This is a genomic window from Devosia sp. Root635 (genome assembly GCF_001427605.1).
Classification (GTDB): Bacteria; Pseudomonadota; Alphaproteobacteria; order Rhizobiales; family Devosiaceae; genus Devosia.
In genome coordinates this window covers 158,610-215,764 of the sequence record NZ_LMGZ01000020.1, presented here as the reverse complement: position 1 = coordinate 215,764, position 57,155 = coordinate 158,610, and the positions used below count along the sequence as shown (strand labels likewise).

Below are 57,155 nucleotides of genomic sequence, written 5' to 3'. Positions count from 1 at the left end.
GCACATCGCGCCCCAGCGCTGCCCCGGTCAGGCTGCCGACAAGCAATTCGAGTGCCAGGCCAAGCGCATAGCCCTTGGCCTGCCCGAAAGGCGCCAGCGCGCCGCTCTTGGCCGCCTCGGGATCGGTGGTTGGTTCCCCATTGGCATCGAGTGCCCAGCCGGGGGGCAGCGGCGCCTTGCGATGAGCGTGGTCGTGAATATCCCCCATCGACGCAATGCTGGTTGCCGTATCCATCAGGAACGGTCCCGAGCCGGTCGGAATGCCGATGGTGATGGGATTGGTGCCGATCATGGCGCGCTGGGCTCCCCAGGGGTGCACCAGCGCCTCGCTCGTGGTCAGCCCGATGATCGTATAGCCCTCTGTGGCGAGCCGTTCGGCATACCAGCCGAGCATACCGATATGGTTGGAATTGCTGATCGCGGCGATGGCGATGCCGGTTTCTTCCACCCGCGCCTTGAGCGCTTCGAGCGCCGTGCTGGCCACGACCGGCCCAAGGCCGCGCCTGCCATCCACCGTCAGGAAGGCCGCGCTGCGCCAGTGATGGGTGCCTGTCGCATGCGGGTCGATCACGCCATTGGCGATCCGCCGGATGATGCGTTCGAGTCGCAACAGGCCATGGGAGGATACGCCGCGCAGTTCGGCATCGAGCAGCACGTCGGCTTGCATCCGCGCCTGCGCCTCGGGCACGCCTGCCAGGCGCAATGCGCCCAGCGCCAGGCGCTCCAGGGCGCCGAATTCAACGAGAGCCATGAGTACGGTCCGGGGCAAAAGCGGGTCTATTCATCTTCGGCAAGCACCTGGCGGCCGCGGCTGATCGAGGGCGACAGCGCCGAAATGACGATGACTGCGGAAAGCCCGAGCAACACCAGTGTCAGCGGATCGCTGAGGAAAGTCCAGAAGCTGCCGCGGCTCAGGATCAGCCCCCGACGCAGCGAATCCTCCAGCATGCCGCCGAGCACCAGGCCGAGCAGCAAGGGCGTCGGATCGAATTTCAGCCGGTAGAACAGGTAGCCTATGACCCCGAAGGCTGCGACCATCAGCACGTCGGTCGGCCGGGAATTGACCGAATAGATGCCGACGCAGCACAGCAGGATGATGGTCGGGAACAGCAGGTGATAGGGCACCTTGAGGAACTTCACCCAGATGCCGATGAGCGGCAGGTTGATGATGACCAGCATCAGGTTGCCGAGCCACATCGAGGTGACCACGCCCCAGAACAGCTCAGGATGCATGTCGATCACCTGCGGGCCGGGCACCACGCCATGCAGCGTCATCGCCCCGCCCACCAGGGCCATGGTCGCCGTCGATGGCAGGCCCAGCGTCAGCAGCGGGACAAACGTGGTCTGCGCCGCCGCGTTATTGGCGGATTCGGGTCCGGCCACGCCCTGTATAGCCCCCTTGCCGAAGGTTTCGGGGTGCTTGGAAACCTTCTTTTCCAGCACATAGGAGGCAAAGGACGAGAGCGTCGCGCCATTGCCGGGAATGATGCCGATAATGGCGCCGAGCAGCGAGCCGCGCGTTATGGCGCCTGCCGAGTCCTTCATGTCCTGCCGGTTGGGCAGCAGGCCGCCCACCACGTCGTCGACGAAGGGCCGGCGCTCCGGTGCCTCAAGGTTGCGCAGGATTTCGGCAATGCCGAACAGGCCCATGGCGACCACGGCCATGTCGAAGCCGTCATAGAGCACTTGGCTGCCGAAGGTGAGCCGGGCTTCGCCGGTGATCTGGTCGGCGCCAACCAGGGCCATGATCACGCCGATAAGCAGCATGCAGAAGGCCTTGAGCAGCGAGCCGCTGCCCAGCACGATGGCAAGGGTCAGCCCCAGCAGCATCAGCGAGAAGTAATTGCCGGCGGTCAGGCCGAGCGCCAGGCGGGACAGGGGGATGGCGACCGCGGCCACGACCAGGGTCGCAAAGCTCCCCGCGATGAACGAGCCGATCGCGGCGATGCCGAGCGCCTTGCCGGCGCGCCCCTGCCGGGCCATGGCGTGACCATCGAGCGCCGTCACCACCGAGGATGACTCGCCCGGCATGTTCACCAGGATCGCGGTGGTGGAGCCGCCATATTGGGCGCCGTAATAGATGCCGGCCAGCATGATGATCGCCCCGGCGGGATCGGCGTTGTAGGTCAACGGCATCAGGATGGCGATGGTGGCCAGCGGGCCGATGCCCGGCAGCACGCCGATCAGTGTGCCGACAAGGCAGCCGACCAGGCAGAGAAAGAGATTCTGGAACGAGAAAACGACCGAAAAGCCGAGTTGCAGATGTTGAAGCAGGTCGGTCATGCCGCCCTCCGGTCCGGACGGACGAAGACGAGATAGAGCACCAGCGCAATGGCGCCGTAGCCCGCATAGGCGATCCTCAGGGCCGTCTCCCGGCCCAGCGCGGGCGGAATGGCGTTTTGCAGAATTGCCGGAAACGGCGGAATGCCGAGCCGGAGAAGATCGGGAAACACCACCAGCATCAAGGCGGTCAGCCCGAAGGCCAGCACCAGCAATTCCTTGAGGTTGACCTGCGGCGCGGCGCAGCCGGCGATGAACACGGTGAGCGGGCCGACGACGCAGAGACCCAGTTGCGGTGTGGACAGCAGGCCGAAATCGCCGCCCCGGATGAAGAGGCCGAACAGCACCACTGCCAGCATGATCACCAGCGTCGGGCGCAGGGCGAATTCGAAGCGCTCGAAGGCGGCCTCCCGTCGCACCAGACCCTGGATGAAAACCCCGGCGCCAGCCAGCGCCAGCAGGATTGCCAGCACCCTGGGCAAGGCGCCCGGCCCGAAATTGGGCAAGGTGCCGACGGCCAGGTTGATCGCACCGAACCAGACGAGGGCCGCGATGCCGATGATCGTCGTGCCCCCGATCACCTCCAGCCGCGCATAGGGCGGAACGGGCTCGCGCCCCGGCTGCTCAGCCACCTCGTGTGTCATGCAAATTCCCTCCGCGCTTCCGGCCGTCGCCGCAACGGCGATGGCTCGACACTGTGCGGCCGGGCGCCCATGGGGCATGCCCGGCCGCAATATTGTTGTCGCAGCCCTTATTGTGTCGGGCCGGCCTCCTTGATCAGCCCCGCCCAGGCATCGATCTGGCGCGCCATGAAAGCCCCGGTTTCTTCCACGTCATAGTCGCGCACCTCGATCTCGAGTTCGGCATAGCGATCCATGACCGGCTGCGACTTCAGCGCCTCGCGCGTCTTGGCGTTGAGATATTCGACAATCTCGTCGGGCGTATCCCGCGGCACGAAGAGCGCGATCCAGGAGTCGATGACGTAGTTCTCGACGCCCGCCTCGACCACGGTCCCGACATCCGGCAGCGCCGGGGACTTGTCCGGGCCGGTCATCACGATGGGTGTGACGCTGCCCGACCTGATGAATGGCAGCGCGCTGGAAATATCGAGAATGGCGGCCGATGCGCGGCCGGCAATGACGTCGGTCATGGCCTCCGTCGCGCCCTGATAGGGCACCGGCGTCATGGTCAGGCCGGTGCGCAGCTCGAGGCCGCGCCGGGCGAATTCGCCGACAGCCGTCCAGCCGGCATAGGTCAGCGTGCCCTCGTTGGCCTTGCCGTATTCGATGAGGTCTGGCAGCGTCTTCACGCCCAGATTGTTGGCCACGACCATGACATAGGGCGTATAACCGATAACGGCGACGGGCCGCAGGTCGCGGGGCGGATAATAATCGGCCGCCGGGTTGCTGACGGGGTTGATGGCGATGGTGGATGCCGCGCCCATCACTACCGTATAGCCGTCCGGTTCGGCGTTGATCCCCTGCTTGGTGCCGGCCACGCCAGCCGTGCCGGCGACGTTTTCAACGACGATGCGTTGGCCGGTCAGCCCGGCCATGGCCTCACCCCAGATACGGGTCTGCGTATCGGCGCCCCCACCGGCCCCGAACGGCACGATCGCCGTGATGGGCCTGTCGGGGTAATCCTGCGCGAGGGCGCTGCCCATGCCCAGCCCCAGTGCGACGGTAATGATGGCGACCGCGCCGAGGCGCCGAAGTGATCCAGTCCTATTCATGATTTCATCCTCCCTTGGAGTAGCCCCGCGGCGTGCTTGCATGCTTGTGCCACCAAGCTAGTGGCGAATTGCTAGCGGAGAAACCTGACATGGCCCACCGCGTGCCCACCTTGTTTCAAGCAATGAAAACGGTCGCCCTCCCGAGCTAGCGCTGGGCGCCCATCACGTCGAGCACCGCGCCGGTGACCAGCGAGGCCTTGTCGGACAGTAGCCACGCGATGGCTTCCGCCACTTCCTCGGGTTGGCCGGCGCGGCCGAGCGGGTTCTTGGCGGCGAATTCCCTGACCCGGTCCGCCTGCCCCGATTTGGCGTGAATGGGCGTATCGACCATGCCCGGCCGGATCGAATTCACCCGCACGCCGTCCCGCGCCACTTCGACGGCCAGGCCCTTGCTGATCGTATCGACCGCGGCCTTGGAGCCGGCATAGTGAATGAAGCGGCCCGGCGAGCCGGTCAGCGCGCCGATCGAGGAAATATTGACGATGCTGCCGCCCTTGCCGCCATGCTTGGTAGACATGCGCTTGATGGCCTCGCGACAGGCAATGAGCACGCCCACCGTATTGACCGCAAAGATATTCATCGCCTCGTCGAAGTCGTAATTGTCGGCCGAGCGATGGACCGGCCCGTTGATGCCGGCATTGTTGACGAGGCCGGTCAGCGGTCCGAAGGCCTTGTCCGTCTCCTCGAACATGCGAAGGATGTCGGCTTCGACGCCCATATCGGCGGCGATGGTGATGGCCTTGCCGCCGGCCGCCTCGACCTCGGCGACCACGCCTTCGGCCAGGCTCCGCGAACTCTTGTAGTTGACGACCACATGGGCGCCGGCGGCCCCCAACAGGCGCGCCGTGGCCGCGCCTATGCCACTGCTCGCGCCGGTTACTATGACAACGTCCTGCATGGGACCTCCTTGAATAGAGACATGAGCTCGCCGCCTCGGGGACGACCGCTCGTTCGGATCAGACACTAGGCGTGCAGCGCCACGCGATGAATGTGTTTCTGCCCCGATTTCATTTGCTGAAAGCGACCATCTTACCGGCGGCGGGGCCATCGGCGCTATCTATGGCTCTTTCGGCCCCCGAAATCCGCCACGAATCGCCCCGGCCCGCCCACCGGCCTCCGCTACTGATCCGGCATCAGCATTTGCCGGGACGGAACAGGACAATGGCAACCAAGCGAAAGATCATCATCACCTGCGCCGTTACCGGCTCCATCCATACCCCGTCGATGTCGCCGCATCTGCCGGTAACGCCCGAGGAAATCACCGAGGCGGCCATCGATGCCGCCGAGGCCGGCGCCGCAATCATCCATCTGCATGCGCGCAATCCACAGACCGGGGAACCCGACCAGTCCACCGAGCACTTCGCCAGCATGCTGCCGGTCATCAAGCAGCGCTCCGATTGCGTGGTGAACATCACCACCGGCGGCGCGGCGACCATGTCGGTCGAGGAGCGGCTGCTGCCGGTCGCCACCTTCAAGCCGGAAGTGGCCTCGCTCAACATGGGATCGATGAATTTCGGCCTCTACCCGATGCTGTCGCGGTTCGACAGCTTCGCGCATGAATGGGAGCGGCCCTATCTCGAGGGCTCGCGCGACCGGGTGTTCCGCAACACCTTCGGCGATATCGAGACCATCCTGCGGCGCTGCGCCGAAAACGGCACCAGATTCGAGGTCGAATGCTACGATGTCGGGCACCTCTATACCTGCGCCCACTTTTTCGAACGCCATCTGCTGAAGCCGCCGGTGTTCATCCAGTGCGTCTTCGGCATTCTGGGCGGCATCGGCGCCCATCCCGAAGATGTAATGCATATGAAGCGCACGGCCGACCGGCTGTTCGGCGACAACTACCGCTGGTCGGTGCTCGGCGCCGGGCGGCACCAGATGAGCATCGCCACCCAGTCGGTGCTGCTGGGCGGCAACCTGCGCGTAGGCCTCGAAGACTCCCTGTGGTCCGGGCCCGGCAGACTGGCCGCGTCGAATGCCGAACAGGTGCGGCTGGCCCGCCAGATCGTCGAATCCCTGGGCTTCGAAATCGCCACCCCCGACGACGCCCGCGAAATACTGGACCTCAAGGGAAGGGACCGGGTCGGCTTCTGAGCCAACCCGGTCCCCCACGGTCAGGAGTGGAAAGCCGGGCTCAGCCCGGCTTCTGCCAATTGAGCAGGGTTCCGCCGGTCTTGGCCTGCTGTTCGCCGCGATCCGTCGGTAGCGGATAGTCGTCCTCGTTGAGCACGAAGCCTGGCTTTGCCGCAAAATCCATGCGTGGCGGGCAGAAAATATCGTAGAGCGAGCTTTCCGGCCCGTCCGGGCCGACATCGCGGCTGGTATGGATGACCCTGGCCGGGATGACGATCACCGACGGCGTCGGCAATGCGGTGTGGTCATCGGGCACCCAGCTGGCGAGATCGGCGCCCCAATTGTAGCGCAGGTGGTGGATCCAGGTGCCGGCGAGGCAGAGCGAAGCCTGCTCGAAATCGTCATGCCAGTGCGGGCTCAGCGACTGTGTATCACGGCGGGTGTGGAAATGGCCGAACAGGTTGACCATCATGTTGGTCGACCGGAAGCAGCGCGGCTGGATGCGCTCGCCCTGCGGATCGAAGTACTGCGCCAGCGGATAATGGCGCAGCCTGAAGCCGCCATTGGGCTCCGGCCAGAGATCGACTGGGGCCAATTCGGGCGCCCCGTCCGCATAGGCCGCGCCATTGACAGCTAACGCGACGACGTCGCCGGCGGCCTTGGAAAATATCCGGACCAGCCGGCCAGCGGAGCGCGCGGTGATCCGGCTTGGGCCGGGCGGGACGATCGTCAGCGAATCCGGCTGCGCCTCAACCACCTGCCCACCGGCTTCGACCGTCAGGATCGCCCCGTGCGGCGGGGTAATGAGCATATGCTCCTCGGGATTGTCCTGCCGCGCCAGCACGGCGCCGGGCTGCACCTCCGAGACACAGACGGCGAAATTGCCGCCCCGCGTGATCCAGGTCCGTGACAGGCCGTCCTCGCCCCTGGCCTGTGGCTCCTGTTCAGAAAAAATGGATCGGGATGCCAGCCGGCATGCGAGATCGCTCATGGCCTCTACTCCGTGTCGCGCCAAGTCGGTCCTTGTCCCTAGCCGGTAAGCGCCCTGCCCCGCATTGGCGGCGGCACCCGATTTCGGGAGACGAAATTGGCTGACGGACCGACCGCGTTTCACTGGATGAAATTGCTCTCATATGGTTTGGTGCGGCGCCGGTCGTGGGTAAGATCGGACCGGATAGTCTGGAGACGTCATGGAACGCGATATGGACGATTGGGACGATGGCGCCCTCAGTGAACCGGTGGGCGACGCCGGCCAGAGTTCGGTGCATATCCGCACCAATTCGCGGCGGGGGCATACCAATCCGCTCGACCGCTCCTATCCGCCGGTCAATTCGGTGCTGCGGGCGCTGCATGTGCTCAAGGTCGTCAACACCAAGGCGATCGCCACCGTCAATTCGATCCATGCCGAGACCGCCATCCCGCGTCCGACTATCGTGCGCATGCTCGAAACCCTGATGCACGAAGGTTATATCGTGCGCGACAACATGTGCGGCGGCTACCGAGTCACTGGCAAAGTGGCCGAATTGTCGGCCGGCTATAGCGGCATCTCGCGGGTAATCGAAGTGGCCAGGCCCCTGGCGATCGGCCTGACGCGGCAGATCAAGTGGCCGATCGGGCTGGGCGAGATCGATGGCGACGAAATTGAAATCCGCTACTGGACCGGAACGATCAGCCCGGTCGTCCATACCAATACCGTATTGGGCAAGCGTCCCGACCTGCTGAAATCGGCGATGGGGCGGGTCTATATGTCCTTCTGTTCGGAGCCGGAGCGCGAACGCCAGATTCGCGTATTGCGCAAGCGCCTCGGCGCCGAGTTCGACCAGGCTGCCGAATCCGAATTCCGCCACATGCTGGACCGTATCAGGCGCTCGGGCTTTGCCACGCGCGACCCCAAGACCGAGCCCACCCGCATGACCACGTTCGGCGTGCCGATCCTGGATGGAGACAGTGTCGCGGCGGTCATGTCGGTGAGCTTTTTTACCTCGTCAGTGCCGCTCAATGCCGTCCGCGAAACAGTGCTCGACCCGCTGATCGAGACGCGCCTCAATATCGAGCACGCTTTGGCCTTCATCAGCACGCGACCGCATCTGGATACCAGCCTGCAGCGCGAATACGCCGTCAACCTCTAAGTCGTTTCGCCCTGTTCCTGACCAAACGGCCATCCCCGCTTTCGTGAGGATGGCCGTTTTGGCATTGCAAGGACCGGAGCCGGACGGCTCAATCGTCGTCCAGCGTCGGATTGGTCGCCGGCGTGCCGCCCTCGAACCAGATATCGAATTTGCGGTAGGTGACCTTCCAGCCCTCGGCCGTCTTGACCAGGCGGTCGGTCATATAGGCGATCTGGATGGGCGGATGGGTCGGCAGCACCGGCTTGCCGTCGGCGGCATAGAGCATCATGAACCAGTGGCACACCGCCTTGTCGGGGCCGCCGTCGAACTTGGCCTGGAAGTTCTGCACCGAGTGGACCACGGTGCGGGCGCCGCGATCCTCGCGCCACTTGTAGAAGGCCCTGATCTTCTCGCGCCCCTCATAGGAGGCGGCGGGGCCGACAAACGAGCCATCCGGCGTATAGTAGTCCGGCGCGCCACGGCCCCAATTGGCGTCGACATCGTGCCAGTAATCGACCAGCAGGGCATGCAGCTCCTGCGTCAAGGCGAGGCGAGCTTCGTCGATACGCATGGTTATTTCTCCTGTAGTGCGGATAGAGACGCCAGGGCGGCCTTTGCCGACTTGGCCATGAAGCCCTGATCGGAACCGATCATGAAAGCATTGATGCCCATACCGGCCATGACCCCTGCATCGTCGCCATCGGCGCAGATCGTCATTGCCGGCACGCCGTGGCGGGTCGCGGCGGCGGCGATGCGGCCGACGACTTCGGTGGTGCGGGGATCGCCGATCGCCTCGCCGCCCAAGGCCGCTGTGATATCGCCCCGGCCGATGAAAATCGCATCGAGACCCGGCACGGAAAGGATGTCGTCCAGCACGTCCAGCGCCTCGATATCCTCGATCATGGCGATACAGGCCGTCTCGCGATCCTGCGCCACCTTGTGCGCGCCATAGCCCACCATGCCGTAGTCGCCGGCGCGGGTCGTATTGGCGAAGCCGCGCTTGCCGCCCGCATAGCGCGCCGCCTCGACCATGGCGCGGGCGCGTTCCGCCGAAAGCACATGGGGCACCAGAATGCCGGCGGCGCCGATGTCGAGCGCCGAGAGGATGGACGCCGGTGTTGCTTCGGCCACGCGGACAATACCGGCCAGGCCGGCGGCGCGCGCCGCCAGGATCAGGTGATCCAGTGCGCCGATCTCGATAGCCGAATGCTCCATGTCGAAAACGACGAAGTCGAAGCCGAGCAGGCCGAAGATTTCAGTGGCGTGGCTGGTCGGCGTCTTGACGAACGAGCCGACCAGGCGCGAGCCGGCGCGGAGGCGCGGCGCAAAGCTGCGATAGGCGTGTGCTGCCATGGCGGATTGGCCCCTTCATTTCCGCCTCTCGATAGCAGGCACGCCGACCCCAGGGCTGCCGAAGCCGGCCTGTTTCAACACGCGAAAACGTGCGCGGACACCGAAATCGTCCTTCGGTCGGACGATGCGCGATCAGACGCCGAGCAGGGAATAGGCCTTGTCCCATTCGCCGATAAGGTGGCGGGCGGTATAGCCGCCGCCGTAATAGGCGCCGCTGGTGGGCAGCACGCGCCCGGCCACCACGGCCGGCAGCCGCTGCCACACCGGCGAGGCAAAAAGCACGTCGAGTTCGCTCTGGTCGAAATGGTCGACGACGATGACCTCGACGTCGCCCAGCACCTCGCCCATGCGCTCGTAGCTGATATTGCCGTATTCCCCGAGCCCCTCGGCCGAAACGGTGATCCCGCCGAGGTCGTCGAGCACCTGCCCGATGGCGGTGACCTGCGGCGAGTTGGTGCCCAGCAGCAGGTTGATCTCGGCCGATTCCGGGCTCGACCAGACGGCCGCCACCTTGCGGCCCAGCACCGCGGCGTGCCTGGCCTTGAGCGCATCGATCTCGGTCTGGTATTGGGCGATAAAGGCGTCGGCAATGTCGCGGCGGCCCAGCCAGTCGCCCATACGGGCGAGATTGTCGCGCCAGTGCAGGTTGAAATCGACCGGCAGCACCGGCGCCACATCGGCCAGCTTGTCGATCGGCCACATGTCGCTGCCGGGAATATCGGTGCAGACGATAAGGTCCGGATTGAGCGCCAGTACGGCCTCGCGCGACGGCGGTGTGCCGATAAAGGTCTGGGCGCCGGCATAGGGCACCCAGGGCTCGATCTGCTGGAAGTAACTGTAGCCGACTATGGGCAGGTCCAGCGCCACCGCCGGCTCCAGGTCGAGCCGCGTATCGATGACCACGACACGCTGCGGATCGGCCGGAATGTCATAGGTGCCGAGCGAGGTGGTAATGCTGCGGACGGCGCTCTGGCCGTGGGCGGGCAGCGCCGCCAGCCCGGCCCCCATGGCCAGGCCTCCGAGCAGCATGTGGCGACGATTGAACCGGTCGGTCATGGCAAACCCTGCTTGTTGATGACGAAACGCCAGAGGGAAGGCGCAGCGCGCCTCCCCCAGGCGGTCTATTGGTAGCTCTTGGACGCGGTGAAGCTGGCCTTGTAGGCGCCCAGCGAATTGGCGGCGATGGCCGTCGACGCCTCGAAGTCGCCGCCCGGCGTCCAGGTCAGTTCGAGCAGGCCATCGGTGATGCCCTGGATGCCGCTGGGAGCGGCAGCGCCGGTCCACAAATGCCCGGCCTCGGCCGCCAGGGTCAGCGATTCGGCCACCGCATATTCGATGCGCCCGCGCAACTCGGCGCCCTGGTCGTCGGCCAGCGCGGTATCGGCATCGAGATAGCGGGCGGCCAACTTGACGGTAAACTGGTCGTTGAGCCTGGCCTCGGCCGAGCCCACTAGGCCCAGTTCGCGCGCCGAGGTCGCGTCCACCGTGGCGGCCAGGGTGAACATGTCGAAACGCGCCTCGGCACTGGCCAGGGCATTCCACCAGCCGCTGTTATTGGCCGCCAGGGCGGCCCGCAGCTTGACGGCGTCGAAGGTCGCGGTAACGCCGCTATGCAGCGCCAGGTCGTTGAAGGTGCCGTCGAGCACCTGCCCGGCCAGTACCGAAATATGGGCCGTAAGGGTGTCGCCGGCATAGTTCACCACCCCGATCAGCGAACCGTCGCCGTCGAGGTCCTCCAGCGCCACGCCGGCGCTGAGGCCGTTGCCGAGCTGGCCGGTCAACTGGATCGCATGGCCCTCATAGCCATAGGTGCCGGTGCCGCCATCCCAGGCCACGCCATCGGTCTCGTCGGAAATGAAGCTGGGCAGCCAGCCGAAGGCATCGTCGTCATCCTCGTTGAAGATCGAGCTCTCGACCAGGCCCGCGGTCAGCACCGTGGTATCGCCGATGGCGATATAGGCCTGGTCCAGCGCGATGGCCGCATCGGGCACCCCGACCCCGTTCTGGGCCTCGGCGTAGTCATACTGGTAAATCTCGATGACCGCCCTGGCCGGGCCGACATCGGTCGGCGCCGTGCCCACCACCTTGAGATAGGCATCGACCCAGCTATCCCAGTCGGTCGCCGCGCCGTCGCTATCGGTCCAGTCGATGGTGCCGCTATAGCCCGATGCCAGCACTGGCAGGGCGCCCTTATAGTCGCCCCAGTGGAATTCGTAGTAGAGCTCGGCCGAGACCTGCAGGCAGTTGCTGTCCGACGAGACCGTCAGGCCGGTCAGGCCCAGTTCGTCGCAGACATCGAGCGCGGTCAGCACCCCAAGATCGGCGGCCGAAGCCGGAAGCGCCAATGCGGCGGATGCCAGTAGGATGATCGAAAATCTCATTATCATTGCCCCAAAACGTCAGAAGAGTTGACGGAGCGGAGCCTTGATCCAGTCAGGCCATAAAGTGGAGTCTATTTATCATCTTTGAGTCGCTTTCCCATCCCACGTTGCAGGAAGGCAACATATATGACTGTTACGATCATATTAAATCAGGCTCGACAATCCGGCGCAGGCGGGCATGCGGGACAATGGTGGGCGGGGCGTTGTTCAACTGTTCAACGGCAAACCCGGCGGCCGACTTGTATCCTGCCACGAACGCGTTGCGCTCCTCGGGTGGCACCACATCATCGATATTGTCGAATTCCCCGCCGCAACGTTCATCGACGATATTGAGCAGGCCAAACGGGCCAGCGCCACGGTTGCGCAACACGAGTTCGGAGATCGGTCCGCAGAACTTCTGGTCATAGGCTCGTAGCGCTGCCTGGGTCACACCGTGCTCCAGCATCGCCGCGCCCAGTTGCCTTGCATCCATGATGGCCTGGCTGGCGCCGTTGGAACCGGTGGGATACATGGCATGCGCCGCGTCGCCCATGAGCGCGACCGGGCCGTCCTGCCAGGTCGGTATCGGGTCACGGTCGATCATGGGATTTTCATAGGCCACGTCGGATCGACGCAGCAGGTCGGGTACGTCAAGCCAGTCATAGGTCCAGTCGGCGAAGTGATGCGCGAAATCCTCGACCTTGACCGGTCGGAACCAGCCATTGCCATAGCGTCCCTCATCCTTGTCGACAGTGACCTCGGCGATCCAGTTGATCGTGGCGAGGCCCGTCTGCGGGTCGGGGTGGGAGATCGGGTAGAATACGACGCGTTGCCTGTGCGTGCCCAATCCGACGAATGAGGCGCCGGAACGGATCGGCTTGCCCAGTGTCGTGCCCCGCCACATGATGGCGCCGCCCCAGTGGATCGGGGGCTGGCCGGGATGCATCGTGGCGCGGACGGCCGAATGGATACCGTCGGCGGCGATGAGCAGCGTGCCCGTTTCGCGCAGCAGCGTGCCGTCGGCGCGTTGGATCAGCGCGGTGACCGTGCCATCGCCATTGTGCTCGTAACCGGTCACCTTGTGCCCGAGCCGGATGACGCCGGCGCCGGCGCGCTCCATCAGGATGCGATGAAGCAGCATGTGGAAACGCCCGCGATGGACGGCATATTGCGGCCACCTGTAGCCGGCCTGCAGCCCGCGCGGCTCGGAATAGACGTCATTGCCGTTCAAGCCGACCAGCGCCCATTCCCTGGCCGGAAGGCCAACTGTGTCGAGCGCCTCGGGGCCAATGCCCAGGTCGCCAAGTTCGCGCACCGCGTTGGGCTGGATGTTGATACCCACCCCCAGCGGCGCAAGTTCGCGCACAGCTTCGAACACCGTGAACTTCACACCGATCTGCTGCAGTGTCAGCGCTGTCGCAAGGCCCCCGATGCCGCCGCCGGCTATGATGACATGTGGTTCCGACACATTCCCCCGCTTCATTCTTGACTTGATAATATTCTCGACCGGAGGCCGTGGCCGGCCCTATTCGACCGAATAGATGTCGATCTGTACGCCCGATGGGGTCTTGGCCCCGGTGCCGACAAAGACCATTCGGTTGATATGGGCGTAGGCCGGCGCTCCGCTTTCGAGCCGGATCGACGAGCGCATGTAATAGGATTCCGACGGCACGTCTGCGCCGGCAAGAAGGCTCTTGATCACTGCCTCCGGACCGTGGCGAAAGCCCTGATCAACGATCTCGATGATAGCGCCGTCATCAGCCTCAAGGACGTAGCGGGCATCCATGAGCGACACGCCATCGTGGTTGACCGTCAGCCAGTCGGCACCGCCCGGCAGAATCCTGCCGTTGAGGCAGGGTCCGGTGACGCGTCCGCCGACGATGGGGATGATGCGCCGCTGTCCCAGCCGTCCCGTGCCGAGACTGCGCGCGGGCCCGGCTTCGACCTCCAGCGTGCAGAATGGGCGCAACTCCGGGGTCTTCAGATCGAGCATGGTGCTATCCGTGGTTGGTTCCCGCTGGCGTGATGAAAACCGCGAAACCGGCCCCACCTCAATAGGCGGGGCCAGTCGCATACGCCTTAGTTCGACTCGGCCGCGATGGCGGCGCGGGCGGCTTCAACGAGGGCAGGACCATCGATGCTAAGGGCTTCCATTTCCTTGTACCACTCGTCGTAGGTGGGTTCGGCGGCGGCGATCCAACGGGCGGTTTCCTCGGCGTCGAGTTGCACGATGTTGTTGCCGGCCTTGACTGCGAGGGCAAGGCCGGTGGCATCGCCGCTGTCCATCACCCGACCGAACTGGCGGGACAGTTCCAAACCGGAATGCTCGTCGATGATTGCCTTCAGGTCATCGGGCAGGTTGTTGTAGCTGTCCAGGTTCATGAACATGCCGAAGGTCTGGCTGTAGAGCCCGTGCTCGCTGGTAAAGCCAGTGTGGTTCTTGACCAGTTCAGCGATCCGCAACGACGGGGTGACTTCCCAGGGAACGGTCGTGGCGTCGATAACGCCCTTGGACAAGGCCTCGGGCGTCTGCGTGACTGGCATGCCCACAGGCTCGGCACCCAGCAAGCGCAGCATGTTGGAGATGATGCGCGAGCCGCCGCGAACCTTCATGCCCTGCAGGTCTTCGAGCGAATTGATGGGGTCCTGCGAGTGGAAGAGACCCGGACCGTGGGTGTGGAGCGCCAGGACCTTGGTGCCGGCGAATTCGTCGGCGGCGTTTGCCATCACATAGTTGTAGAAGGCAGCGGACGAGGCTTCCCCGGTCGTCAGCATGAAGGGCAGTTCAAACGCCTCCGACTTGGGAAAGCGGCCGGGCGTATAGCCCAGAATGGTCCAGACGATGTCCACCACGCCATCCTTGGCCTGGTCGTAAAGATCGGCAGGGACCCCGCCCAGTTGCATCGAGGGATAGTGTTCAAAGGCAATGCGGCCACCCGATGCTTCGGTGATCATGTCGGCCCAGGGACCGATGGCCTGTGCCGGAATGGTTGCCTGGGGCGGCAGCATCTGGTGGATGCGCAGGGTGACTTCCTGGGCAAAGCTGGTGGTGGACAGCGCCAGAGCGGCAATTGCTCCAAGGATCAGGCTGGTCTTCTTCATTTCTTCCTCCCTGTAGATGACCGGACGGCTGTCCGGTCTGTTGGTCCTGCACACCGGGGCGTGCAGGACATCTGCTAATAGAGCCACCAAACCAGGCAGAGCGTGATTGATGGGAAGGCGACGAGAATGATGGTGCGGACGACGTCGCTGATCACGAAGGGCAACACGCCGCGATAGGTGTCCGAGAGTCTGGTTTCGGGGGACATCGAATTGATGATGAACAGGTTCATACCCACCGGCGGGGTAATCAGCCCTACCTCGACGGCGATAAGCACGATGATGCCGAACCAGATGCCGAATTCGTCGGGCGCGAGACCGAAATCGAGCACCATCATCATCGGATAGAGAATCGGAATGGTCAGCAGGATCATGGAAAGCGAATCCATGACGCAGCCCAATAGCAGGTAGAATGCCAGCACGATGGCCAGCACGACCCAGGGATTAAACCCCTGTTCGCCGATCCAGTTCGCCGATGCCTGCGGCAATTGTGACAAAGCGAGGAAGCTGTTGAGCACAGCCGCACCGAAGACGATCAGGAAGATCATGGCGGTCGAGGCGGCCGTCGACAGCAGGGCGTCGCGCACGTTGGCCAGGGTCAGGCTCTTGTTGGCCAGGGCGATCAGCGCGGTACCCGCGGCACCTATCGCAGCCGCTTCGGTGGGCGTGAAGACACCGGTATAAATCCCTCCGATCACCGCGACGAAAACAGCAAGAACCGGCCAGATTTCAAAGAGGGCCTTGAAGCGCTCGACATAGGGCATGCGCTCCAGCGTCGCGCCGGCACCGGGGCGAACCCGCACATAGACGGCAATGACGATGATGTAGCCGATGGCCGCGAGGAGGCCCGGGATAAAGGCGCCCATGAACAACTTGGCGATGTTCTGCTCGGTCAGGACGGCAAAGATGACGAGAATGATCGATGGCGGAATGAGAATGCCCAATGTGCCACCGGCGGCAACGGCGCCGGTGGAGAGCGCATCGGAATAGCCGTATTTCTTCAGCTCGGGCAATGCGACCCGGCCCATGGTCGCCGCGGTGGCCAGCGACGAGCCGACGATGGAGCCGAAGCTGGCGCTGGCGCCGATGGCAGCCATTGCCACACCGCCCTTGCGGTGACCGAGCCAGGCGGTTGCCGCCCTGAATATCTTGGTCGACAACCCACTGAGCGTCGCAAACTGCCCCATGAGCAGGAACAGCGGCACCACGGACAGGCTGTGAGACGCGAAGGTGCTATAGGTCAGCGTCTTGAACTGCGACATCACCGGGTTGAAGTTCTTGGTGACGAGCCAGGTGCCCACCACGCCCACCACCGCCATGGCAAGACCGATTGGCACGCGCAGGAAAACCAGAACGAGGACGACGGGAATGCCGAGCAGCCCTAGAATGATGTTGGTGGTCAATGGTCGCTCCCGACATGCTTTGGTCCGGCGCGCCCGGCAAGGGCATCGCTGATGGAGCGGCCGAGCACGTAAATGGCCACCAGGACCATCGCGATGGCGCCCACGACAGCGGCCGCAAAAGCCCAGCCCATGGATAGCCCCAGCAGGATCGTCGTTTCGCGATAGCTGAATTTGTCGAGCATCCCCAGCCAGAGGCGCCAGGCAATGAAGACGGAAATGATCAGCATCAGCAAGTCGGTGACGACCAGTATCCAGGCGTTCACGGCCGGGGGGAACGTGTCCGTCAGCAGTGACACCAGTGCGTGGCCGCGGGTAATGTGCGCCCAAGGCAGAAAGGCGAATATGGCAAAGCCCATGCCGATCGAGATGAGCTCATAATCGCCCAGGATTGGTTTCAGTCCGGCCCATATGAAGGCCCGGCCCACCACGCTGACAATGACGATGGCGATCATCCCCACCAGCGCGAGACCGCCTGCAATGGCCATCCACCGGGCAATGCCGACGACTATTCGCCCCACAAAGGAACTATCTTGGAACACGGATCCCCCTCCCGTCACCCATCGGGCGCTCCACGCGACCTCCCGGCGTCCCAGGCAGCCTCCCAACTGCATGACGGCGCTGGAGTCATCGAATGTTATCACGTATAACAAACTGCGTGGCTCGTGCAAGCAGTCTCAAGACTGGCGGAGTAGACAATGTCGACGGATAATGCCTTGGTGGAACAGGACGACGCTGAGGGGGGCCTGAATTCCCAGGCAGCGCTGGGTCTCATCGGCTACCGGCTCCGGCGCGCGCAGCTCAGCGTCTTTCAGCGTTTTCTGACCGTCTTCGAAAGCCTGGCACTTCGCCCGGCCGAGTATTCGGTTCTGGTGCTGGTCGATGAAAATCCGGGCCGCAAGCAGAGCGAGATCGCCGCTGCCCTGGGGATCAAACGAGCCAATTTTGTTGCCCTGGCACAGGGACTGGAAGCCCGCGGCTTGTTGGAGCGGCTCAGCGTTGAAAGCGACCGCCGCGCCAATGCGCTGCATTTGACCGCTTCCGGACGCATTTTTCTGGCCGAGGCGCGCGACCTGCACGACCAGCTCGAGAGCGACTTCGTCGAGCGGCTGGGTGGCGAATCCCAACGCGAACAATTGCTGGCGCTGCTCGAACGGCTGACCTAGCGGAAGACCGGAGCCCGCTTTTCCAGGAAGGCCCGCAGGCCCTCTTCAGCATCCGGCCCCGACTGGCTGAGGGCCGCCGTCAGGCTCTCCGCATAGAGCCCCGCCTCCGGAGGCATGGTGGCTATCTGTGCGAGCGCCTGGATGATGAAGGCGTTGATGGTGGGAGAATTGCGCACGATATTTTCGGCAAGCTCGAAGGCTTTCGCGAGCGCATGGCCCTCCGACACGCAATGATGGGCCAGGCCCAGACGCTCCCCTTCCGCGCCCGAATAGCTGCGGCCCGTCAGCATCATCTCCGTCATGCGGTCGGCCCCTATGAGGCGGGAAATGCGCACGGAACCTCCACCGCCGACGAAAATGCCGCGCATGCCCTCAGGCATCTGGAAGCGCACGGTTTCCTCGGCAACGCGGACATGGCAGGTGGCCGCGAGTTCCAGTCCACCGCCCATGACGGCGCCCGTCATGGCCGCTATGACGGGACGCGGCGACTGGGCCAGGAGCGCCATGACGCGATGCCAGTTGCGCGAATGGGCCATGACCTGGAGCGGCTCGCGGGCGACATGCTGGGACAGATCGAGCCCCGATGAAAAATGCCCGCCGGCGCCGGAGATGATGATGGCCCGAATGGAATCGTCGACTGCGCTGAAGAAGGCATCAAGCGTGGCAATGAGGTCATCGTTGAGGGCATTGCGCTTGTCCGGGCGGTTGAGCGTGAGGTGCGCGATGCCATCCCGGCGGGTGATCCTCACAACATCGGTATGCGTCATATTTGGTCCTTTCACACAACGGGGCGAAGCGGGGACTGAAGGCGGGACCGCACGTCATCGGGAAGTGGGGCAGAGCGGATCGCGCCGCCGGGATCGCGCCTGACCCAGACGCGCTTCTCATGGGCTTCAATAGCGAGATCTGGCCCGCGCAGGACCTGGTGGCGGACAGAAAAGCTGGATCTGCCAAGCTCGACTATGTCGCTGCGGATATCGATCACATCGCCGAAGCAGGAGGGGATGAAGAACTTCGCCCCCGTATCCACCATCGGGATGCCGGCTATCTGGTAGTGCTCGAGCCAGAGGCGCTTGTTCATGCCGAGGGCGGCGGAAAACAGGGCGACAGTGGCATTGTCGAACATGCGGAAATAGTTGGGATAGTAGACGATACCGGCCGGGTCGCAGTCCCCGAACTGGATGGCGACGGAAGTGGAATTGCTGAACATGGCCATTGCCTATTTCGCCTGCATGCGCAGCGCGCCATCGAGACGGATCACTTCGCCATTGAGATAGTCGTTCTCGATCATTGCTTTGACCAACTGGGCAAATTCTACCGGCTGACCAAGGCGTGGCGGATTGGGAATGGTGCTGGCCAGGCCGTCCTGCACCTCCGGTGGCAGCTCGGCCAGGAGCGGCGTCAGGAACAGGCCGGGCGCAATTGCCAGCACCCGGATGCCGAAGCGGGCCAGTTCGCGCGCCGCCGGCAGGGTCAGGGCGACGATGCCACCTTTGGAGGCAGCATAGGCGGCTTGCCCCACCTGCCCTTCATACGCGGCGACCGAGGCGGTGGAAATGATGACGCCACGCTGGCCATTGGCATCTGGCTCGGCGGTCGACATGGCGTGGGCGCATAGGCGCAGCATGTTGAAGGTGCCGACGAGATTGACGTTGATGACCTTTTGAAAGGCCGTCAGTTCCATGGGTCCTTCCCGCCCAACAATCCGCCCTGCGGTCCCGATGCCAGCGCAATTGACCAGCACTGCAGGCGCGCCGAAGGCCGCCAGGGCAGCGCTGACTGCAGCTTCGGCACTGGTGGCATCGGACACATCGACCGAGACGTATTGCCCGCCCAGCTCCTGGGCGATGGCCTGTCCCTTGACCGCGTCGCGGTCGAGAACGGCAACGCGAGCACCTGCCGCGGCGAGCAGCCGGGCGGTTTCGGCACCCAGTCCCGAGGCCGCGCCGGTGACGAAGGCCGTTTTGCCCGCAATAAGCATCACCTGGCCTCCGTGTTTTCGATCAGAAGCGCAATGCCCTGGCCGCCACCGATACAGGCAGACGCAATGCCATAGCGGCCGCCGGAGCGTTTCAGTTCAAGTGCCAGGGTCAGTGCCAGGCGAATGCCGGTAACCCCGAGCGGGTGGCCGATAGCAATGGCGCCGCCATTGACGTTGAGCTTGCTTTCGTCGATGCCCAGTTCGGCGGCGCAGGCCAGCACCTGCGCGCCAAAGGCCTCGTTGATCTCGATACGGTCGATCTGGCCGAGCGTCAGACCCGCCTTGTCGAGCACGGCGCGAATGGCCGGTGCCGGACCAATGCCCATGATTTTGGGTGGCACCCCCACGGCAGCACTGGCCACAATCCGCGCCAGGGGCGCGTGGCCCTTGGCCTGGGCATAGTCGGCCGAAGCCACCAGCACAGCCGCGCCTCCATCGACGATGGCCGAGGAGTTGCCGCCCGTCTGCACGCCGCCAAAGGCGGGACGGAGCCTGGCCAGAACCTCATAGGGCGACGGACGAATATGGCTGTCCTCCGTTACGGACGTGACGCCACGCGGCAGCCTGATGGCGCGGTCCGCCAGGCCATCGATGGCGAAGGTCTCAGTTTCGACCGCCACGATTTCCTCGGCAAAAATTCCGGCAGCCTTGGCCGCCACGGCGCGCTCGAAGCTGCGTTCGGCGTAGCGGTCGACGCTCTCGCGGGAGATGCCGTACTGTCTGGCAAGGTTTTCGGCAGTGTCGCCCATGCTGACGCAACCGGCCGGATCATAGAGAGCCTCGAACAGAAAGTCCTTGAATTCGACATTGCCGAGGGCAAAGCCGTTGCGGTGGGTATAGGCCGAGATCGGGTTGCGGCTCATCGACTCGCAGCCGGCCGCCAGTGCCAGATCAACGCGGCCCAGAGCAACCGAATCCGCCGCCTGGGCGATCACTTCGAGGCCCGTACCGCAAATTCGCTGCACCAGATGAGCCGGCGCCTCGGTGGTGGCACCGGCATAAAGTCCGATATGGCGCGGCGTGACATAGGCATCGAACGAGGCCTGTGCCATGGAGCCTACGATGGTGTGGCCGATATCCTCGGCCCGCGCGCCGACCCGTTCGATCGCCGCCCGTGCTGCCTTGATGCCCAGATCGATCGGCGAGATTTCGGCAAAGGCGCCGCGATAGTCGATGAAAGGCGTGCGGGCGCCGCCAAGCAGCCAGGCGTCATCAAAGGCAATTGCGAGTGGCTTGACCAAGTCAGGCTCCTTTCCGCTGAAATATCATCACGTCGGTATTGGGCGCCTTGGCGTGGAGCTGGGCGACAAGATGGGCCCTGTGCGTGCAAACGGCGCGCTGGTTGATCGACCCCTTGTCGGTCACCTCGCCCTTGTCGATATCGGGCAAGTCAGCCAGCAGCAGCGCTCGCGCCACGTGGTTTGAACTGCCCGTTGCTCGGGCCGCGAGATTTGCGAATGCCGTTTCAAACCGGGCCCTGACCTTGGGATGGGCGACCACGTCGGCGGCTGCGGTTCCTTCTGGCAGGCCGGCCTCCCGGCGGCATGCTTGCAGATCGGGAAAAATCATGGCGCCGACAAAATTGAGATCGTGACCGGTCACGACCACATCACGGATCAGCGGCGCGCAGGCGGCGATCACGCTGCTGCGGATCGCGGCAAAATTGACCCAGGTGCCGGTCGAGAGCTTGAAGTCCTCGGTCACCCGTCCGTCGAAGATGAGACCGCTGTCGAGCCGCTGCGGATCGACAAACCGCACGGCGTCGCCGATGCAATAGTAGCCCTCGTCGTCGAAGGCCTCAGCGGTCTTTGCCGCGTCACGCCAATATCCGGGCGTCACATTGGGACCCTTGAGGCGCAGTTCGTGCTTCTCTTCGTTGCGGACGAGCTTGACGCTCATGCCCGCGGCAGGAAGGCCGATATGGCCCGCTTCTTCGACGGCCCAGGTGGTGGTGAAGGCAAAGGGCGCAGTCTCGGTGGACCCATAGCCCGTAATAATCAGGATGCGCTCGCCCGTTTCGGCGCGGGCCGCTTCGGCGAGCCCGTCGAAGACGTGCTGCGCCAGGCCCGCGCCGGCATATTGGAGCAGCTTGAGCCGGGCGAAGAGATTCCGGCGTGCGACCGGGTTCTCCGGAAAAGCGGAGACCAGGAATTCGTAGGCCTTGGGCACATTCATGAACAGAGTAGGCTGGACCATGCCCAGATTCTCGAGCGTTCGCCCAAATCGCGCCGGGGTGGGCTGGCCGTCGTCGATATAGAAGCTACCCCCGTTGTAGATGGCGATGCCCACATTGTGGCTGCCACCGGCGACATGGTTCCAGGGCATCCAGTCGAGCAGCACTGGAGGCTCGTCCGCCAGGAAGGCCAGGGCCTGGCGGATCATCTGCTGGTTGCAGGCCATCATGGTATTGGTGGTAATGACGCCCTTGGGCAGGCCGGTCGAACCGGAGGTGAAAAGCACCTTGGCAATCGTGTCGCCGGTTATTGCACCATGGGCCTGTGCAACCGCCGCTGTGACTTTGGTCTCGAGCAGGTCGTCGAAAATCATGCCGGGACGTGATGGAATCGGGTTGGTGCGGACGACCAGCGGCAGGTCGTGCGCGAAGACCGCGTCGACGGCGGGCGCAAACTGGACGCCGTCGCTGGCATAGATCATGCCGGGGGTGAGCAGGCCGGCAATGTGGCGCAGCTTGCCGAAATCAGCCGATACCAGCGAATAGGCCGGTGAAATCGGCGCATAGGGGACCCCGACCCAGATCGCCGCCATGCCGAGCAGGAAGTGCTCGATTTCATTGCCGGAGAGGATAATCAGGGGACGCTCCGGCCCCAGACCGGCGTCAAGCAGCGCCTGCGCGATGGGGTGAATGCGTTCAATGACCTCAGCATAGCTCAGCGAACGCCATCCGCTTTCCTCCCGATCCGCGATCAGCACAGCGTCGGGCGTTTTTTCGGCCCAGGCAGCCAGTGCGTCCACGATGGATCGTGGGTACGGCTCCAGCGCCTCGGTAGAGCCAATGACCATGCTGCCGTCGGCGCGTGTTTCGCAAACGGCAGTCATCCTGCCCAGCCGCACCGGTCGCAAGGGAACGTCAAAATTCATGTGATCCTCCCGCATCCAGATTGTTATATGTCATAACAAAATCAGTGCAAGAGGTGAACATGGCAGTATTCCTCTTGCGGGCCCCGCCCCTCCCGTTGGGTACACGGGGCAACTGACGACCAAAGTTCAAACCAGCCTCATGAGCGGCGTGATGCCTTGGACGTCGATATCCGCAATGGCGGCGAGGAAAGCGGGTGCATCAAACGGCTGCGTTCCATACTCGAAGCAAGCCTCAACTTTTGGGACAAGATCCGGAATACCGATATCCTTGGTGCGCCAGACAGGTACCGCGAGGATGGTTTCCCTTAGGATTGCCCCTGCATGCGTGCTGACCGTGTAGACCGCCTCCGCACCAACGGCGACCAGCTCCGGCTCGATGTCTACGCGCGCGGCGAGCGCCAGGGTTTCGGGGGCGCTCAGTCGTCCGGGGACGAAGCTGGCTAGCGTGAGGCCGCCGGTTTCCATAGCCGAGGCGAATACGAAGGGTATGGAGAACTTGCCGTCGATGGCCGTCTGCGGTGCGATGCGCTGCGGACGCGGCACGAACAACATGTCGTTGGGCGGGCCGACCTGGACCGTGACCGCGGCGATATCGGTGCCCATGACGCCCTTGGCGCGGAAGGCCAGGGCCGCCACCACCGCGCTATGGGTGCCCCGGCAGGCGGGCCAGCGTTTCACCCCGACCTCGGGGCCAAGCAATGGCATGCCGATCGTGGCAAAGGGCTCGATCTTTGGCCCGTTTCCGGTGAGCATGGCGAAGAGTCCGGACGAGCCCTCCAATGGCGCTTCGACCGCCTCGACACCGGCACGGGCGAGCAGCGCCGCTTCCACGGCGGCGCGGGCAGCAAAGCCTTCTCTTACGGCACGAAGATCAGACCTGGGACTGCGCTTCAATTCATCGCCAAGCATGAACTGCGGAATGAAGAGCCCGAGCGCGTTTCGAATGCCGCCGGCATCGAGCTTGAGCAGAAGTGCGGCGCCGAGCGTAGCGCCAAGCCCCGCCAGCACCGGCGGATGATACCAGCCGCGCCTGGCGGGATCGCCGTCAAGCGCAAGGGAAGCACGGCAAGAGAAATCGCACCCCATGGCGAGGGCTGCGAGCACGTCGGCGCCATTCGACTGTTCGCTTTCCGCCAAAGCGAGCACGGCGGGAACAAGCGAGGCATTGGGATGAACCATGCCCTCTTCAAACGTGTCTTCAAAGTCGATGGCATGAGCCAGGGCGCCATTGGCCAGCGCCGCAAATACCGGGGATGTCTTGGCGCCCTGGCCGATGAGCGTCGATGAGCCGGAACCCGACGCTCTGGCATAGGCCATGAACGGGCCGGCTGCGGGCTCCAGCCCGGTCGCGGCGACCATGACGGCCAGGGCATCGGCCAGGGCGATGCGCGCTGCATCCAGCGCGGGCCGACCGACGCCGCGCCCGGCAAGGTCCAGATAGCGCTCGGCTATTGTGAGTGTCAGGCTCATTGGCTGAGCGACACGCGGTAGACGTCGCCATCTGCCGAAATGGTACTTCCGAGTTCGGCCCTGTCCGAGATGGACTGGAGGTAAAGGCGGATGCGCTCGAAATCCGGATGATCGGACGGCACGATCTTCGGGTCGGCGTCACGGCCGATCATGATGGGCACCAGGCGCACATCGCTGACGCCGTCTTTCGAGAACCGCGCCTCCAGCATCATGCTCATTTCCGAGCCGGGCGGGAAGTTGTAGCGGCTGCCGAAATCGGGCACCCAATCGGGGTTGAGCTTCTGGATTTCCCGGAAGCCCTTGGACTTGGCATGAGCCTCGTCCATGCGCAGGTCGATGGCGAAATTGGCCATGCTGTAGGCAATGGTCTTGCCTTTGTAGACCTCGATACCCTTGAGGATATGCGCATGGCTGCCCAGGACCAGATCGGCACCGGCATCGATCGCTGCATGGGCCACTTCGCGCTGATAGTCCGGGATTACGGCCGGGACGAAGTGAATGCCGGCGTGATGGGAGAGCACGACAATATCGGCTTTGCCGCGCACCTCGCGAATAGTCGCGAGCAGCGCCTCGAGATCGTCCCGAAAGCTATAGGTGTGGACGCGCGCCGGAGTGCCGGGCTGGTCATGCTCGATCTGCTCGTAAATCGTATGCGCCCGCAACGGCGCACAACCGGGCCGGTTTTCTTCGGCCCAATAGTTCATCGGGAGAATGGAATTGACCGAGATAAAGCCCACGGTCACATCGTTGCGCGTGACGTAAACCGGCTTGCGGGCTTCATCGATGGTCTTGCCGGTGCCCACCTGCCGGGCCCCTGCCCGGTCGAGGTGGCCTATGGTGTCGAACAACCCATCGGGGCCCCAGTCCATGCAATGGTTGCCCGCAAAGGAGACAACTTCAAGACCTGCCTCGACCAGGGCATCGGCGATGCGAGGATCGCCGCGCATGGTGTGGCGGGCCTGTGGCAGGCGGGTGCCGCGGGTGGTGAGGTTCACCTCGAGCTGGCAGAAGCCCAGATCGGCCTGTCCGATGCGGTCCCGCACGTGGTCAAAGCTGGTCGCGGGGTCTTCGCGATCCTGCGCGACGTCACCGACGGCAATGAAGTTGATGGTCATCTGGTCAGGTTCGGATCAAGAAGATGGCACGCGGCCGTGCCACCATGCGGGGTGGGATAATTGTTCGGCCGCTCGCGGTCGCAGCGCTCGAAACGAAGCGGGCAGCGGGTGTGATATGCGCAGCCCGACGGGGGGTTGAGCGGGCTGGGGATTTCCCCCTGCGGTGGCAGCTCGGGCCGCGGGGCGTCCGGATCAGGCGGCAGGTTCGCCGCCAGCAGGGCCTTGGTATAGGGGTGGGCTGGGGTGGTGCAGATGGCCCTGGCCGTACCCCGCTCGATGACACGGCCGAGATACATAACGATTACATCGTCAGCCATGAAGCGCACGGTGGCGAGATCGTGCGAGATGAACACGCAGCTCAGCCCATAGTCGGCCTGCAGGTCCTTGAGGATGTTGAGAATCTGCGCGCGGATGGAGATGTCCTGGGAGGATACCGGCTCATCGAGCATCAGGACTTCAGGCTTGGAGGCGATGGCGCGCGCAATGGCAATACGCTGGCGCTGACCGCCCGAAAACTCGTTGGGAAAGCGCCTCGCATCCTCGGCGCGCAGGCCAACCGCCACCAACACCTCGCCGACACGATTCTGAATGTCCTGCTTGCTCATGCCCGCAATGGTCGCCAGCGGTTCGGCGATGATCTGCCCGACACGCATGCGCGGATCGAGCGAGGAGAAGGGGTTCTGGAACACCGGCTGCACGGCACGGCGGAATTCGCGCCTGGCCTCCGCAGCGAGGGTCGAACAATCCTGGCCCTTGAACAGCACCTCTCCCTCGGTCGGCGTATCGAGCAGCAGCAGCATGCGGTTGAGCGTGGTCTTGCCACAGCCCGATTCTCCAACGACGCCGAGTATCTTGCCTGGCATCAGGTCGATGTCGAGCGCGCTGACGGCGTGCAGATCCTGCTTTTTGCCACCGTTGGTGACCTTGAAGACGCGCCCCAACCTGCGGGCGGAAATAATTGCGCCGCTCATGCTGCGCCTCGTTGCTCTTGGAGGGGGAACCAGCACCGCACATCATGCGCCGGCGCCAGTTCGGCCATGGGCGGCATCTGCATGCACTTGGCTTGCGCATTGGCGCAGCGCGGGTGGAAGCGGCAGCCTTGCGGGCGGTTGGCGACGCTGGGCGGAGAGCCCGGAATGGTGGGCAGGCGATCGAGCGCCTGATCGAGCGTCGGGACGCTATCCAGCAGGGCGCGGGTGTACCAATGCCTGGGGCGCCTGAATATCTCGCGCACGGGGCCTTCTTCAACGATCTGGCCGGCATACATGACGGCGACGCGGTCACACATCTTGGCAACGACGCCGAAATCGTGCGTGATGAAAAGCATGGCCATGCCGGCGCGCTTTTGCAGGTCCTTGAGCAGTTCGAGGAACTGGTACTGGATGGTGACATCGAGCGAGGTCGTCGGCTCGTCGGCGACAAGCAGGCGCGGCGCGCGGGTCAGCGAAATGGCGCCGACGACCCGTTGGCGCATGCCACCGCTCATCTGGTGGGGATGATTTTGAAGGCGCGCCTCGGGCGAGGGAATGCGTACGCTTTCGAGGGCCGCGATAGCGCGATCCTCCAGCGAGCCGCTTGCCGTCGCATGCAGGCGCAAACCCTCCTTGAGCTGGTTGCCGATGGTGAAGATCGGATTGAGCGAAGCCATGGGATCCTGAAGGATCATGGAGATTTCGCCACCGCGAAGGCGCGTTAGCTCAGCCCTGTCCATCTGGACGATATCGTCGCCATCATAGTGGATCTGGCCGGACAGGCCCCGGTCGAGCAGCGGGGGCAGCAAGCGCATGAGCGACATGCCCAAAGTGGTCTTGCCTGAGCCGCTTTCCCCCACAAGGCCGACGGTTTCGCCAGCCCGTATCCGAAGATTGATATTCTCTATCAAGGCCGGGCTCGCGGCACCCTCACCAAGCCGGACCGAGAGATTGCGGATATCGAGCAGAGGGGGATCGGTAGGAGTGGTCACTGGATGTTGCGCCCCCTGAGCGCCGGATTGATACGGTCGGCCAGGGCGTCACCCAGGAGATTGACGGCCATCACAGTGATCAGGATTGCCGAGCCCGGCACCATGCAGAGCCACCAGGCGGAAGCGATGTAGGAGCGGCCGTCTGCCACCATCGAGCCCCAGGATGGCGCCGGTGGCGGCACGCCGACACCGAGGAAGCTCAGCGATGCCTCCAGCACGACGACGATGCCAACCTGGAGCGTGGCAACGACAATCAGCGCAGGCGCGATATTGGGCAGGATGTGACGCCAGATGATGACACGATCGGAAAGCCCCGAGGTGCGCGCCAGATCGACATAGTCCTCGTTGCGGATCTTCAGCGTCTCGCCCCGGGCCATACGGGCATATTGGCTCCACAGGGTAAGCGAAATGACGACGATGATGTTGGTGAAGCTCGGGCCCGAAATCGCGCCCAGAAGCAGGGCGAGCAGGATGACGGGGAAAGACAGTGCCAGATCGACGAGACGCATCAGCACGCGGTCGCACCAGCCGCCAAAATAGCCGGCAGCGGTGCCAATTGCCGTGCCCAAAACGCCCGCGATGGCGATGACCAGGACGCAGACGGTCAGCGAGATACGGGCACCGGCAATGATGCGCGAAAGAATATCGCGACCCAGACGGTCGGTGCCGAAGATATGGCTCCAGGAGCCACCGTCCTGCCAGACTGGCGGCGCGAGGCGCGCGCGCAATGACCCTTTCAGCGGATCGTGGGGCGATATCCACGGCCCGAACACCGCCACGAAGACGAACACGACGAGCAGGGCAAGCGCGATACGCAGCGGCCAGTCGAGCGAGGTCCAGAAACGCGATATCGCGGCGAGAACGGCATTTGGCGGGTTGGCGCCGGACGTTGCATCAGCCATCAGCCACGACTCCGCATGCGCGGGTCGATCACAACGTAGAGTATGTCGACCAGAAGATTGGCGATGATGAACAGCGACGTGATGACCAGCACCACGGCCTGAACGACGGGAAAGTCACGGGCCAGTATGGATTCATAGGCCAGGCGCCCGATGCCGGGCCAGGAAAACACGGTCTCGACGATCACCGCGCCCGTAATCATCACGGCAAAGAATGTGCCCATGAAGGTGACGACCGGAATGAGGCTGTTGGCGAGAGCATGTTTCCAGATCACCACGCTTTCGGAGAGGCCCTTGACGCGTGCGAGCTTGATATATTCGCTGCCCAGAGCTTCGAGCATGGACGAGCGCACGAGGCGGGTGATGGCGGCCAGCGTGAATAGCCCCAGCGTTGCGGCGGGGAGGACATAATGCTCCCATCGGCCGTAGCCGGAGGTGGGAAGCCAGCCAAGCTGCACCGCAAACACATACATGAGCACAATGCCGAGCCAGAAACTCGGCACCGACTGGCCAACCAGGGCGATAAGGCGCGCTGCTATGTCCACGGCGGAGTTGTGCCTTACCGCCGCCATCACGCCGAAGAGAATGCCGACGACCATGGTGAAGGCGAGCGCGACGCCTGCAAGGCTCAACGAGGCAGGCAGCCGCGCCATGATGAGTTGCAACGCAGGCTGATTGCCGGCCGCGACGGAGCGGCCGAAATCACCGGTCAGCGCCTTGCCCAGGAATGTCAGGTATTGAATGACAATCGGCTGATCGAGACCAAGGTCCCGTGTGAGCTTTATCTTGTCGGCCTCTGTGGCCCCGTCTCCGAGCAGCAGGGCAACGGGGTCGCCGGTGAGCCGGCTCAGAAAGAAGATCACAATGCTCATCAGGAGCAATGCGATGAGCGCCTCTACAGTCCGGGCGGCGACGATCTTGAACATTGCGTCCCAATAGTCATTGCAGTCGGTGGAAGACGGCGCCGCGCAGGACGGCGCCGTCAGAATAGGCCTTATTTGGCGCGCGTAACCTGGTCGAAATTCCACATATAGGCCGTGGTAATCTTCCATTCTCCGACCTTGTCGGAGATGCCGTAGGGCTCATTGGCGAGAGCGATGAACACTGCCGCAGCCTCGTCACGCAGATACTGGCCAATGGCCGTGAACTTGGCTTCCCGCTCGACCAAATCCTGCTCGTTGGAGAAGTCGTTGATCATGGTTTCAAGCTCAGGTGTCGAATAGGCGGCAAAGACGCTGGCCGCCATGAAGCCCGCTTCCAGCCCGTTGGCGGCGCTGGAGAAGGGGAAGCCCCTGTGGGTCCAGACGTAGTCGTTGGCGCGGCCTTCGGTCCAATCGGAGCGCAGCGAAGGCCAGTCCACCGGCTCGATCGTGGCATTGACGCCAATATCCTGCCAGAACAGAGCGACGGCTTCAGCCATCAGCGGCAGCTCGGCACCCGGAGCCGTGGTGAAGGTCTTGATGGTGATGTCAAAGCCGTTTTCATAGCCCGCTTCCTTGAGCAGCTCGCGGGCCTTGTCCGGATCATAGGGATAGGGCTCGACATCAGACCAGGCGGGAACCGGGGTGTCGCTCGAGGCGACGGTGGCTTCGCCGTGGAACAGTTCATCGATGATGAGCTGCTTGTCGACGGCATAGTTCAGGGCCTGGCGCACTTCGCGCTTGGCCCACGGATTGTCCGCGTTGTAGCGATTGTCGGACGTTTCAACCAGGCCGCCGAAGCGGACCACTGGCGACCAGGTGGCCTCGGCCGAAACGACCGTCAGACCCGCTTCCTTCACTGTGGGAATGGAGTCAAAGCCGATAGGCGCTATATCCGCTTCGCCGGTGCGCAGCATGGCAACGCGGGTCGACTCCTCGGGCACGACCTTGAAGACGATATTCTCGAATTCAGGATGGACGCGCCAGTGGTCGGCTACGTCATCCCGCAAGGTCATGACGATCTCCGAGCCGGGGTTGATCGAGGCAAGTTCATAGGCGCCGGTGCCAATGGGCTTCGCCTCCGCGTCGGTTTCACCGAGCGCGTCGAAATACGCTTTGGAAACGATGCCCAGCTGCTGCGCCGCACCGAAATAGCCCTGCGCCAGTTCGAAGTCTGGGAAGTGAAGCTTGACGACGACGGTGTAGTCGTCCGGGGTTTCGACCGAAGCGATGAGACGACGCATGGGCGAGGATGGACCGGCCCTCGAGTCATCGCGAATGAGGCGCTCGATGGAATAAGCCACGTCGGCCGACGTCATTTCGCCATAGCCGCCGGAGAATTGGACGCCATGGCGCAGGTGGAAGGTCCACGCCTTGCCATCAGGGCTCATCTCCCAGCTTTCCGCCAGGCCTGGAATGGTCTTGAGCGTGCCAGGTTCGGCATAGGTGAGATATTCGTAGACGACATCGAGATAGGTTTTACGCTGACCCGACCCGCTCCAGGGGGTCATGGTTTCTTCCGAGAAGGTGGACAGCGCGATAATCAGGTCATCAGCCTGGGCCCACGCAGGCATAATCGGGGACAGTGTCAACGCAACACCAGCCAGCAAGCTTACCGCGGTGCGATGCACATGGCGGTTCATAAGCTTTGTCATAGGTTCCTCCCTTTCGACAGCACTCGTCCCAAATTGTTATATGACATAACTAGACAGTCAACAAAATTGTCGACGATCTGGTCCAGAGTTTGACTTCTCGCATCGCCCCTACATATGAATGCCGCGACAGGCGGCGAAACGGGATCGCCCCGAAGGACCTTCTCATGGACACAAAACCGGCCGCCCGGATTTCTGACAGCGCGATTTGTGATGGCATCAAAACGCGCATACATCGTGGCGGCTATGCGCCAGGGCAGCGATTGATCGAAGTCGACCTGGCCGAAGAGTTCTCCGTCGGCCGGGGCCGCATCCGCGAGATATTCAAGACGCTGGTGGGCGAAGGCTATCTCGAATTCATCAAGAACCGGGGCGTATACGTCCGGCGCTTCACGCGCGCCGAGATTCTGGAAATGGGGCGCGTCCGCGAAGTGCTGGAAGGTCTGGCTGCGCGGCTGGCTGCCGAGACGGAATTGACGGTCGAGCAACGCGCCCTGCTTCGCGCATTGCAGAACCGCATGGACGAAGCCGAAGCGAGCAACGATGTCGACCGCTACAATAGCGAGAACTTTCAATACCACGCCGCCATCTGCGCCATTGCCAACAACCGCCATGTCGAGCAGTCGCTGGCGCGCGTCAGGCTTCCCCTCTATCGCCTGCAGCTCCCGCGGAGCTTTTCCAGCGATTCCATGGCAAGCTCAAACCGCGACCACCAGGTGATCACCAGTTCCATCCTGGCCGGCAAGCCGGACGCAGCCGAAGCCGCCATGCGGGCGCATGTCCATGCCGGCAACCAGCACGTTGCCCGGCTGGCCGAGGAACATTTCCGCTAGGCCAACCTCAAAGAAACGTCACCGGAACGCTCAGCGGTCCATATTCGGGCCAGGTAGTCATCGGCGTCGGCCCCGTCATTTCCCAGCCATTGGTGCGGGAAATCAGCTCCTCCAGCGTGATGCGCAGCATGAGACGCGCCAGCGGAGCGCCGGCGCATTGGTGCGGGCCACGCCCGAAAGCCATGTGCTTCCTGTCGCCGGACCGATCCAGGCGGAAGGTATCGGGGTCTTCAAAGGCGTCGGCATCGCGGTTGGCCGAGGTAAAGGCCATGGCGATCGGCTCGTCCTTCCTGATCAGCCGACCACCGATTTCAATGTCCTGCTTGGCAGTGCGCGCAAAGCCGCGATAGGGCGTGTAAAGGCGCAGCAATTCCTCCAACGCATCCGGGATCAGCGCAGGATCGGCCTTGAGCATGGCGAAATGCTCAGGATGGCGCGCCAGATGCACAACCATCGAGCCGGTGAAGGTGGTGGGTGCGATAATGCCCACGACCAGCAATTGACGGATCGTGCCCAGGATCATCGGCTCGGGAAGCGGATTGCCATCGTCGTCACGAGCCGCGAGCATGGCGCTGGTCGGATCGACGCCCGGATCGAGCGGCTGTTCCTTGCGCAGGGCGATGATGTCGCGCGCCACGTCATAGAGAAACAGGCTGGTTTTCTCGAGCATGGCATTGTCGCGCACCTGCAGCGCCCGGTTGAAATCGGCACCGATGTCGCGAATTTTCTCGGCCTGCTCGGCGGGGATATGGAAGAACTCCGCCAGCACAAAGATCGGCAGCCGATAAGAGAAATCGACGCAAATATCGCAGTTGCCCCGCTCGACAAGCGGCGCGAGGAGGCGGGATACGATGGCTCGTACCACCGGCTCCCAGAACGCCATGCGATCGGGGTGGAACAGCGGGCTGATGGCGCGGCGATAGGGCGTGTGATCGGGTGGGTCGAGGTGAAGCGGCGGGCGGCGGCCGGACGTGGCTACCCGCGGCACCACGTTCTGGTAGGCGGTGGAAAAATTTTCATAGTCCGCCAGCGCCCGGATCACGTCGTCATATTTGGTAAGCAGCCAGAAGCCCTCGAAATCGGATGTGTGAGCGACGGGGCAACGACCGCGCAATTCCTTGAACACCGCATGGACATCGTCAAAACCCTCCACCACATCGGCATCGAATTCGTGCAGATCGTTCTTCGGGGGCACGAAGGTTTTGGGCGCAGGCTGCATCGTATCGGTCAAGGCGGCTCTCCTCCAGAACCAGCGCTTCGCCGCCAGGCGTGCGCCGGTTGTCTATAATTTTGTCGACAATTATGACGGAGCGAACGCGATTGCAAGTCCGCAAAGGGCGGGATGTGCATGAGAAAAACGCGCCGGAAGCCTTGTTCCGTTGCGCTAAAACTTCACCAAGTCATTGATTATGCAAGGCCAAGCTCGCGGAGAACGGCCTCGGTATGCTCACCCAGACGCGGCGGCGGCCCGGCCACTTCAGGACCGTCGCGCTCGAAGAGAAAGCCCGCATTGAGAATCGTTGTCCGCGGCACTGCATGGCTCGGTACGTCGACCTCAACGGTGAGATTGCGGCCTTCAAGCTGGGGCAGAGCAAGCACATCGCGCACCGGGCGGACGGCGCCGGCGGGAACACCGGCTTGAGCCAGGATCACTTCCCATTCGGCCGCCGTGCGGGCAGCAAAACTGTTTGTGAGCTCAGCCTGCAGCGCCGCCTCATTGGCCATGCGGCTGTCCGGATCGGCAAAGCGCGGATCGTCCAGGAGGTCGGGACGTTCGAGCGCGGCGCAAAGACGTTCATACTGGTTCTGCTGCACTGCGCCGATGGTGATGGCATTTTCCCCGGTGGGGAAAGTGTCGGCCGTTGGCGCGAGTGAGAAGCCGCGATTGCCGGTGCGTCGCGGCTCGATGCCGGAAATCAGCAGCGGGTTGATGACGGACGCCATCATTACCAGGGAGGCGTCGAGCATGGACATGTCGATAAACTGCCCCCGGCCCTCGGGATCGCGCAGCTTCTGGATATAGGCAGACTGCATGGCGAAGGCGGCCAGGAGCGCGCTGTAGGTATCCACAATGGGAAAGCCAACCCGCATGGGGCCGGCGTCAGGCTCCCCCGAGAGCCCCATCAGCCCGGAAACGCTCTGGATGATCTGGTCGATGGCCGGATAATCGCGCATGGGGCCCGATTGACCATAGCCGGAGATGGAACAATAGATGAGCCCGGGATTGTCCTGCTTGACGCTCTCGTAGCTCAGGCCCAGCCTGTCGATGACACCGGGTCGAAAATTCTCGACCATGATGTCCGATGTAGCGATCAGGCGGCGAGCAGCCTCCTGACCCTCGGCGCTCTTGAGATCGAGCACGATGGATTTTTTACCGGCATTGGCTCCAATGAACGCCTCTGCCATGCCCCGCAGTTCCTTGCGCTGCGTATAGTTCCGCAGCACGTCCCCGGTGGGCGGTTCGACCTTGATGACTTCAGCGCCCAGAAGGCACAGGAAATGCGTCGCCAGCGGCCCGGCAATGACATGACTGAAATCGGCGATGCGCACGCCGGCAAGCGGTTTGGCCACCTTGAACTCCTCCACAATAGTTCAGTAAATGAACTACCAAACGAAGAAGTGTCAAGCGCGTCAGTCGTCTCCGGCCTCGGCGATGACGCTGGAATTGCCCGTGCGCTGCAACTGACGCTGACCGAGATGCCGGTAGAGACGATTGAGATAGTCGAAGAGTTCGACGCGCTCAGGCTCGGAAAACGGTTCGAGAAAAGCGGCGTTTTGCTGGGCGATGAGATCGCTGATCCTGGCGTAGCGCTCCTGTCCGGCCGCCGTGAGGCGCAGCGCGTTGAAGCGTCTGTCGGTGGCGGACTTGGCACGCTCCAGATAGCCCCGCGCTTCGAGATCTTTCACCAGCTTGGTAATGGCCGATTTCTTGAACACCAGCGTTGCCGCCAGGTCATTCTGCGACATGCCGGGGTTGAGGCCGATGACGCTGAGGACGACGATCTCGCCCTGCTCGGCATCGAGGGCAGCATAAAATGCGGCATTTTCCGCCCGGATGTAAGCACGCAGAGCGCGCGTCAGGAACGGCAGGTTTTCGCGCAAGGGCCCGAGCTCGACTCCCGGAAGGGCGGAGTTTTGAACGTCTTCAGCCACTCGCAGAATTCCTCACGCCCTGACGTCAGGTGACTAACGCGGGGGGATGGGCGGTGTCAAACGAGGCCACTTGACGCCCTGAAAATCAGTTCATAAAGTGAACTACATTACCTGGAAGGGTGTTCCGACGATGACGAGTCCTGAGGCCGCGGTGTCCGCCGCGGCAGCGCTCGAACGCGCCAGTCAGCAGAGAGAAGATTGGTCGAAGGCGACCAGCCTAGGGCGTGTCGGCATCTTCGGGAATGGCATGCCCGAGACGCTGATCGCAGCCGCAGGCGGCCTGCCGGTCCATGTCTCGTTGGGCACGACAACCGCCAGGCATCCCATAGAGGCGGTCATCGAACCCTTTGTCGATGATGAGGTCCGCCATTTCCTCGTCAGGCTGATGAAGGGCGATTTCGCCGGGCTTGCCGGGATCGTTTTTGCCCGCGACGACGCCCCGGCCATGATCGCCTATCAGTATGCCAATGAGTGGATCCGTCAGGACCGCGAGCGCGAGCCTACGCCCCCGCTGTTTCTCTGGAATCTCGTGCATACCGACACAAAGCCGGTGCAGGACTTCAACCACATCCAGGCCGAAAAGCTCTTTGCTTTCCTGGAAAATGTCGGTCTCGCATATCCCTCCGACAGTGCGGTGGCGGACGCGGCAGCTGCCGAAGCCAGCCGCGCCGAGGCACTGATGCAGCTTCGGCAGGCCGTGGGCGTAACGCTGAGCGGAAGCACTGCTGCGACATGGCGCAATGCCGGCCGCTTCATGAGCGCCGCCGAGCATGCCGGGCTCGTCACCGATGCGCTCGGTTCGCCGGCTGAAACGCTGGTGAGTACCCGGATCGGCATTGTGGGGTCGCCGCTGACCTGCCCACGCACCTACAGGATGATTGAGCAATTTGGCACCGTGGTTTGTGACCAACAGACCTTTGGTCAGACATGGCCGGGCCCCGGCAATGCCGAAGCGGACCTCGATGGCATCCTGAGCGCGACGGCCGCCGATCCATCGTGCTTCCGCATCACGCCGGCCAGTGTATATCGCGCTGCGCTGGTCAGAAATCTCGTCGACGCAAAATGCGCAGTGGTGCTCTGCCAACTGGCGCAGACCGACGACACTTTCGGCTGGGAAATCCCGGCGCTGTTTGCCGAATTGGGCTCCCACGGAGTGGCCTGCGTCAATCTCGGATTTCGCGATTCCAATCCCGATACAGGCTGGCTTGAGCGCGCTTCTCGATTGATCGAGCAGGCACTGGAGGCGCGGAAATGAGCAAGGACTATACCCAACTCGAATCCACCAGGATCGCTGCCGATTACCAGCGCGAATGGGCCAAGGGTCTGCGGGCGCAGATCACCTCGGGCGAGAAATACGCATTCGTGAATGCGGATACGCCGCACGAGCTGTTCCACCATATCGGCGTGCCGATCGTCACCAACCAATGGTGGTCGGCCATTATCGCGGCCAAGCAGCTGTCCGAATTCTATTTCGACTATATGGAGGCAGCAGGCTTTCATGGCCGGCTGGCCCGCTATTCGAGCTTGCCGCTGATTGCCGAGCTGGAAGGCGATACCGGTCGCCAGCCATGGGGCGGACTGCCGACCCCTTCCATCCTGTGCGCGCGGCAAAGCGCGGACGATCATCAGAAGATCTTCTCGCTGTGGTCCGAGAAAACCGGGGCGCCACTCGCCCTTATTTCCTCCCCGGCGGTGCCCGATCCCCAGGCGGACTGGTGGCGTCTGGCCCGCCAGGATTGGGAAGAGCTCTATCATACCGATCGGCTGGACCTGATGGTCGCCGAGTTCAAGGCGCTGATCGAGCAACTGGAAGCACTGACCGGCAAGAGCTTCGATCACGATGGCTTTGCGCTCTATATGGACAGGATCAATGAGCAGGAGCGCATTTACGAGGAAGCGACGGCGCTGATCGCCGCAGCCCCGCAATGCCCCATTCGGATTTCCGAACAGATCCCCAATGTGATGATCCCGCAATGGCATCGCGGATCGGACTGGGCCATCGAGCATGCGCAGCGGTTCCGCGACGAGGTCGCGGCCCGTGTGGATGCCGGCACAAGCGTCGTCGAGAACGAGCGCATCCGGATGATGTGGATCGGCGCCGGCCTGTGGTTCGACACCAGCTTTTACGCGGCCTTCGAAGCAAGCCACGGCGCTGTCTTTGCCTGGTCGATGTACCTGCCCTTTGCGGCGGATGGCTATATCCGCGAGAGCAAAGGCGATCCGTTGCGGGCCCTGGCGGCGCGCGTCTCCGCCATGAACGAGCAATTGCACCAGCCACCCTGGATCAACAGCTGGATGGTCGAACAGGCAAAGCGCTTCCGCATCGACGTCGCGCTGATGCTTATTCCCGAGCATGACCGGTTCTCCGGACATGGATCGCTCTTTGCCAAGGAGGCCCTTGAGGCAGCCGGCGTGCGGGTGATCGAGGTATGGTCCGACATGGTCGACCAGCGCCAGTGGAACCGGGACGAAATCACGGCGCGGATTGTTCCCGTATTGGACGCGATACTCGCGGAAAGAATTTGACACAGTTCACTGACTGAACCAATATTGTCGACAATAAGATCGGCACTTGAAGCTGACTGTGAGGGAGGACGCGCTGTGAGCGCATTGGCCGATTTGAGGATCGCCGATTTTTCTTGGGTAGGGGCAGGCCCCCGCGCCACCAAGGATCTCGCGGACAATGGCGCGACGGTGATCAAGATCGAGTCGCGCAAGCGGCTGGATTTGGGCCGCATGTCGCCCCCATTCGCCGGTGACCCCAAGGATTTCGACGGCTCCGCCTTCTTCGCGCAGACCAACACGTCCAAGAAAAGCGTGACGATCAACCTCTCCGACCCGAAGGGCATCGAAATTGCGAGGAAGCTGGTCGCCTGGGCCGATGTGGTGGTCGAGAATTTCGGCCCCGGCTTCATGGACCGCATCGGCCTCGGCTATGCTGTGCTGAAAAAGATAAAGCCCGATATCATCCTCGCCAGCGTTTCGGTGGCCGGCAAAACCGGACCCATGGCTGGGTTCCGCGGCTATGGAAACTCGGCCGCGGCGCATTCGGGCCATGCCTGGCTGACCGGCGAAGCAAACAACCCGCCCCATATGCCGCCACTGGCCTATGGCGATGTAGTCGCCCCGATGTTCCTCACGGTGGCCATCCTCGCCGCGCTCGAACATCGGTCCAGAACCGGCGAGGGGCAGCATCTCGACGTCTCCCAGATCGAGCCCATGGTTCACGTCATCGCCGACCTTTACGCGCAGGACCGCGCGGAAAAGGCCGGCAACGACGATCCGTCGTGCCGTGTTCACGGCGTTTTCCCCACGGCAGGGACCGACCAATGGATCGCCATCACGGCCGAAAACAACGCCCAGGCCGAAGCGCTGAAGACAAGCCTCGGCATCGCCGCCCTCGACCGGGAGACGATCGCAGCGGCGACGCAGGGCCAGGACAAGTTCGCCCTGTTCGACAAATTGAGCGCTGCCGGCGTGGCCGCCGGGCCCGTGCTGGATGGCAAGGATCTCAGCGAGAACCCGGAACTCCTGGCCAGCGGCCATTACACCAAGGTCGAGCACCCGGTGCTGGGTCTCTCCTCGATGCCGGCGCCGCCTTACGTGTTTTCCGAAACGCCCGGAAAAATCGGGCCCGCCCCGCTCCTGGGCCAGCACAATCGGGACGTTTACGTCGACATGCTCGGGCTCGATGGCGCAGAGGTTGACACCCTCATGCGCGAAGGAAGTCTCGCATGAGCATGCTTGCCGGTCTGAAAGTTCTCGAAATAGCCGATGGACTGACCGATTTCGGCGGCCGCATGCTGGCCGAGCTCGGCGCCGATGTGACCGTCGTGTTGCCCGAGGCGCCGCAGGAAAAGTCCCGCGAACGCGCCTGGCACCATGGCAAGACTCGGGTCACCGCAGACAGTGCCGAGGCCATCCGGGCGCTGGCGCAATCGGTCGACATCATCCTCGACGGCCAGCGCAACGGCGACCGCTTCAATTTGGCCACCACTGTCAATCCGACCATCATCTACGTCAAAGTGACGCCCTTCAGCCCGACCGGCCCCTATGCGGGCCGCCCGGCTTCCGACCTGACGCTTTTCGCTCTCTCCGGGCTTATGCATGTCACCGGCGACCCCACCGGAACGCCGCTCAAATTTCCTGGCCAGCAGGCCTATGCCCTCACCGGCATCCAGGCGGCCACGGCTGCATTGATGGCCCTCTATGCGCGCCGGAAAACCGGGAAGGGCCAGGGCGCGGACCTGTCCGCATTTCAGAGCACGACGCTGGCCAATTACCGGGAAGCGGTAATGTATGAATGGACCGGCCGCATCGGCCGGCGTCAGGGCAATCTCCTCGTGCGCGGCAAATCGGGCGTCCGCCAGATCTGGCCCTGCAAGGACGGCTATGTCACCTGGTCGATGATCGACAATCCATCGATGATGCGCGCCGTCGTCGGCGTGATGATCGAACAGGGCGCCGCGGGCGAACTCAGCGAAATCGACTGGGGCAACATTCTCGTCGCCGACACCGCGCAGGAAACCATCGAGCGCTGGCAGGCGGTATTCGGCACCTTCTTTGCGGCGCATACCCGCAGCGAGTTGGGGCGATGGTCGCTCGAACGCGGCTGGGGCCTCTCGGTGATCATGGCGCCGGACGATGTGCGCGATAGCGACCATCTGGCCGCGCGCGGGCTTTTTGTCCCCGTCACCGACGAGGCAACGGGCGAGAGTGTGAACCTGCCCGGCCCCCTGTTCCATTCGGCTGCGATGGATGCGCCCAGGCGCAGCCTCGCCAAGCCGGTGCCCGCTTCGACCCTGGCCGCAGGAGCAGGCCGATGAGCGCACTCGAAGGCATTCGCGTCGTCGACTTTTCCAAATTCCTGCCGGGCCCCTACTGCACATGGCTGCTCGCCGACATGGGTGCCGATGTCATCCGCGTCGAGAACCCGCGCGAGATCGCCAAGCAGGCCCAGGTGTTCGGCTGGGACAAGCTCTCCGAGGCTGAGCGTGCCGGTTTGCGCGAAGGCGACATCCTGGCGCGCAACAAGCGCTCGGTCATGCTCGACCTGAGTGATGCCGACGCCCTGGAGGCGATCAAGCAGCTCGTCGCCACGGCGGATGTGGTTGTCGAAGACTACCGCCCCGGCGTCATGGACAAGATCGGGCTCGGCTATGCCGTGCTGAAGGCAATCAAGCCCGACCTGATCTACACCAGCCTGACCCTTTGCGGGCAAACCGGCCCCTATCGCGACAAGCCGGGTCACGATCCGATAGCCCTTTCGATCGCGGGTGTTCTCTCGCGTATTGGCGAAAATCCGGACGAGCCGAGCTTTTCCGGCATTCCCGCCGCCGATGTGGTGACCGGCACCCATGCTGCTTTTGCCACGCTGTCCGCGCTGCACGAGCGGAACCGCAACGGCCAGGGCCGGCACGTCGATGTCGCGATGACCGACTGCGCCATGAGCCTGCTCGTCAACGTCCTCTCGCGCTACCCCGACGTATCGAAAATTCCCGCTCGCGGCACCCGCCGCGCCGATATCGGGCTGTGGCGCACCAGGGACGACCTCTTCATCTGCACGACGGATATGGAGCCGCGTTACTGGCGCGATTTCTGCATCGCCGTGGGGCGGCCCGAGTTTATCGAGGCCCAGAACGACACCTCGCGCCGGCCGGAAATACGGGCCGCGCTAGAGGCGATCTTTGCCGCCCGCACCCGCGCCGAATGGCTCGAGATTCTGGGCGCGGCGGGAACGCAATTTGCCCCGGTGCTCGACATCGCCGAGGCATTGGACGACCCGCACAACCGCGCGCGGGGCATGGTGCTGGACACACGGACCAGCACCAGAGACGTCCGTCACATCGGCCAGCCGGTTCGGCTCGGTGACAACACCGAAATCCGCAATCTTGGCCGTTTTCCCGGATCCGACACGGAGGAGGTGTTGGCAGAACTGGGGATCGCGACGGAGCGGAGAGAACGACTTCTGGGCCAAAGCCACTAAAGGCGGCCCGACCAGTTTTTGAGGGAGGAAACGATGAAACTGAAATCTCTGGCATTGGCACTTATCGCCACCACCAGCCTTGGCCTTGCATCTGCGGCAGCCATGGCTGCCGAATTCAACCTGACATATTCGACCACCTACACGCCGACCCATCCCTATGGGAAGGCGGACGAGGAATGGATCGCCCGTGTTCACGAGCAGACCGATGGCCGTGTCGAAATCACCCCGTTCTGGGGTGGCTCCTTGATCAACAGCCGCGAAGGCATTGACGAGCTGAACGCCGGCGTCGCCGACATGGCCTACATCGCCCCGATCTATGCCACCTCCGGCTACGACCTCAATCGCCTGACCCCGCAGTTCTTCTACGGCTACAAGGATGCACGCGACGTGCTCAAGGTCTATCTGGCGCTGTGGGATGAGTATCCTCAATATACCGAGGAACTCGAAGGCGCGCAGGTGCTCGGCTACAATGTGGGTACGCCCATGCACCTGATGCTGCGTGAAAAGCCGTTTACGCAGGTGTCGGACCTGGCGGGTCTGCGTATCCGTTCAGCCGTCGACTATATCGGCGCGCTGACTGCCGCCGGTGCGGAAGGCGTCACCATGCCGATGACCGACACCTATCCATCGCTGCAGCGCGGCGTGCTCGATGGCGTGATTGCACCCTACGAAGCTCTCAAGTCGCTGAGCTTCGCCGAAGTGATCCACTACTATTCCGAACTGCCGCACAGCCGCGGTGCCTATCCCTCGCGGGCCATGAATGCCGATGCCTGGTCATCGCTCCCCGAAGACATCCAGAAGGTGTTCCTCGACAACATCGAATGGCTGACGGAGCGGACCTACGAGCTGGCGCAGGAGTCCGAAGAGGCGGGCCGCGAGCACGGCGAAAGCCTGGGCGTGACCTTCAACGCCGTCGATCCGGAAGTGATTGCGGAATATTCCCTCGCCTTTGAGCCGGCAGCGCGCGAAACGGCCAGCCAGCTCGACGCCGCTGGTTTGCCGGGGACCGAGATCCTCGACAAGATCCGCGCCGCTCTCCCCCAGTAACCCCGCGCAATCCCGGGAGCTGTCGCCAGGTCCAGCGCGGCGACAGCTCCTCAATGGTGGGCAAACCATGCAAGCAATCGACAATTTCTTACGCCGCATTAGTGATGCAGTGGGAATCGTGGGCGTACTGGCCATTTTCAGCCTCATGCTGCTGACCGTGGTGACGGTGGTGTTCCGCGCCATGCACATCGCCTTTCCGGGCACCTATTCCATTTCCGAACTGTTGCTCATCCCGGCCGTCAGCATTTCGGTGGCCTATGCCGCCCTGCATAACGAACACACGCGGGCGACGCTCTTTGTGGAGCGCATCAAGAATACGCGACTGCGGCTTGCCATTCACGGCGCCATGCTGCTCCTGGGATCGCTGTTCTGGGTCGCCGTGGTGTGGGCGACCGTCCGCGAAGCCATCCATCGCGGGGCCCAGAACGAACTTTCCCCGATCATCAACGTGCCTGTCGCGCCTTTCCGCTGGAGCATGGCTGCAGCCCTGACGCTGCTCTGCATCCTGCTTGTCTGGCAGGGGTACAAGCTCCTGCGTGGCATGCCGGCGGAAGACGACCACGCCCATCCGGATTACACAGAATGACCGCGGTCTCGATAGGTTTTGCAGGCCTGGCAATCCTGTTCACGCTGATCGGCTTCGGCATGCCTATCGGCTTTGCCATGGGCCTGATCGGCTTTGCCGGTTTCAGTCTCCTGGTCAGCTTCGACGCGGCCATTGTCCGCGTCGGCGTCACCACCTTCCACATGGCCACCAATCAGGCCATGGGTACGGTGCCGCTCTTCCTGTTCATGGCGCACATCCTGTTTGCAGCGGGCATCGGACGAGATCTCTTTGACTTCGCAGCCAAATGGCTGGGCCGCCGCCGCGGCGGCCTGGCCATCGCCACGATCGGCGCTTCGGCGGGCTTTGCTTCGGTGAGTGCATCGAGCCTGGCAACCACGGCCACCATGGGCCTCGTCGCCCTGCCGGAGATGCGCAAGCACAATTACAACACGGCCATGGCGTCGGGCGCGGTCGTGGCCGGCGGCACCATCGGATCGCTGATCCCGCCTTCTGGCATGTTCATCATCTATGGCATCCTGACTGAAACCTCGATCGGCAAGCTGTTTGCCGCCGGTATCATTCCGGGCACCCTGCTGGCGATCTTCTACATGGTCGTCATCACGATATGGTGCCGCATCGATCCGACCGCCGGACCGCGCGGACCGAAATACACGCTGCAGGAAAAGCTCCAGAGCTTTACCAAGATCGGCGAGGTGGTCGCCCTGTTTGCCCTGGTCATGGGCGGCATCTTGCTGGGCTGGTTCACCCCCACCGAGGCTGGTGCGATCGGCGCAGCGGGCGCGTTGGTCATAGCCATCATCCGGGGGCGTCTGTCCTGGGAGGCCTCCAGGACGGCCATCTACGCCACGCTTAAATCCACCGGCATGATTTTCGGCATCCTGTTTGGCGCCATGGTGTTCAACAGCTTTGTTACCGCCAGCACCATTCCGCTCCACATCGTCAACTTCGTTGCCGACAGCGGCTTCTCGCCGATGATGGTGCTGTTGTTGATCCTCGTCGTCTATCTCTTCCTCGGCATGGTGCTGGATGCGTCGGCAATGATGACGCTGACCATCCCGCTATTCTTCCCCCTGGTCACCACGCTTGGCTTCGACGCGATCCTGTTCGGCGTGCTGGTGGTCCGCATGACCGAGATTGCGCTGCTGACGCCGCCCGTCGGAATGAACGTCTATGTGCTGTCGGGCATAGCCAAGGACGTTCCGCTCACCACCATGTTCAAGGGCGCCCTGCCCTTTGTGGCTGCGGATATTCTCCATGTGACCATGCTGATCGCCTTTCCGATCCTGGTATTGTGGTTGCCCAGCCTATGACCGACAGGCCAAAGGCGCGCTGGGGGTTGGTTTCAACCACCGGCGCGCTTACCGGGTTTGGGCACGGCTTTGCAGCTTTCGCCGTCTCCGCCCTGCTCAAGCCCCTGGCGCTCGACCTCGACACGGGGCGTGGCGCCATTTCGATCGCGATCGGTCTGGGCCGGCTTGTTGCCGGTCTCGCTTCGCCCACCATCGGCCGGATTGCCGATGCCAAAGGCCCCCGTGGCATCGTCATAGCCGGCATGCTGACATCCGCCCTCGGGCTCTTCGCGCTGGCCTTTGTGCGCAACGAAATCCAGCTCTACCTGGTCTGGTCACTGATCTTTTCGGTGGGCATTGCTGCCGGCTTCACCGTGGCGCTCGACAAGCTGGTCGTCGCGAGCATGGGCAGCAAACGCGGCATGGGCCTGGCCGTTCGCTTTTCGATTTCGGCCATTGTGTCGACGCTAATCGTGCCGATCGTCACGACCATGGTCGAGTATATCGGCTGGCGATATACCTGCGTGGTCTGGGCCGGCGTGTTGGTGCTGCTCATTCCCGCGCCCTACATCTTCTTTCGCGCCGACAGGATCGGGATCGAAGGGCAGGACAAGCCCCAGGCAACGCCGGACGGCAGCCCGCCACGGCAGTCCGTTCTGCGGCAAAGCGCATTCTGGATCATTGCCATGGCCCTGATGGCGCAAGCCTCGGTCACAACAGGGCTTTCGGTGCATCTAGTGGCGCTGATGACGGACTATGGCGTCGATCCGGTGTTTGCCGGTACGCTCTTTGGCGGCATGATCCTCCTGTCGGTCCCGGTACGGCTATTGGCCGGCTACGTCGCTGACAAGGCAAAGCCCGCCCACCTGCCGATTGTCCTGGGTGCCCTGCTCATCATGGAGGGCCTGGCCATCGGCAGCTTCGCCCTGGCCCCTGGCTTTGCCACCATGCTCGTCGTCATCGCGGCCCTGGGCATCTCTGCCGGCGCCCCCATGGTTCTGGTGCTGGTCCTCTGCAACGAACTGTTCGGGCAGCAGGGGTTTGCCACCGTTCAGGGCAATCTGATGATGATCCAGGTCCCCGGAACCATGCTCGCGCCCATCATCGCTGGCTATGTCTACGACTTCACCGGATCATACGTGCCTGTCGTCGTCGGCTTCTGCCTACTGCTCCTCCTCGGCGGCGCATCGCTCAATCTCCTCCGCAGGCAGATGGCATAGGGGCAGGGTGCAGTGTTCGGACTGATGCGAGTATCGCTGGCTGTTCGCCAATTCCGCCAACCCTTGCTGCGCGCTTCTTTCTCGTTACAGTGCGGTGCCTGGCGAGTTGCCCAGTTGCTCGTGACGTCGCCGCCGTTCCCTCGAACGGTCGCAATTTGGTGCATCGACCGCGCCGGCAAAGCACTGCAGCTGCTGCGCGACGCGTGAGGCAGCAATCTAGGGGAGGAACCGATGCGCATCGGCGCCGATATCAAGCGACCACCGAAGGAGCTGATTGAGGGACTCCGGACACTGGGGGCTGCGACCATTGCCGGTACGCTCGGCCATATGGGCTTTCGCAATCCTCACATGACCGGGATTCTTCCGCAGACGAAGGGCAAGGCGATCTGCGGGCCGGCCTTGACGCTGCAATGCCTGCCGCAGCGGCCCGACCTGTTCAGCGAGGGGGAATATTCCGACCCCGAGACCCAGCTGCACCGTCATGTGCTCTATCATGTGCAGGAAGGCGACGTCGTCGTGGTGGATGCGCGCGGCGACATGCGGTCGGGCATATTCGGGGACATGATGTCCACCTATTTCAAGGGTCGCGGCGGCGCTGGCATCATCATCGACGGCGTGATGCGCGATCGGCCAAATGTGGAAAAGCTCGACCTGGCGCTGTGGCTGAAGGGTTGGTCGCCTAACTACCATGTGCAGACGGACATCTATCCGAACGCGGTCAACGTGACGATCGCCTGCGGCGGCGTGACGGTGGTGCCCGGCGACATCATCGTGGCCGATGATGACGGCGCCGTCGTGGTGCCGGTCTCGATGGCTGGGGCCGTTCTCCAGGATGGCCAGAAACATGCCGAATGGGAGGAATTCTCGCGCATGAAGCTGATGCAGGGCGAGTCGCTGCAGCGCTACTACCCGCTGCATCCCGATGCCAACGAGGAATATGCGGCCTGGCGCAAGCTCAACCCGGTGCCGAAAGGCTGAGGCTACGCGAACCAGGTGGTTCCGGGATATTGGTGGGCCCTGGCGACGTCTTCGTTGAGTTCGAGCCCGATGCCGGGCCGGTCGCTCAAGGCGATCTTGCCGTTCTTGATGATCTCTCCGCCATCGGTGATCGTCGACCAGTAGTCGCGGTGGAACCAGTGGAACTCCAGCACCAGGAAATTGGGAACGGTGGCGCAGACCTGGGCCGATGCCATGGTGCCGATGGGGGAGGAGACATTGTGCGGCGCGAAGGGGATTGAATAGAGATCGGCCATCTCGGCGATCTTGCGGCATTCCGAAAGGCCCCCGCATTTGGGGATATCGGGCATGATGATATCGACGGCCTGCTGCTCGAGCAGCTTGCGGAAGCCGTGGCGCAGGTAGAGGTTTTCGCCGGCGCAGATCGGGGTTGAGGTGCTGGCCGTGATCTCGGCCATGACGTCGATATTCTCGGGCGGAACCGGTTCTTCGAGCCACATCAGCTGGAGATGTTCAAGATCGCGCGCCAGCCGGATCGCGCTGTGTTTATCGAGCCGCGTATGCAGATCGCAGGCGACCTCCACGCCCTTGCCGGCGGCTTTCACCACCATTTCGGCCAGTTGCACCATGCGATCGTGCTCCCATTTGTTGGGAGTCATGTTGAAACGGTCCTTTTCATACCAGCCTGTTTCCGTGCCGGTATGGCCATAGGCGCGAATATCGAGATCGACCTTGAGCGCGGTGAACCCCGCCGCCAGCACCTGGTCCACCTCGGCCTGCACCTCGTCCATATTCATGCCGGGCGAGACCTCGCAGTCGCAATAGACGCGTATCTCGTCGCGGAACTTGCCGCCAAGCAGTTCGTAGATCGGCACGTTCAGCGCCTTGCCCTTCAAGTCCCACAGGGCGATCTCGATCCCCGTAAGCGCGGTGATCAGCGCGCCGGCAAAGCCCCCCTCGAAGACGAGGCTGCGGCGCAGCTCCTCGAAGATGGCGTCGATGGCGAATGGATCGCGGCCGATCAGCCTGTCAGCCAGTTCGCGGATGATGGCGATGGCCTGGTGGCCCCCATGGACGCATTCACCCAGGCCGGTAATCCCGGCATCGGTTTCGATGCGAACCCACAGATGCATGCAATGGCCGCTCGTCGCCGCCGTTTTGACTGATGTGATCTTCAATCGGTCCCCCTCAGGAATCGGCGCCGTGTCCGGCGCATTTTGCCGGACCGCTGCGACCGGCAGCGTTGGAAGCGTTCAGGCCGGAACGGACGTATCGGTGTCCTGGAATGTTTTGACGCCGACATGCAGATGCGACTGCAGGGTGTATTGGTAGCGAATGCGATCACGGGCGGCCAAGGCATCTACAACGGCGGCATGCTGCTCGTAGGTGTCCCCGGTAAAGTCCCGCAATTGCTTGGCCCGCTCCATGATGCGAATGATGACCGGCTTCATGATGCGGTAGACGTCGCAGACGGCGCGGTTGTCCAGGATGGAAACAAGCCGGAGGTGGAAACGGAAGTCCTCTTCCGACGCCTCGGGAATGGACCCCGCTGCCCGCAACCGGTCATTGATGGCGCGCATCTCGGCGATGTCGTCGGGCCGCATCTGTTCGAAAATGGCGTCGACCGAGCCAACCTCGATCAGCTTGCGGAACCCCTGGATGTCGTTGAACGTGCGGCGCGAAATATCCAGCGTGTCGAATGAGAACAGGTCAAGCGCCCGCTCCATCCGGTCATCGACGATGATGGCGCCGACCTTGGGGCGTACCGACACGATCCCGTAGGCCTTCATGATCCGCATGGCTTCGCGCACGGTGTTCCGGCTGGCCTGGAAGCGGTCGCACAGCTCTCGTTCGGTGGGAAGGCTGTCCCCCACGCCCAGCTTTCCTTCGGAGATGAGCCTTCGGATATTGAGCACCATGGCATCGACCGCGGACGGGATGGAGCTGCGCACGATCGATGCGTTCAGCGCGCTGCCACTCCCCCCGATCCGCGATGACCCACTCATCCCTTGACGGCTCCGACGGTGAGACCTTCGGCGAGGAAACGCTGGGCATAGACATAGAGGACGGCCACCGGAATGGCGGTGAGCAGGGATGCCGCCATCAGCTTGCCCCATGGCAGGATGTCGCCGACCACCAGCGATTGCAGCCCGATCGGCAGGGTGCGCAGCGACTCGCTGGTGATGAAGACGAAGGCAAACAGGAATTCGTTCCAGGCATTGGTAAAGGCAAAGAGGGTCACCGACAGGATGGCGGGGGCGGCAAGTGGCAGCGTGATCCGCCAGAAGATATAGAGCCGGCTGGCGCCATCGATACGCGCCGCTTCCTCCAGTTCGATTGGAATAGACCTGAAATAACCCATTAGCACCCAGGTCGCGAAGGGCAACAGAAATGTGGGGTAGGTCAGGATCAGCGCCGTATGGGAGTTGATCACGCCGATCGCCGTCAGCGTCTGATAGAGCGGAATGAACAGCAGCGTGCCGGGCAGCAGGTAGGTGATGAGCAGGAGCGTCGTCAGCAGCGACGCGCCGCGAAACCGCAGCCGCGACAGCGCATAGGCCGCCAGCGATGCCAGGGCTACCGAAACAAGCGTGCTGAGGGCGGCGACGAAGACCGAGTTCAGCAGCCAGGTCAGGAACGGCGTATCTTGCACTAGGGACGTATATTGTTCGGTCGTGGCCGGTTCCGGCCAGAAGATCGACCGGCGCTCGCTGATCTGGGACGTCGTCTTCAACGAGGTCGTCACGATCCAGTAGAAGGGAAAGATCACAAAGGCCAGAAGCGGGACAAGCACCAGCAGCCGCGCCAGCGAACCGGCATTGGACCGTGCCGATTGCCGCAGGATCGGTTGCAGGGCCGACCGGCCGGTGGCGACGCGAACCTTGCGCACCGTCCATTCAATTCCGGCGAAGACCAGCTGGATCGGCAGAAAGATCAGGTCGATGACCCTATTCACCAGCCAGGTGCTGCCGGCGAGCAGGCGGTCGGCTAGTCCAGGACCACGCTCGGAGACGCCGTCCCGCCGATCGTCGTGGCGCATGAAGCGCGCCAGCAGCCAGATCAGGACGGCCATGAGGGGGGCCACACTGAAGGCGATGGCGATGCCGGGCCCGTATTGCAGCGAACCGAGTGCCTTTTCATAGGCCAGGATGGAATAGAGCTTGGTGGCGCCGCTGGGCCCGCCGCCTGTCATGAGGAAGGGCAGGCCGAACTGGTTGAAGGTGGAGATGAACGACAGCAGCAGGGTAACCACGATCACGTAGCGCAGGCCGGGCAGCGTGACGTTGCGGAAGCGCTGGATGGCATTGGCGCCATCGACCTGCGCGGCCTCGATCTGCTCGCGGTCGATGGCTTTGAGCCCGGCCAGCAGGAGCAGCACATAGAAGGGTATGCCCTTCCAGATATTGACCGAGATGATGCTGCCCATGGCCATGTTCGGGTCGGAAAGCCAGCCAAGGGGGCGATCAATGATCCCGACGCCCTGCAGGATGGGATTGAGGCCACCAAACATAGGGTCGTAAATGCTTTTCCAAGCCAGCGCGGTGACAATTTCCGGAACGATCCAGGGCAGGAGCATGATGCCGCTGAGCAGGCTGCGAAACGGCAGGCGGCTGTTCAGGATGAGAGCAACCGTCATGCCGATGACGAATTTCAGCGCCAGCGACCAAAAGGTAAACTGGATCGTATTCTGCATGGATTGCAGGAAGTCGCTATTGGTCCAGAGTCGTTGATAGTTGCGCAAGCCGACATCGACGGTTTCGCCCGTCAGGAAATTGAGCGAGGTGGTGCTGATGAAAATGGCGCTCACGAATGGCCAGAAGATCAACAGCGCCATGACGAGCACCATGGGCAGCACAAACAGATAGCCGACCTTCCAGTCGCGTCCGAAAAGGTTCTCCAGCAGCTTCTTGCGGGTGGCGGGCCGTGCCCGTGTGGTTCCCAATGCCAGGGGCATCCGATCTTCCATGCCAACTCTCCATCGGGGCCGGACCCCGGTCGAAATGAGAAACCGGCCGCGCCGCGGCTGGCCGGCGATGGCGCGCGACGGGGTGGGGATGCCACCCCGCCGCGCTGCCCGTGGTGGCTAGAGGATGCCGCCTTCCTCGAAGATCTGGACGATCTTGTTGTGGGCGTCGGTCACCGCTTCCTGGGAAGACATGCGGCCGGCGATCACATTGCCCATGGACTGTTCCAGCACGCCCTGGGCGCGGATGGCGTCGATCTGGGCGGCGGGTTGAGCAGGCCAGGATGCCCCGATGAAGGGTTCGGGAACGCTGACCTGATCCTTGATGATTGCGTAGTTGGGGTCGGCCGCGATCAGCTCGTCGGTCCACAGGTTCTCGTAGGCCGGCATGAACAGGCCGCCGGCAACCGCCGACATCGGGGTGAAATTGGCCGGATCGAGCAGGTCGAGCGCGAGCTGCTTGGCCAGTTCGGCGTTGGGAGCGCCCTTGAAGATCGTCAGCCAGCCGCCAACGGCACCGCCATCGCGGCTATCGCCATTGTTGGCATTCGGCTGGCGCAACAGCACGGTGCCCGGAAAGACAGGGTTGTTGTCACGCTTGGCCGCGGCATAGACGGAAAAGGCGTTGTGCGTATAGCCGATATTGCCGGCCAGATAGGCCTCGTTGTTGGAGGTATCGCCCCAGCTTTCAACACCCGGCGGCAGCATGGCGGCATACTTGCCGTTCCGGTCATAGGTTTCGCGAACGAATTCAAAGGCCGCGACCGTTTCGGGCGAGTCGAACTCGACCTTGGTGCCGGATGCATCGGTAAAGTGGCCGCCGAAGGCATTCAGAATGCCTGACGCAATGCCCCAGCCGTCACCCGATTGGTTGACGGTGACGCCCCAGCCCCAGAATTCGTTGTCCGGATCGGAGATGGCGAGGGCCGCCTCGCGCCGCTTTTCCCAGGTGTCCAGGGTTTGCGGATCGATCCCCTTCTCCGCCAGCTTGTCGCCACGGAAGAATGTGCCGGTGGTGTTGGCGATAAAGGGGATCGCCATCCAGCGGCCATCGATCTTGCCGATGCTTTCGGCGTTGATGCCGCGCATCACGTTGCCATACTTGCCGATGGCCTCTTCAACGACGTCATTGACGTCTTCAAGCAGGCCCAGCAGGTGCATCTGCGGCACCGAAACGTTGCTGGTATAGGCGAGGTCTGGTGGATTGCCGGCCTTGACCGCGGCAGACATCTTGCCCAGGAAATCGCCGAAGGCTTCCGGGTTGGTGGTCGAGATGTCGAGTTCGGTATTGTTGGCTTTGGCGAAATTCGTCACCGTGTCGCGGAACAGGTTCTGGGCCGCCTCGAAATATTCGGTCCGGTGAATAACCGTCAGCTTGCCGGCGGCGCCCTGGGGCAGGTCCATTTCCGGGGCGGCATCCTGGGCGAACACCGGCAGACCATGGCTCGCGGCCCATATGCCCAGGCCGGCGGCCCCACCGGTCCTCAATACGTCACGACGATTGAACTTATTCGACGTCATGCTTCCGTCTCCTCCTGTTGAACATGGCTGAGCGCTCGCCGACCCGTCGGGTAAGCGTGAAAAACTGTCGCGATGCGCCTCGCCCTCCGAGTGAAGGAGCCTCCTCGCCCCCTCGTATACTCCACCCACCAAGTGGTCTTTTGTCCTATCATTGGCGGCGAACGGGCAAGAATTAGGACTCAAACGGCCGACGAGTCAATCTTTTGTCCTACAAAAGACTTGATGGGACTGTGTTGTCGCCCTAAAACCGAGCAAGGTTCAATCTGCCGGGGAGGGCAGCGGGAGCCGCTGAGGAGGGACATATGGGTGCGGTGACGATCCGAGACGTGCGGAAGAACTATGGCAGCCTGGAAGTCCTGCACGGGGTATCCATAGATATTGCCGACGGCGAATTCGTCATCCTGGTCGGACCGTCCGGCTGCGGCAAATCCACCTTGCTGCGGATGATCGCCGGCCTGGAGGACATCACCGGCGGCGAGATCGAAATTGCCGGGACGGTGGTCAACGACCTCGCGCCCAAGGACCGCGATATCGCCATGGTCTTTCAGTCCTATGCGCTTTATCCGCATATGACGGTGGAAGAGAACATGGCGTTCTCGCTGCGTCTCGCCCGCGTGCCCAAGGATGAAATCAAGCGCCGCGTGGCCAATGCGGCGGTCATTCTGGGCCTCGATCCCTACCTGGAACGCTATCCGCGTCACCTCTCCGGCGGGCAGAGGCAGCGGGTCGCCATGGGCCGCGCCATCGTGCGCAATCCCCGGGTCTTTCTGTTCGATGAGCCGCTGAGCAATCTCGACGCCAAGCTGCGGGTGCAGATGCGCAGCGAAATCAAGCTCAACCACCAGCGCCTCAAGACCACCACGGTCTATGTCACGCATGACCAGATCGAAGCCATGACCATGGCCGACCGCATCGTGGTCATGCATTCAGGCAATATCGAACAGATCGGCTCGCCGCTGGACCTTTACGACCACCCTGCGAACCTGTTCGTTGCCGGCTTTATCGGTTCCCCGTCGATGAACATCATTGCCGGCTCGGTAGCGGGGTCCCGGTTCCGCTTTGCCGACGGGACGAGCATCGATCTGGGAACCCTGCCGCCGGAGGTGAAGGATGGCCCCATCACCCTTGGTGTTCGCCCCGAGCATCTGCGCCTCGATCCCGCCGGAACCCTGGCGGAGATTGTCGTCATCGAGCCCACGGGCTCGGAGACCCAGGTAACCTTGACCTTGGGCGGGCAGGACGTGGTTGGGGTATTCCGGGAGCGGCTAAACGCAGGTCCCGGCGAGCGGATCGGCGTTTCCTTCGACAGCAACCTGCTGCACCTGTTCGATATCGACTCCGGAAAGCGGATCGCCCGCTAAGGCGAAGCCCGGCAAGCGTGAGTGCGTGGCGATGGGTACTGCATACGGACCGTTGCTCGGCAGCGGCAAGCAAGCGGAGGTCTATGGGCAGGGGGATCACGTCCTCAAGCTCGGCCGCCCCGGCGCTTCCAAAGCGGCGGCGTTCCGCGAAGCGGCCAATCTTGCCATTGTCGAGGCGCTTGGATTGCCCGTGCCGGCGCCGCTGGGCGTGGTGCAACTGAATGGCCGCTGGGGCCTGCAGATGACGTTGGCGCCGGGAGAGTCCTTCGGTGCGGTCATTATGCGACATCCGGAGCTGACGCCGAACTACCTGGGCGCCATGGTCGAGCTGCACGCACGCATCCTTGCCCAACCGGGCACGGGACTGGTGGGGCTTCGAGCGCGGCTGTCGACCAATATTGGCAGGGCGCCGGGGCTTGGCGAAGCGGTGCGCAAGCGGCTGCTGGATGCGCTGCTGGAGCGTCCGCAAGGCGACCGGCTGTGTCACGGTGACGTCCACCCCTGGAACATTCTTGGGCCGCCCGACCAGCCAATGGTGGTCGACTGGCTCGATGCCTGTTCAGGGCCCGCCGAGGCCGATATCTGCCGCAGCTACGTGCTGATGAAGCCCCAGGCGCCCCACCTGGCGGAGGCCTATCTCGCGGCCAGCGAAACACGAGGCCTGGCCTGCCGTGGCGACGTGCTGTCGTGGGCCCCCCTTGTCGCCGCCGCCCGGCTGGCCGAGGGCGTGGCAGATGATCTGGACGAACTCATGGAGATGGCCCGCAGCCTATAGCGCCGCGGAACCTGTTGTTATCGCGTTCATCCCAGCCATGATCTGGTGCGGACCCTGCAAGGCCGTATCGTCCGCCATGCCGTCTAGGATCTGCACCATATCCGCCTTCACTTCAGCGACCTTCGCTTCAGCAACAAGGGGCTGGATACTGATCGAGCATATGGCCGGGCATTTTTGGCGCGCCGGTGTGAATAGCATTGCGAACACTTACGCGTTGAAATCAATAGGTGATCTTTGCCACCCCGCAAATGTCCGGTTCCGGAACCTACGCGAAGGAAGCTTGAAATGGCCCATCAAGTGGTTTCGATCCACGCCCTGCGCGAGGGGCGATTCCGCGCCGGCGGTAAGCCAGTGCAGGACTTCAACTTTAGGTGCCGATTGGGCCAACGCCGTGCCAGTCATCAGCACAGCGCCTAGGGCACCAAGAAAAAGTAGCTTGGACATGATTCCTCCTATCGCCCCACCGACGCAGCCCGTTACTGCGGCTAGTGAAGCGCTCCTCAGAGGCTGAAGGCCTCCTATCGACATCGCTATCGTCAGGGGGTGATGATCTCAATCAAGGAATCAATCAGATTGCATCAGCTGGTACCATGCCAATGATCTCAAATGAGATAGGTGGGAGCACCGAGAGAAACGAGCTGCCGCTCTTCGTAGACGGCTTGCGTGTGGTCCCACTTAAGGCGCATCTCGGAACGAGAAGCCTTTTTAGCCAGACGATTGTCCAAAGAGATCACCAGCTAGCCTGCGTCGTCGCAATAAATCACCGGCGTATATGCCTCGCCGGGGCGCTGCAACGCCGCAGATTCAACGAACGGGCACGCCCCACTACGAAGTGAGCTGGTAGCAATGTGGTTGCAATTTCGCGGCTCTCTCAGATTCCTCGCCGAATCCAGACCATATACCTATGATATTATTGAGGTTTTTGGCGCACCCGACAGGATTCGAACCTGTGGCCTCTGCCTTCGGAGAATGGATAATCGATTCCGCCGAACCTATCCGTTTCTGTCCGATTACGCGCTATACCACTGAAATCACAAACAAAATTGAAATCGACCAGCGCCAACGGTACGACGGAGCGGTTCAAAACCCTCCCCGTAGCGCTTACGCTTTGCTTACGCGGGGATTCTACCGAGGAAACCTGCCCGAATGGCGAAGCTGACTAAACGAACCGTAGATGCCACCGAAATCAAGTCCTCGGACTATGTCATGTGGGACGAGGAATTGCCTGGTTTCGGACTGCGCGTCTTCCGTTCAGGGAAGCGAAGCTATGTTGTGCAGTATCGGGCTGCCGGCCGTTCCCGTCGCATTACGATCGGACTGCACGGAGTCTGGACTCCTGAAGAGGCCAGGCGCGAGGCGAAGGTTCTGCTCGGTCAAGTCGCACGAGGCGGCAACCCCGCAGAGGAGCGCAAGCTCGATCGCGAGGCGATAACGGTCAAGGAACTTTGCGCTCGCTACCTCGAAGATCTGCGGAACGGACTGGTGCTCGGGAAGCGCGGCAGGCCGAAGAAGGCCACGACGATCTCCACCGATATCGGACGCATCGAGCGTCACATCGTTCCCCTGCTCGGCAGTCGGCGCGTGAGAGATTTGGCGAAGTCCGACATCGCGCAGGCGATGAAGGACATCATGGCAGGCAAGACACGTGCGAACGTCAAAACGGACAAGCTGCGCGGGCGCGCGATCGTGCGTGGCGGCGCCGGTACGGCAGCCCGGACGATCGGTTTGTTTGGTGGCATTCTCACTTATGCTGTCGAGCTCAGCATCATCGAGCAGAATCCTGTGCACGGCGTCCGCAAGCCGAGGGACCAGGTCAACGCCCGGCGGCTCAGCGAGACCGAGTATCGCACGCTAGGCGATATTCTGCGGAAGGCGGTTGAGGACGGGCAGTACGAAACCACCGCTGAAATCATCCGAGTGATCGCCCTGACGGGCTGCCGGCGCAGCGAAATCATCGGTCTGCGCTGCGGCGAAGTGGATATCGAGGGTAGTTGCCTGCGCTTGGCCGATAGCAAGGAAGGGGCATCGGTGCGTCCGATCGGCCTACCGGTCCTGGAATATCTCGAGGGTCGTCGCGACGAGGAACACCGTGCTGAAGACTATGTCTTTCCCGGCGGGGAGGATGACACGCCGTTCGGTAGCTTCCCCAGGCACTGGACGAAGATACTCGAGAACACTGACCTGGCCAGCATCACCCCTCATGTTCTGCGACACAGCTTTGCTAGTATCGGCAATGATCTCGGGTTCACCGAAGCGACTATCGCCGCACTGGTTGGACATTCGCGAGGTACGATCACCAGCCGCTACATCCACACCGTGGACACCGCGCTCATCATGGCGGCCGACAGCATCGCTGGTTACATTCAGGGCCTGCTGGACGGCGTCGCGTTCACTCACACCGCCTATGCGTTGGACCGGGATTCCAGAAAGTCGGCGCTCGCTCACTTCCTGGGGCAGGCGAGTTACACATCGAACCACGTTGCTACAGTGGCGGAGGGGGGCACGTAGCTAGGTACCCTTCGGTCACGTCAGGGCAGCGAGAGGCGGCAGAACTAGAGTTTGGCGCGATCGTCCGGGATGCTCGCTCCGAAGAAGGCCAAAGTTCCATACCGCATATTAAGCGAATCCACCGATGTCCGGTTGCCCCTTTCGGCGCCCGTTAGAGCGGCGTTCGCCCATTCAGCTGCCGTTAGCTCTGGCCTGCGCCCATGAGTCAGTCATCGTGCTTCCGATAGAATTTTCGTCGAGGCAGCGCTTCCAGATCGACTTTCTCACGGCGGGCGCCGCCTAGTGCGGCCCAGGTCTTGTGCCGTTTGCGAGCGGCATAAACCGAGATGTCCATGAGGTGTGCGGCGGCCATTGGAGATCGTCCGCTGTCGAATAGCCTGTAGCATATCTCCGCGCCGCGCTGCGTTAGCCTCTTGTTGTCGTAGCGATGGAGTGGGTGCCCCGGGAAGCAATCATTGTTGTCGAACTCGGTTCCCGCCAGCTTTAGCTCCGCGTTGATTGCAGCAATGTCCTTTTGACGGGCTCGCGCGAGCTTGCCGAGCTTGTGCTTGAGCGCCTTGATCTCGGCAAGGAACGTCCGCTCCGCGGACTCGAACAGGAGGCCATTCATGGAGATGGTGCTGACATAGTGGTGCGTTCGATAGAGTTCGCCCAAGCGCTTCCGAAAGTGCTGGAGCCTGTCCACCACCTCATAGTCAAACTCCCTGACGCGATCCGATCCGAAGTCGGCTAGGTCTCTGGCATATTGCTCGGTGCTAAGGTCGGCAACGAGCTCGTGCATTCGATGTCCGATGAGGTTTCGGTAGTCGATGAGCGCAACGATCTCGACCTTCTCCGCTGCTGTGATCGCGCCGTCCTGAATCAGCGCATTGAGGGCTTTGTCGACTGGGTTCTTCACCCCTTTGGGCACCCGCTCCGGTCTTTCGCCTGGCTTCAACCTGTTCCAAAGTTCGTCTGTGGTTTGGATCAAGTCCAGAACGCGCCGCTTCAGCTCCTCGGCATAAAACATGGTCAGCAACATTTGCATTGCGCGCAATTTCAGGATGTTGCGTTCGTAGGCCGGCAGACGCGAGCCTAGAGGATCGGTAAAACGCGGATTGCGCATGCTGCTGACAGTTCCCCCTTGTCCCGCCTCGACGGCTATTCAGCACCGTATCAGGCGTCACAGCCGACGCCGTGCAGCATGACATGCCTTGGCGACCTACCAAACCTTACTTTGCGATGCAGCGCATTTGTCAAACCTAACTTGACATTAAACAACGCTCCCAAAGGAACCTTTTGTGCGAACTTTGAAATTCCGCTA

General features: G+C 62.8%; 52 protein-coding genes (1 of these 52 only partly in view). 17 read left to right on the top strand and 35 right to left on the bottom strand.

The annotated features are described in order from the left end of the window. The 5 genes from ASD80_RS13975 to ASD80_RS13955 all read right to left on the bottom strand — a co-directional run. Nucleotides 1–751 carry the 5' portion of an Ldh family oxidoreductase gene (locus ASD80_RS13975; RefSeq protein WP_056233874.1) on the bottom strand. Its footprint begins 254 nt before the window's first position, so 751 of the gene's 1,005 nt are visible here — the first part of the coding sequence; the start codon lies at nucleotides 749–751; its stop codon lies off the left edge, out of view. A gap of 26 nt (nucleotides 752–777) precedes the next feature. After that, nucleotides 778–2,283, bottom strand: coding sequence for a tripartite tricarboxylate transporter permease (locus ASD80_RS13970; protein ID WP_056233872.1), 1,506 nt, complete (start codon nucleotides 2,281–2,283; stop codon nucleotides 778–780). Then, nucleotides 2,280–2,924, bottom strand: a complete 645-nt coding sequence (locus ASD80_RS13965) for a tripartite tricarboxylate transporter TctB family protein (RefSeq protein ID WP_056233870.1) — start codon at nucleotides 2,922–2,924, stop codon at nucleotides 2,280–2,282. The genes ASD80_RS13970 and ASD80_RS13965 overlap by 4 nt, the downstream gene beginning before the upstream one ends. 107 nt (nucleotides 2,925–3,031) lie before the next feature. After that, nucleotides 3,032–4,012 carry a Bug family tripartite tricarboxylate transporter substrate binding protein gene (locus tag ASD80_RS13960; RefSeq protein ID WP_056233868.1) on the bottom strand — a complete coding sequence of 327 codons (981 nt, stop codon included), beginning with the start codon at nucleotides 4,010–4,012 and terminating at the stop codon, nucleotides 3,032–3,034. A 145-nt stretch (nucleotides 4,013–4,157) separates the two neighbouring features. Further along, nucleotides 4,158–4,910 carry an SDR family oxidoreductase gene (locus tag ASD80_RS13955; protein WP_056233866.1) on the bottom strand — a complete coding sequence of 251 codons (753 nt, stop codon included), beginning with the start codon at nucleotides 4,908–4,910 and terminating at the stop codon, nucleotides 4,158–4,160. A 263-nt stretch (nucleotides 4,911–5,173) separates the two neighbouring features. Here ASD80_RS13955 and ASD80_RS13950 point away from each other — a divergent pair, with 263 nt between their 5' ends. Continuing rightward, nucleotides 5,174–6,106 carry a 3-keto-5-aminohexanoate cleavage protein gene (locus ASD80_RS13950; protein ID WP_056233864.1) on the top strand — a complete coding sequence of 311 codons (933 nt, stop codon included), beginning with the start codon at nucleotides 5,174–5,176 and terminating at the stop codon, nucleotides 6,104–6,106. 40 nt (nucleotides 6,107–6,146) lie between these two features. Here ASD80_RS13950 and ASD80_RS13945 read toward each other — a convergent pair whose 3' ends face one another. Continuing rightward, a complete protein-coding gene (locus ASD80_RS13945) occupies nucleotides 6,147–7,076 on the bottom strand; it encodes a hypothetical protein (protein ID WP_056233862.1) in 930 nt (309 codons plus the stop codon). A gap of 199 nt (nucleotides 7,077–7,275) precedes the next feature. Here ASD80_RS13945 and ASD80_RS13940 point away from each other — a divergent pair, with 199 nt between their 5' ends. Beyond that, complete coding sequence (locus tag ASD80_RS13940; RefSeq protein WP_056233860.1) at nucleotides 7,276–8,214, top strand: helix-turn-helix domain-containing protein; 939 nt, start codon at nucleotides 7,276–7,278, stop codon at nucleotides 8,212–8,214. 88 nt (nucleotides 8,215–8,302) lie between these two features. Here the strand turns inward: ASD80_RS13940 and ASD80_RS13935 are convergent, their stop codons facing one another. The 9 genes from ASD80_RS13935 to ASD80_RS13895 all read right to left on the bottom strand — a co-directional run bounded on the left by ASD80_RS13935 (nucleotide 8,303) and on the right by ASD80_RS13895 (nucleotide 16,947). Further along, the gene (locus ASD80_RS13935; protein WP_056233857.1) at nucleotides 8,303–8,764 is read right to left on the bottom strand and encodes a nuclear transport factor 2 family protein; all 462 of its coding nucleotides are present in this window, start codon (nucleotides 8,762–8,764) and stop codon (nucleotides 8,303–8,305) included. A gap of 2 nt (nucleotides 8,765–8,766) precedes the next feature. Beyond that, a complete protein-coding gene (locus tag ASD80_RS13930; RefSeq protein ID WP_056233856.1) occupies nucleotides 8,767–9,546 on the bottom strand; it encodes an HpcH/HpaI aldolase family protein in 780 nt (259 codons plus the stop codon). A gap of 132 nt (nucleotides 9,547–9,678) precedes the next feature. After that, a complete protein-coding gene (locus ASD80_RS13925; protein ID WP_056233854.1) occupies nucleotides 9,679–10,602 on the bottom strand; it encodes an ABC transporter substrate-binding protein in 924 nt (307 codons plus the stop codon). Nucleotides 10,603–10,667: 65 nt separating this feature from the next. Further along, nucleotides 10,668–11,927, bottom strand: a complete 1,260-nt coding sequence (locus ASD80_RS13920; RefSeq protein ID WP_056233852.1) for a hypothetical protein — start codon at nucleotides 11,925–11,927, stop codon at nucleotides 10,668–10,670. 139 nt (nucleotides 11,928–12,066) lie between these two features. After that, nucleotides 12,067–13,374, bottom strand: a complete 1,308-nt coding sequence (locus ASD80_RS13915) for a flavin-dependent oxidoreductase (protein ID WP_056233943.1) — start codon at nucleotides 13,372–13,374, stop codon at nucleotides 12,067–12,069. A 57-nt stretch (nucleotides 13,375–13,431) separates the two neighbouring features. Then, nucleotides 13,432–13,899, bottom strand: a complete 468-nt coding sequence (locus ASD80_RS13910) for a DUF3237 domain-containing protein (protein ID WP_056233850.1) — start codon at nucleotides 13,897–13,899, stop codon at nucleotides 13,432–13,434. A gap of 86 nt (nucleotides 13,900–13,985) precedes the next feature. Next, nucleotides 13,986–15,008: a TRAP transporter substrate-binding protein gene (locus ASD80_RS13905; protein ID WP_056233848.1), complete on the bottom strand. Its 1,023-nt coding sequence runs from the start codon at nucleotides 15,006–15,008 to the stop codon at nucleotides 13,986–13,988. A gap of 74 nt (nucleotides 15,009–15,082) precedes the next feature. Continuing rightward, on the bottom strand, nucleotides 15,083–16,408 hold the full coding sequence (locus ASD80_RS13900) for a TRAP transporter large permease (RefSeq protein WP_056233846.1): 1,326 nt from the start codon (nucleotides 16,406–16,408) through the stop codon (nucleotides 15,083–15,085). After that, the gene (locus ASD80_RS13895) at nucleotides 16,405–16,947 is read right to left on the bottom strand and encodes a TRAP transporter small permease (RefSeq protein ID WP_056233844.1); all 543 of its coding nucleotides are present in this window, start codon (nucleotides 16,945–16,947) and stop codon (nucleotides 16,405–16,407) included. The genes ASD80_RS13900 and ASD80_RS13895 overlap by 4 nt, the downstream gene beginning before the upstream one ends. 156 nt (nucleotides 16,948–17,103) lie before the next feature. On the opposite strand from ASD80_RS13895, the gene ASD80_RS13890 reads away from it, so the two are divergent. Then, nucleotides 17,104–17,571 (top strand): MarR family winged helix-turn-helix transcriptional regulator, encoded by a 468-nt coding sequence (locus ASD80_RS13890; protein WP_056233842.1) that lies wholly within the window; start codon nucleotides 17,104–17,106, stop codon nucleotides 17,569–17,571. Here ASD80_RS13890 and ASD80_RS13885 read toward each other — a convergent pair. The 12 genes from ASD80_RS13885 to ASD80_RS13830 all read right to left on the bottom strand — a co-directional run bounded on the left by ASD80_RS13885 (nucleotide 17,568) and on the right by ASD80_RS13830 (nucleotide 30,529). Next, nucleotides 17,568–18,338: a crotonase/enoyl-CoA hydratase family protein gene (locus ASD80_RS13885; protein WP_056233839.1), complete on the bottom strand. Its 771-nt coding sequence runs from the start codon at nucleotides 18,336–18,338 to the stop codon at nucleotides 17,568–17,570. The genes ASD80_RS13890 and ASD80_RS13885 overlap by 4 nt on opposite strands. An 11-nt stretch (nucleotides 18,339–18,349) precedes the next feature. Next, nucleotides 18,350–18,781: an acyl-CoA thioesterase gene (locus ASD80_RS13880; protein WP_056233941.1), complete on the bottom strand. Its 432-nt coding sequence runs from the start codon at nucleotides 18,779–18,781 to the stop codon at nucleotides 18,350–18,352. 9 nt (nucleotides 18,782–18,790) lie between these two features. Then, complete coding sequence (locus ASD80_RS13875) at nucleotides 18,791–19,552, bottom strand: SDR family NAD(P)-dependent oxidoreductase (RefSeq protein WP_056233837.1); 762 nt, start codon at nucleotides 19,550–19,552, stop codon at nucleotides 18,791–18,793. Next, on the bottom strand, nucleotides 19,552–20,793 hold the full coding sequence (locus ASD80_RS13870) for a thiolase family protein (protein ID WP_056233835.1): 1,242 nt from the start codon (nucleotides 20,791–20,793) through the stop codon (nucleotides 19,552–19,554). The genes ASD80_RS13875 and ASD80_RS13870 overlap by 1 nt, the downstream gene beginning before the upstream one ends. Nucleotide 20,794: 1 nt before the next feature. Continuing rightward, nucleotides 20,795–22,651 (bottom strand): feruloyl-CoA synthase, encoded by a 1,857-nt coding sequence (locus ASD80_RS13865; protein WP_056233833.1) that lies wholly within the window; start codon nucleotides 22,649–22,651, stop codon nucleotides 20,795–20,797. A gap of 126 nt (nucleotides 22,652–22,777) precedes the next feature. Further along, on the bottom strand, nucleotides 22,778–24,121 hold the full coding sequence (locus tag ASD80_RS13860; RefSeq protein ID WP_056233830.1) for an MmgE/PrpD family protein: 1,344 nt from the start codon (nucleotides 24,119–24,121) through the stop codon (nucleotides 22,778–22,780). After that, entirely contained in the window at nucleotides 24,118–25,236 is a 1,119-nt protein-coding gene (locus ASD80_RS13855; RefSeq protein WP_056233828.1) for a CapA family protein, read from the bottom strand. Before ASD80_RS13855 ends, ASD80_RS13860 begins: the two co-directional genes overlap by 4 nt. Continuing rightward, nucleotides 25,233–26,207, bottom strand: a complete 975-nt coding sequence (locus ASD80_RS13850) for an ABC transporter ATP-binding protein (protein WP_082555295.1) — start codon at nucleotides 26,205–26,207, stop codon at nucleotides 25,233–25,235. Before ASD80_RS13850 ends, ASD80_RS13855 begins: the two co-directional genes overlap by 4 nt. Beyond that, nucleotides 26,204–27,199, bottom strand: coding sequence for an ABC transporter ATP-binding protein (locus ASD80_RS13845; protein WP_056233825.1), 996 nt, complete (start codon nucleotides 27,197–27,199; stop codon nucleotides 26,204–26,206). Before ASD80_RS13845 ends, ASD80_RS13850 begins: the two co-directional genes overlap by 4 nt. After that, entirely contained in the window at nucleotides 27,196–28,101 is a 906-nt protein-coding gene (locus tag ASD80_RS13840) for an ABC transporter permease (protein ID WP_056233823.1), read from the bottom strand. The genes ASD80_RS13845 and ASD80_RS13840 overlap by 4 nt, the downstream gene beginning before the upstream one ends. Continuing rightward, on the bottom strand, nucleotides 28,101–29,150 hold the full coding sequence (locus ASD80_RS13835) for an ABC transporter permease (protein ID WP_200950329.1): 1,050 nt from the start codon (nucleotides 29,148–29,150) through the stop codon (nucleotides 28,101–28,103). The genes ASD80_RS13840 and ASD80_RS13835 overlap by 1 nt, the downstream gene beginning before the upstream one ends. Further along, entirely contained in the window at nucleotides 29,093–30,529 is a 1,437-nt protein-coding gene (locus tag ASD80_RS13830; protein WP_162247367.1) for an ABC transporter substrate-binding protein, read from the bottom strand. Before ASD80_RS13830 ends, ASD80_RS13835 begins: the two co-directional genes overlap by 58 nt. 308 nt (nucleotides 30,530–30,837) lie before the next feature. Between ASD80_RS13830 and ASD80_RS13825 the strand changes: the two genes are divergently transcribed. Next, entirely contained in the window at nucleotides 30,838–31,503 is a 666-nt protein-coding gene (locus ASD80_RS13825; RefSeq protein WP_082555293.1) for a GntR family transcriptional regulator, read from the top strand. Nucleotides 31,504–31,510: 7 nt separating this feature from the next. On the opposite strand, the gene ASD80_RS13820 is transcribed toward ASD80_RS13825, so the two are convergent. The 3 genes from ASD80_RS13820 to ASD80_RS13810 all read right to left on the bottom strand — a co-directional run bounded on the left by ASD80_RS13820 (nucleotide 31,511) and on the right by ASD80_RS13810 (nucleotide 34,656). After that, the gene (locus ASD80_RS13820) at nucleotides 31,511–32,734 is read right to left on the bottom strand and encodes a cytochrome P450 (protein WP_200950327.1); all 1,224 of its coding nucleotides are present in this window, start codon (nucleotides 32,732–32,734) and stop codon (nucleotides 31,511–31,513) included. A gap of 176 nt (nucleotides 32,735–32,910) precedes the next feature. Further along, entirely contained in the window at nucleotides 32,911–34,074 is a 1,164-nt protein-coding gene (locus ASD80_RS13815) for a CaiB/BaiF CoA transferase family protein (protein WP_056233938.1), read from the bottom strand. 60 nt (nucleotides 34,075–34,134) lie between these two features. Next, a complete protein-coding gene (locus ASD80_RS13810) occupies nucleotides 34,135–34,656 on the bottom strand; it encodes a MarR family winged helix-turn-helix transcriptional regulator (RefSeq protein ID WP_156460457.1) in 522 nt (173 codons plus the stop codon). A 97-nt stretch (nucleotides 34,657–34,753) separates the two neighbouring features. On the opposite strand from ASD80_RS13810, the gene ASD80_RS13805 reads away from it, so the two are divergent. The 10 genes from ASD80_RS13805 (at nucleotide 34,754) to ASD80_RS13760 (ending at nucleotide 45,744) form a co-directional block, all read left to right on the top strand. Further along, a complete protein-coding gene (locus tag ASD80_RS13805; RefSeq protein WP_156460456.1) occupies nucleotides 34,754–35,911 on the top strand; it encodes a 2-hydroxyacyl-CoA dehydratase in 1,158 nt (385 codons plus the stop codon). Then, a complete protein-coding gene (locus ASD80_RS13800; protein ID WP_056233808.1) occupies nucleotides 35,908–37,182 on the top strand; it encodes a 2-hydroxyacyl-CoA dehydratase family protein in 1,275 nt (424 codons plus the stop codon). Before ASD80_RS13805 ends, ASD80_RS13800 begins: the two co-directional genes overlap by 4 nt. A 75-nt stretch (nucleotides 37,183–37,257) precedes the next feature. Further along, nucleotides 37,258–38,394: a CaiB/BaiF CoA transferase family protein gene (locus ASD80_RS13795; protein WP_056233806.1), complete on the top strand. Its 1,137-nt coding sequence runs from the start codon at nucleotides 37,258–37,260 to the stop codon at nucleotides 38,392–38,394. Further along, a complete protein-coding gene (locus ASD80_RS13790) occupies nucleotides 38,391–39,482 on the top strand; it encodes a CoA transferase (RefSeq protein WP_056233804.1) in 1,092 nt (363 codons plus the stop codon). The genes ASD80_RS13795 and ASD80_RS13790 overlap by 4 nt, the downstream gene beginning before the upstream one ends. Next, a complete protein-coding gene (locus tag ASD80_RS13785; RefSeq protein WP_056233802.1) occupies nucleotides 39,479–40,642 on the top strand; it encodes a CaiB/BaiF CoA transferase family protein in 1,164 nt (387 codons plus the stop codon). The genes ASD80_RS13790 and ASD80_RS13785 overlap by 4 nt, the downstream gene beginning before the upstream one ends. Before the next feature lie 33 nt (nucleotides 40,643–40,675). Further along, the gene (locus ASD80_RS13780; protein WP_082555292.1) at nucleotides 40,676–41,689 is read left to right on the top strand and encodes a TRAP transporter substrate-binding protein; all 1,014 of its coding nucleotides are present in this window, start codon (nucleotides 40,676–40,678) and stop codon (nucleotides 41,687–41,689) included. A 67-nt stretch (nucleotides 41,690–41,756) separates the two neighbouring features. Continuing rightward, nucleotides 41,757–42,275 (top strand): TRAP transporter small permease, encoded by a 519-nt coding sequence (locus tag ASD80_RS13775; RefSeq protein ID WP_082555291.1) that lies wholly within the window; start codon nucleotides 41,757–41,759, stop codon nucleotides 42,273–42,275. Continuing rightward, the gene (locus tag ASD80_RS13770; protein ID WP_056233795.1) at nucleotides 42,272–43,567 is read left to right on the top strand and encodes a TRAP transporter large permease; all 1,296 of its coding nucleotides are present in this window, start codon (nucleotides 42,272–42,274) and stop codon (nucleotides 43,565–43,567) included. The genes ASD80_RS13775 and ASD80_RS13770 overlap by 4 nt, the downstream gene beginning before the upstream one ends. Then, entirely contained in the window at nucleotides 43,564–44,766 is a 1,203-nt protein-coding gene (locus tag ASD80_RS13765) for an MFS transporter (protein WP_056233793.1), read from the top strand. The genes ASD80_RS13770 and ASD80_RS13765 overlap by 4 nt, the downstream gene beginning before the upstream one ends. A 231-nt stretch (nucleotides 44,767–44,997) precedes the next feature. Next, nucleotides 44,998–45,744, top strand: a complete 747-nt coding sequence (locus ASD80_RS13760) for a ribonuclease activity regulator RraA (protein WP_056233791.1) — start codon at nucleotides 44,998–45,000, stop codon at nucleotides 45,742–45,744. A 2-nt stretch (nucleotides 45,745–45,746) separates the two neighbouring features. Here the strand turns inward: ASD80_RS13760 and ASD80_RS13755 are convergent, their stop codons facing one another. The 4 genes from ASD80_RS13755 to ASD80_RS13740 form a co-directional block, all read right to left on the bottom strand. Then, nucleotides 45,747–46,901, bottom strand: coding sequence for a mandelate racemase/muconate lactonizing enzyme family protein (locus ASD80_RS13755; protein ID WP_082555290.1), 1,155 nt, complete (start codon nucleotides 46,899–46,901; stop codon nucleotides 45,747–45,749). Between the two features lie 75 nt (nucleotides 46,902–46,976). Next, nucleotides 46,977–47,729, bottom strand: coding sequence for a FadR/GntR family transcriptional regulator (locus ASD80_RS18790; RefSeq protein ID WP_162247366.1), 753 nt, complete (start codon nucleotides 47,727–47,729; stop codon nucleotides 46,977–46,979). Next, complete coding sequence (locus tag ASD80_RS13745; protein WP_056233786.1) at nucleotides 47,726–49,690, bottom strand: ABC transporter permease subunit; 1,965 nt, start codon at nucleotides 49,688–49,690, stop codon at nucleotides 47,726–47,728. Before ASD80_RS13745 ends, ASD80_RS18790 begins: the two co-directional genes overlap by 4 nt. A gap of 117 nt (nucleotides 49,691–49,807) precedes the next feature. Next, entirely contained in the window at nucleotides 49,808–51,208 is a 1,401-nt protein-coding gene (locus ASD80_RS13740) for an ABC transporter substrate-binding protein (RefSeq protein WP_082555288.1), read from the bottom strand. Between the two features lie 302 nt (nucleotides 51,209–51,510). Here ASD80_RS13740 and ASD80_RS13735 point away from each other — a divergent pair, with 302 nt between their 5' ends. The 3 genes from ASD80_RS13735 (at nucleotide 51,511) to ASD80_RS13720 (ending at nucleotide 55,852) form a co-directional block, all read left to right on the top strand. Then, a complete protein-coding gene (locus tag ASD80_RS13735; protein WP_056233783.1) occupies nucleotides 51,511–52,569 on the top strand; it encodes an ABC transporter ATP-binding protein in 1,059 nt (352 codons plus the stop codon). Nucleotides 52,570–52,600: 31 nt separating this feature from the next. Further along, complete coding sequence (locus ASD80_RS13730) at nucleotides 52,601–53,344, top strand: aminoglycoside phosphotransferase family protein (protein ID WP_082555287.1); 744 nt, start codon at nucleotides 52,601–52,603, stop codon at nucleotides 53,342–53,344. Nucleotides 53,345–54,490: 1,146 nt separating this feature from the next. Then, on the top strand, nucleotides 54,491–55,852 hold the full coding sequence (locus ASD80_RS13720) for a tyrosine-type recombinase/integrase (protein ID WP_056233777.1): 1,362 nt from the start codon (nucleotides 54,491–54,493) through the stop codon (nucleotides 55,850–55,852). A gap of 205 nt (nucleotides 55,853–56,057) precedes the next feature. Here the strand turns inward: ASD80_RS13720 and ASD80_RS13715 are convergent, their stop codons facing one another. Then, nucleotides 56,058–56,957, bottom strand: a complete 900-nt coding sequence (locus ASD80_RS13715) for a hypothetical protein (RefSeq protein ID WP_156460454.1) — start codon at nucleotides 56,955–56,957, stop codon at nucleotides 56,058–56,060. Nucleotides 56,958–57,155: the final 198 nt, after the last annotated feature.

Excerpts from the sequence above, each read along its gene's own strand:
- ASD80_RS13835 (WP_200950329.1), bottom strand. The coding sequence starts at position 29,150 with ATGGAAGATTACCACGGCCTATATGTGGAATTTCGACCAGGTTACGCG.
- ASD80_RS13830 (WP_162247367.1), bottom strand. The coding sequence starts at position 30,529 with ATGACCCCCTGGAGCGGGTCGGGTCAGCGTAAAACCTATCTCGATGTC.
- ASD80_RS13935 (WP_056233857.1), bottom strand. The coding sequence starts at position 8,764 with ATGCGTATCGACGAAGCTCGCCTCGCCTTGACGCAGGAGCTGCATGCC.
- ASD80_RS13930 (WP_056233856.1), bottom strand. The coding sequence starts at position 9,546 with ATGGCAGCACACGCCTATCGCAGCTTTGCGCCGCGCCTCCGCGCCGGC.
- ASD80_RS13960 (WP_056233868.1), bottom strand. The coding sequence starts at position 4,012 with ATGAATAGGACTGGATCACTTCGGCGCCTCGGCGCGGTCGCCATCATT.
- ASD80_RS13965 (WP_056233870.1), bottom strand. The coding sequence starts at position 2,924 with ATGACACACGAGGTGGCTGAGCAGCCGGGGCGCGAGCCCGTTCCGCCC.
- ASD80_RS13945 (WP_056233862.1), bottom strand. The coding sequence starts at position 7,076 with ATGAGCGATCTCGCATGCCGGCTGGCATCCCGATCCATTTTTTCTGAA.
- ASD80_RS13730 (WP_082555287.1), top strand. The coding sequence starts at position 52,601 with ATGGGTACTGCATACGGACCGTTGCTCGGCAGCGGCAAGCAAGCGGAG.
- ASD80_RS13840 (WP_056233823.1), bottom strand. The coding sequence starts at position 28,101 with ATGGCTGATGCAACGTCCGGCGCCAACCCGCCAAATGCCGTTCTCGCC.
- ASD80_RS13715 (WP_156460454.1), bottom strand. The coding sequence starts at position 56,957 with ATGCGCAATCCGCGTTTTACCGATCCTCTAGGCTCGCGTCTGCCGGCC.
- ASD80_RS13880 (WP_056233941.1), bottom strand. The coding sequence starts at position 18,781 with ATGTTCAGCAATTCCACTTCCGTCGCCATCCAGTTCGGGGACTGCGAC.
- ASD80_RS13920 (WP_056233852.1), bottom strand. The coding sequence starts at position 11,927 with ATGAGATTTTCGATCATCCTACTGGCATCCGCCGCATTGGCGCTTCCG.
- ASD80_RS13955 (WP_056233866.1), bottom strand. The coding sequence starts at position 4,910 with ATGCAGGACGTTGTCATAGTAACCGGCGCGAGCAGTGGCATAGGCGCG.
- ASD80_RS13825 (WP_082555293.1), top strand. The coding sequence starts at position 30,838 with ATGGACACAAAACCGGCCGCCCGGATTTCTGACAGCGCGATTTGTGAT.
- ASD80_RS13800 (WP_056233808.1), top strand. The coding sequence starts at position 35,908 with ATGAGCAAGGACTATACCCAACTCGAATCCACCAGGATCGCTGCCGAT.
- ASD80_RS13855 (WP_056233828.1), bottom strand. The coding sequence starts at position 25,236 with ATGACCATCAACTTCATTGCCGTCGGTGACGTCGCGCAGGATCGCGAA.
- ASD80_RS13770 (WP_056233795.1), top strand. The coding sequence starts at position 42,272 with ATGACCGCGGTCTCGATAGGTTTTGCAGGCCTGGCAATCCTGTTCACG.
- ASD80_RS13875 (WP_056233837.1), bottom strand. The coding sequence starts at position 19,552 with ATGCTTATTGCGGGCAAAACGGCCTTCGTCACCGGCGCGGCCTCGGGA.
- ASD80_RS13885 (WP_056233839.1), bottom strand. The coding sequence starts at position 18,338 with ATGACGCATACCGATGTTGTGAGGATCACCCGCCGGGATGGCATCGCG.
- ASD80_RS13950 (WP_056233864.1), top strand. The coding sequence starts at position 5,174 with ATGGCAACCAAGCGAAAGATCATCATCACCTGCGCCGTTACCGGCTCC.
- ASD80_RS13940 (WP_056233860.1), top strand. The coding sequence starts at position 7,276 with ATGGAACGCGATATGGACGATTGGGACGATGGCGCCCTCAGTGAACCG.
- ASD80_RS13910 (WP_056233850.1), bottom strand. The coding sequence starts at position 13,899 with ATGCTCGATCTGAAGACCCCGGAGTTGCGCCCATTCTGCACGCTGGAG.
- ASD80_RS13850 (WP_082555295.1), bottom strand. The coding sequence starts at position 26,207 with ATGAGCGGCGCAATTATTTCCGCCCGCAGGTTGGGGCGCGTCTTCAAG.
- ASD80_RS13780 (WP_082555292.1), top strand. The coding sequence starts at position 40,676 with ATGAAACTGAAATCTCTGGCATTGGCACTTATCGCCACCACCAGCCTT.
- ASD80_RS13925 (WP_056233854.1), bottom strand. The coding sequence starts at position 10,602 with ATGACCGACCGGTTCAATCGTCGCCACATGCTGCTCGGAGGCCTGGCC.
- ASD80_RS18790 (WP_162247366.1), bottom strand. The coding sequence starts at position 47,729 with ATGAGTGGGTCATCGCGGATCGGGGGGAGTGGCAGCGCGCTGAACGCA.
- ASD80_RS13790 (WP_056233804.1), top strand. The coding sequence starts at position 38,391 with ATGAGCATGCTTGCCGGTCTGAAAGTTCTCGAAATAGCCGATGGACTG.
- ASD80_RS13785 (WP_056233802.1), top strand. The coding sequence starts at position 39,479 with ATGAGCGCACTCGAAGGCATTCGCGTCGTCGACTTTTCCAAATTCCTG.
- ASD80_RS13905 (WP_056233848.1), bottom strand. The coding sequence starts at position 15,008 with ATGAAGAAGACCAGCCTGATCCTTGGAGCAATTGCCGCTCTGGCGCTG.
- ASD80_RS13860 (WP_056233830.1), bottom strand. The coding sequence starts at position 24,121 with ATGAGCCTGACACTCACAATAGCCGAGCGCTATCTGGACCTTGCCGGG.
- ASD80_RS13890 (WP_056233842.1), top strand. The coding sequence starts at position 17,104 with ATGTCGACGGATAATGCCTTGGTGGAACAGGACGACGCTGAGGGGGGC.
- ASD80_RS13765 (WP_056233793.1), top strand. The coding sequence starts at position 43,564 with ATGACCGACAGGCCAAAGGCGCGCTGGGGGTTGGTTTCAACCACCGGC.
- ASD80_RS13760 (WP_056233791.1), top strand. The coding sequence starts at position 44,998 with ATGCGCATCGGCGCCGATATCAAGCGACCACCGAAGGAGCTGATTGAG.
- ASD80_RS13740 (WP_082555288.1), bottom strand. The coding sequence starts at position 51,208 with ATGACGTCGAATAAGTTCAATCGTCGTGACGTATTGAGGACCGGTGGG.
- ASD80_RS13775 (WP_082555291.1), top strand. The coding sequence starts at position 41,757 with ATGCAAGCAATCGACAATTTCTTACGCCGCATTAGTGATGCAGTGGGA.
- ASD80_RS13735 (WP_056233783.1), top strand. The coding sequence starts at position 51,511 with ATGGGTGCGGTGACGATCCGAGACGTGCGGAAGAACTATGGCAGCCTG.
- ASD80_RS13720 (WP_056233777.1), top strand. The coding sequence starts at position 54,491 with ATGGCGAAGCTGACTAAACGAACCGTAGATGCCACCGAAATCAAGTCC.
- ASD80_RS13865 (WP_056233833.1), bottom strand. The coding sequence starts at position 22,651 with ATGAATTTTGACGTTCCCTTGCGACCGGTGCGGCTGGGCAGGATGACT.
- ASD80_RS13745 (WP_056233786.1), bottom strand. The coding sequence starts at position 49,690 with ATGGAAGATCGGATGCCCCTGGCATTGGGAACCACACGGGCACGGCCC.
- ASD80_RS13970 (WP_056233872.1), bottom strand. The coding sequence starts at position 2,283 with ATGACCGACCTGCTTCAACATCTGCAACTCGGCTTTTCGGTCGTTTTC.